The organism is Massilia pinisoli, assembly GCF_024753285.1.
In the GTDB taxonomy this organism is placed as follows: Bacteria; Pseudomonadota; Gammaproteobacteria; order Burkholderiales; family Burkholderiaceae_D; genus Telluria; species Telluria pinisoli.
This window is the reverse complement of sequence record NZ_JANUGW010000030.1, coordinates 1-56981: the sequence shown is the minus strand read 5'-3', so window position 1 is coordinate 56981 and position 56981 is coordinate 1. Positions and strand designations below refer to the sequence as shown.

Annotated in this window: 54 protein-coding genes, 2 tRNA genes and 5 pseudogenes (1 of these 61 running past the window's edge); 49 read left to right on the top strand and 12 right to left on the bottom strand. The window is 63.5% G+C overall.

Features of this window, described 5'->3' with window-relative positions; all coding sequences use genetic code 11:
* From mlaD to NX784_RS26825, 26 genes are all read left to right on the top strand, one after another.
* Positions 1-451, top strand: partial view of an outer membrane lipid asymmetry maintenance protein MlaD gene (gene mlaD / locus NX784_RS26950; RefSeq protein WP_258819753.1) — the 3' portion only. It extends 23 nt beyond the left edge of the window; 451 of the gene's 474 nt are visible here — the last part of the coding sequence; its start codon lies off the left edge, out of view; its stop codon occupies positions 449-451.
* Complete coding sequence (locus NX784_RS26945; protein ID WP_258819752.1) at positions 448-1353, top strand: MlaA family lipoprotein; 906 nt, start codon at positions 448-450, stop codon at positions 1351-1353. Before mlaD ends, NX784_RS26945 begins: the two co-directional genes overlap by 4 nt.
* Positions 1354-1428: 75 nt before the next feature.
* Entirely contained in the window at positions 1429-2082 is a 654-nt protein-coding gene (locus NX784_RS26940; RefSeq protein ID WP_258819751.1) for an MlaC/ttg2D family ABC transporter substrate-binding protein, read from the top strand.
* Positions 2083-2084: 2 nt separating this feature from the next.
* Entirely contained in the window at positions 2085-2360 is a 276-nt protein-coding gene (locus tag NX784_RS26935) for an STAS domain-containing protein (protein WP_258819750.1), read from the top strand.
* Positions 2361-2471: 111 nt separating this feature from the next.
* Entirely contained in the window at positions 2472-3404 is a 933-nt protein-coding gene (locus tag NX784_RS26930) for an ABC transporter ATP-binding protein (protein WP_258819749.1), read from the top strand.
* Positions 3401-4168 (top strand): ABC transporter permease, encoded by a 768-nt coding sequence (locus NX784_RS26925; RefSeq protein WP_258819748.1) that lies wholly within the window; start codon positions 3401-3403, stop codon positions 4166-4168. Before NX784_RS26930 ends, NX784_RS26925 begins: the two co-directional genes overlap by 4 nt.
* A gap of 6 nt (positions 4169-4174) precedes the next feature.
* Positions 4175-4411: a BolA family protein gene (locus NX784_RS26920; RefSeq protein WP_258819747.1), complete on the top strand. Its 237-nt coding sequence runs from the start codon at positions 4175-4177 to the stop codon at positions 4409-4411.
* Positions 4412-4417: 6 nt separating this feature from the next.
* Positions 4418-5668 (top strand): UDP-N-acetylglucosamine 1-carboxyvinyltransferase, encoded by a 1251-nt coding sequence (gene murA / locus NX784_RS26915; RefSeq protein ID WP_258819746.1) that lies wholly within the window; start codon positions 4418-4420, stop codon positions 5666-5668.
* A gap of 53 nt (positions 5669-5721) precedes the next feature.
* Positions 5722-6396: an ATP phosphoribosyltransferase gene (hisG, locus tag NX784_RS26910; protein ID WP_258819745.1), complete on the top strand. Its 675-nt coding sequence runs from the start codon at positions 5722-5724 to the stop codon at positions 6394-6396.
* A 5-nt stretch (positions 6397-6401) separates the two neighbouring features.
* Positions 6402-7727: a histidinol dehydrogenase gene (gene hisD, locus NX784_RS26905; protein WP_258819772.1), complete on the top strand. Its 1326-nt coding sequence runs from the start codon at positions 6402-6404 to the stop codon at positions 7725-7727.
* Complete coding sequence (locus NX784_RS26900; protein WP_258819744.1) at positions 7724-8548, top strand: DNA-methyltransferase; 825 nt, start codon at positions 7724-7726, stop codon at positions 8546-8548. The genes hisD and NX784_RS26900 overlap by 4 nt, the downstream gene beginning before the upstream one ends.
* Positions 8545-9645 (top strand): histidinol-phosphate transaminase, encoded by a 1101-nt coding sequence (gene hisC / locus NX784_RS26895; RefSeq protein ID WP_258819743.1) that lies wholly within the window; start codon positions 8545-8547, stop codon positions 9643-9645. The genes NX784_RS26900 and hisC overlap by 4 nt, the downstream gene beginning before the upstream one ends.
* 19 nt (positions 9646-9664) lie before the next feature.
* Positions 9665-10255, top strand: a complete 591-nt coding sequence (hisB, locus tag NX784_RS26890; protein ID WP_258819742.1) for an imidazoleglycerol-phosphate dehydratase HisB — start codon at positions 9665-9667, stop codon at positions 10253-10255.
* Positions 10256-10271: 16 nt separating this feature from the next.
* On the top strand, positions 10272-10910 hold the full coding sequence (gene hisH / locus NX784_RS26885; RefSeq protein WP_258819741.1) for an imidazole glycerol phosphate synthase subunit HisH: 639 nt from the start codon (positions 10272-10274) through the stop codon (positions 10908-10910).
* 42 nt (positions 10911-10952) lie between these two features.
* Positions 10953-11729, top strand: a complete 777-nt coding sequence (gene hisA, locus NX784_RS26880; protein WP_166861944.1) for a 1-(5-phosphoribosyl)-5-[(5-phosphoribosylamino)methylideneamino]imidazole-4-carboxamide isomerase — start codon at positions 10953-10955, stop codon at positions 11727-11729.
* A 70-nt stretch (positions 11730-11799) separates the two neighbouring features.
* On the top strand, positions 11800-12561 hold the full coding sequence (hisF, locus tag NX784_RS26875; protein WP_258819740.1) for an imidazole glycerol phosphate synthase subunit HisF: 762 nt from the start codon (positions 11800-11802) through the stop codon (positions 12559-12561).
* A gap of 42 nt (positions 12562-12603) precedes the next feature.
* Positions 12604-13011, top strand: a complete 408-nt coding sequence (hisI, locus tag NX784_RS26870; protein ID WP_166862018.1) for a phosphoribosyl-AMP cyclohydrolase — start codon at positions 12604-12606, stop codon at positions 13009-13011.
* A complete protein-coding gene (locus NX784_RS26865) occupies positions 13011-13352 on the top strand; it encodes a phosphoribosyl-ATP diphosphatase (protein ID WP_091664832.1) in 342 nt (113 codons plus the stop codon). The genes hisI and NX784_RS26865 overlap by 1 nt, the downstream gene beginning before the upstream one ends.
* 16 nt (positions 13353-13368) lie before the next feature.
* Complete coding sequence (locus NX784_RS26860) at positions 13369-13743, top strand: histidine triad nucleotide-binding protein (RefSeq protein ID WP_258819739.1); 375 nt, start codon at positions 13369-13371, stop codon at positions 13741-13743.
* A 218-nt stretch (positions 13744-13961) separates the two neighbouring features.
* Positions 13962-14201, top strand: coding sequence for a Sec-independent protein translocase subunit TatA (gene tatA, locus NX784_RS26855; protein WP_258819738.1), 240 nt, complete (start codon positions 13962-13964; stop codon positions 14199-14201).
* 19 nt (positions 14202-14220) lie between these two features.
* Positions 14221-14727, top strand: coding sequence for a Sec-independent protein translocase protein TatB (tatB, locus tag NX784_RS26850; RefSeq protein ID WP_258819737.1), 507 nt, complete (start codon positions 14221-14223; stop codon positions 14725-14727).
* Positions 14728-14763: 36 nt separating this feature from the next.
* The gene (gene tatC, locus NX784_RS26845; RefSeq protein ID WP_258819736.1) at positions 14764-15519 is read left to right on the top strand and encodes a twin-arginine translocase subunit TatC; all 756 of its coding nucleotides are present in this window, start codon (positions 14764-14766) and stop codon (positions 15517-15519) included.
* Positions 15520-15695: 176 nt separating this feature from the next.
* Entirely contained in the window at positions 15696-16040 is a 345-nt protein-coding gene (locus NX784_RS26840; protein WP_258819735.1) for an ArsR/SmtB family transcription factor, read from the top strand.
* Complete coding sequence (locus tag NX784_RS26835) at positions 16030-16533, top strand: SRPBCC family protein (RefSeq protein ID WP_258819734.1); 504 nt, start codon at positions 16030-16032, stop codon at positions 16531-16533. Before NX784_RS26840 ends, NX784_RS26835 begins: the two co-directional genes overlap by 11 nt.
* Positions 16534-16755: 222 nt before the next feature.
* Complete coding sequence (locus NX784_RS26830) at positions 16756-17328, top strand: PEP-CTERM sorting domain-containing protein (protein ID WP_258819733.1); 573 nt, start codon at positions 16756-16758, stop codon at positions 17326-17328.
* Positions 17329-17490: 162 nt separating this feature from the next.
* Positions 17491-17757, top strand: coding sequence for a hypothetical protein (locus NX784_RS26825; protein WP_258819732.1), 267 nt, complete (start codon positions 17491-17493; stop codon positions 17755-17757).
* 65 nt (positions 17758-17822) lie between these two features.
* Here the strand turns inward: NX784_RS26825 and NX784_RS26820 are convergent, their stop codons facing one another.
* The 4 genes from NX784_RS26820 to NX784_RS26805 all read right to left on the bottom strand — a co-directional run bounded on the left by NX784_RS26820 (position 17823) and on the right by NX784_RS26805 (position 28058).
* Positions 17823-19910 (bottom strand): gluconolaconase, encoded by a 2088-nt coding sequence (locus NX784_RS26820; RefSeq protein WP_258819731.1) that lies wholly within the window; start codon positions 19908-19910, stop codon positions 17823-17825.
* Positions 19911-19913: 3 nt separating this feature from the next.
* A complete protein-coding gene (locus tag NX784_RS26815; protein WP_258819730.1) occupies positions 19914-21800 on the bottom strand; it encodes a DUF885 domain-containing protein in 1887 nt (628 codons plus the stop codon).
* Between the two features lie 145 nt (positions 21801-21945).
* Positions 21946-26118: a DEAD/DEAH box helicase gene (locus NX784_RS26810; RefSeq protein WP_258819729.1), complete on the bottom strand. Its 4173-nt coding sequence runs from the start codon at positions 26116-26118 to the stop codon at positions 21946-21948.
* Entirely contained in the window at positions 26115-28058 is a 1944-nt protein-coding gene (locus NX784_RS26805; RefSeq protein WP_258819728.1) for a dipeptidyl-peptidase 5, read from the bottom strand. Before NX784_RS26805 ends, NX784_RS26810 begins: the two co-directional genes overlap by 4 nt.
* 148 nt (positions 28059-28206) lie before the next feature.
* Here NX784_RS26805 and hemE point away from each other — a divergent pair, with 148 nt between their 5' ends.
* From hemE to NX784_RS26790, 3 genes are all read left to right on the top strand, one after another.
* The gene (gene hemE / locus NX784_RS26800) at positions 28207-29289 is read left to right on the top strand and encodes a uroporphyrinogen decarboxylase (RefSeq protein WP_258819727.1); all 1083 of its coding nucleotides are present in this window, start codon (positions 28207-28209) and stop codon (positions 29287-29289) included.
* 558 nt (positions 29290-29847) lie between these two features.
* Entirely contained in the window at positions 29848-31854 is a 2007-nt protein-coding gene (locus tag NX784_RS26795; protein WP_258819726.1) for a primosomal protein N', read from the top strand.
* Positions 31855-32046: 192 nt separating this feature from the next.
* The gene (locus NX784_RS26790) at positions 32047-33483 is read left to right on the top strand and encodes a dihydrolipoyl dehydrogenase (protein WP_258819725.1); all 1437 of its coding nucleotides are present in this window, start codon (positions 32047-32049) and stop codon (positions 33481-33483) included.
* Positions 33484-33486: 3 nt separating this feature from the next.
* On the opposite strand, the gene NX784_RS26785 is transcribed toward NX784_RS26790, so the two are convergent.
* Complete coding sequence (locus NX784_RS26785) at positions 33487-33972, bottom strand: SRPBCC family protein (protein WP_258819724.1); 486 nt, start codon at positions 33970-33972, stop codon at positions 33487-33489.
* A gap of 168 nt (positions 33973-34140) precedes the next feature.
* Here NX784_RS26785 and NX784_RS26780 point away from each other — a divergent pair, with 168 nt between their 5' ends.
* The 4 genes from NX784_RS26780 (at position 34141) to NX784_RS26765 (ending at position 38826) form a co-directional block, all read left to right on the top strand.
* Positions 34141-36201 (top strand): UvrD-helicase domain-containing protein, encoded by a 2061-nt coding sequence (locus NX784_RS26780; protein WP_258819723.1) that lies wholly within the window; start codon positions 34141-34143, stop codon positions 36199-36201.
* A gap of 28 nt (positions 36202-36229) precedes the next feature.
* On the top strand, positions 36230-36433 hold the full coding sequence (locus tag NX784_RS26775; protein WP_258819722.1) for a SlyX family protein: 204 nt from the start codon (positions 36230-36232) through the stop codon (positions 36431-36433).
* Positions 36434-37019: 586 nt separating this feature from the next.
* A complete protein-coding gene (locus tag NX784_RS26770; protein ID WP_258819721.1) occupies positions 37020-38171 on the top strand; it encodes a GNAT family N-acetyltransferase in 1152 nt (383 codons plus the stop codon).
* Between the two features lie 121 nt (positions 38172-38292).
* On the top strand, positions 38293-38826 hold the full coding sequence (locus NX784_RS26765) for a demethoxyubiquinone hydroxylase family protein (RefSeq protein WP_258819720.1): 534 nt from the start codon (positions 38293-38295) through the stop codon (positions 38824-38826).
* A gap of 48 nt (positions 38827-38874) precedes the next feature.
* On the opposite strand, the gene NX784_RS26760 is transcribed toward NX784_RS26765, so the two are convergent.
* A complete protein-coding gene (locus NX784_RS26760; protein WP_258819719.1) occupies positions 38875-39063 on the bottom strand; it encodes a hypothetical protein in 189 nt (62 codons plus the stop codon).
* 434 nt (positions 39064-39497) lie between these two features.
* Here NX784_RS26760 and NX784_RS26755 point away from each other — a divergent pair.
* The 14 genes and pseudogenes from NX784_RS26755 to NX784_RS26690 form a co-directional block, all read left to right on the top strand.
* Positions 39498-39656, top strand: a pseudogene (locus NX784_RS26755) (TMEM175 family protein); the annotation flags it as partial.
* A 215-nt stretch (positions 39657-39871) separates the two neighbouring features.
* Positions 39872-40378 (top strand): hypothetical protein, encoded by a 507-nt coding sequence (locus NX784_RS26750; RefSeq protein WP_258819718.1) that lies wholly within the window; start codon positions 39872-39874, stop codon positions 40376-40378.
* Positions 40379-40436: 58 nt separating this feature from the next.
* Positions 40437-40610 (top strand): annotated as a pseudogene (locus NX784_RS26745) (TMEM175 family protein); the annotation flags it as partial.
* An 81-nt stretch (positions 40611-40691) separates the two neighbouring features.
* Positions 40692-41045, top strand: a complete 354-nt coding sequence (locus NX784_RS26740) for a hypothetical protein (protein WP_258819717.1) — start codon at positions 40692-40694, stop codon at positions 41043-41045.
* Positions 41046-41090: 45 nt separating this feature from the next.
* Positions 41091-41264 (top strand): annotated as a pseudogene (locus NX784_RS26735) (TMEM175 family protein); the annotation flags it as partial.
* A 109-nt stretch (positions 41265-41373) separates the two neighbouring features.
* On the top strand, positions 41374-42258 hold the full coding sequence (locus NX784_RS26730) for a toll/interleukin-1 receptor domain-containing protein (protein WP_258819716.1): 885 nt from the start codon (positions 41374-41376) through the stop codon (positions 42256-42258).
* Positions 42259-42295: 37 nt separating this feature from the next.
* Positions 42296-42457: pseudogene (locus NX784_RS26725) on the top strand (TMEM175 family protein); the annotation flags it as partial.
* A 74-nt stretch (positions 42458-42531) separates the two neighbouring features.
* Positions 42532-42882, top strand: coding sequence for a hypothetical protein (locus NX784_RS26720; protein WP_258819715.1), 351 nt, complete (start codon positions 42532-42534; stop codon positions 42880-42882).
* Positions 42875-43034 (top strand): annotated as a pseudogene (locus NX784_RS26715) (TMEM175 family protein); the annotation flags it as partial. The gene NX784_RS26720 and the pseudogene NX784_RS26715, both read left to right, overlap by 8 nt.
* A 65-nt stretch (positions 43035-43099) precedes the next feature.
* Positions 43100-43531 (top strand): hypothetical protein, encoded by a 432-nt coding sequence (locus NX784_RS26710; protein WP_258819714.1) that lies wholly within the window; start codon positions 43100-43102, stop codon positions 43529-43531.
* A gap of 85 nt (positions 43532-43616) precedes the next feature.
* Positions 43617-44219, top strand: a complete 603-nt coding sequence (locus NX784_RS26705) for a TMEM175 family protein (RefSeq protein WP_258819713.1) — start codon at positions 43617-43619, stop codon at positions 44217-44219.
* A 232-nt stretch (positions 44220-44451) separates the two neighbouring features.
* Positions 44452-46578 carry a M3 family metallopeptidase gene (locus tag NX784_RS26700; RefSeq protein ID WP_258819712.1) on the top strand — a complete coding sequence of 709 codons (2127 nt, stop codon included), beginning with the start codon at positions 44452-44454 and terminating at the stop codon, positions 46576-46578.
* Positions 46579-46680: 102 nt separating this feature from the next.
* Positions 46681-46962: a DUF4404 family protein gene (locus NX784_RS26695; protein WP_258819711.1), complete on the top strand. Its 282-nt coding sequence runs from the start codon at positions 46681-46683 to the stop codon at positions 46960-46962.
* A gap of 78 nt (positions 46963-47040) precedes the next feature.
* A complete protein-coding gene (locus NX784_RS26690) occupies positions 47041-49317 on the top strand; it encodes a YgiQ family radical SAM protein (RefSeq protein WP_258819710.1) in 2277 nt (758 codons plus the stop codon).
* A 43-nt stretch (positions 49318-49360) separates the two neighbouring features.
* Here the strand turns inward: NX784_RS26690 and NX784_RS26685 are convergent, their stop codons facing one another.
* Positions 49361-50497 (bottom strand): AI-2E family transporter, encoded by a 1137-nt coding sequence (locus NX784_RS26685; RefSeq protein ID WP_258819709.1) that lies wholly within the window; start codon positions 50495-50497, stop codon positions 49361-49363.
* The gene (locus NX784_RS26680; RefSeq protein WP_258819708.1) at positions 50494-50976 is read right to left on the bottom strand and encodes a cyclic nucleotide-binding domain-containing protein; all 483 of its coding nucleotides are present in this window, start codon (positions 50974-50976) and stop codon (positions 50494-50496) included. Before NX784_RS26680 ends, NX784_RS26685 begins: the two co-directional genes overlap by 4 nt.
* A 245-nt stretch (positions 50977-51221) precedes the next feature.
* Between NX784_RS26680 and NX784_RS26675 the strand changes: the two genes are divergently transcribed.
* Positions 51222-52376 (top strand): GGDEF domain-containing protein, encoded by a 1155-nt coding sequence (locus tag NX784_RS26675; RefSeq protein WP_258819707.1) that lies wholly within the window; start codon positions 51222-51224, stop codon positions 52374-52376.
* 5 nt (positions 52377-52381) lie between these two features.
* Here the strand turns inward: NX784_RS26675 and NX784_RS26670 are convergent, their stop codons facing one another.
* The 4 genes from NX784_RS26670 to NX784_RS26655 form a co-directional block, all read right to left on the bottom strand.
* Complete coding sequence (locus tag NX784_RS26670; RefSeq protein WP_258819706.1) at positions 52382-53020, bottom strand: ABC transporter ATP-binding protein; 639 nt, start codon at positions 53018-53020, stop codon at positions 52382-52384.
* On the bottom strand, positions 53011-54084 hold the full coding sequence (locus NX784_RS26665) for a hypothetical protein (protein WP_258819705.1): 1074 nt from the start codon (positions 54082-54084) through the stop codon (positions 53011-53013). Before NX784_RS26665 ends, NX784_RS26670 begins: the two co-directional genes overlap by 10 nt.
* A gap of 66 nt (positions 54085-54150) precedes the next feature.
* A tRNA-Asp gene (locus NX784_RS26660) sits at positions 54151-54227 on the bottom strand.
* Between the two features lie 41 nt (positions 54228-54268).
* Positions 54269-54344 (bottom strand) — tRNA-Val (locus NX784_RS26655).
* Between the two features lie 355 nt (positions 54345-54699).
* Here NX784_RS26655 and NX784_RS26650 point away from each other — a divergent pair.
* Positions 54700-56922: a TonB-dependent receptor gene (locus NX784_RS26650; RefSeq protein ID WP_258819704.1), complete on the top strand. Its 2223-nt coding sequence runs from the start codon at positions 54700-54702 to the stop codon at positions 56920-56922.
* The last annotated feature ends 59 nt before the right edge of the window (positions 56923-56981 follow it).

Below are 56981 nucleotides of genomic sequence, written 5' to 3'. Positions count from 1 at the left end.
CTGGGTCGGCCTTTTTGTCTTGTTGGGTGCGTTATCGCTCCTTTTCCTGGCGCTCAAAGCCGGTAACATGAGCTCGATCTCGTTCAGCAAGACGTATTCGATCACGGGTCGTTTCGACAACATCGGCGGCCTGAAGCCCCAGTCCCCCGTCAAGAGCGCGGGCGTGGTCGTGGGCCGCGTGGGCGAGATCTCGTTCGACGACAAGACCTTCCAGGCGCTCGTCCGTCTCGATCTGAATCCTGCTTACAAGTTCCCGAAGGACAGCTCCTTGAAGATCCTGACCTCGGGCCTGCTGGGCGAGCAATACATCGGCCTCGAAGCCGGTGGCGATACGAACAACCTCGTCGAAGGCGACCGCATCACGCGGACGCAATCGGCAGCAGTGCTCGAAGACTTGATCAATCAATTTATTTACAGCAAAGCAGCCGACGGAAAGGACAGTAGCAAATGACGAACCGCAATGACACCGCCTCGCCGCGCACCCGCACTGGCCTGGCGCTGGCACTCGGTGCAGCCGTATTGCTGAGCGGCTGCGCGACGACCGCCAATCCGAAGGACCCGTTCGAGAAGTTCAACCGTGCCATGTTCAGCTTTAACGACACGGTCGACCGCGTCGCGCTGAAGCCGGCCGCCACCGCCTACAAGAACGTCACGCCCGGCTTCGTGCAAACCGGTGTGAACAATTTCTTCGGTAACTTGACGGACCTGTGGAGCTCGCTGAACAATTTCGCCCAGCTGAAGGCGGAAGACGGCTTCAACGATTTCATGCGTTTTGCCGTGAACTCGACGCTGGGCATCGTCGGCGTGCTGGACATCGCCACCCCGGCCGGCCTGCGCAAGCATAACGAAGACCTCGGCCAGACCCTCGGTTATTGGGGCGTGCCGAGCGGTCCGTACTTGATGTTGCCGCTGCTGGGCCCATCTACGGTGCGCGACACCATGGCCTTGCCCGGTGACTGGTGGGGCGATTCGTGGACCCACGTGAACGACATTCCGTGGCGCAATGGTGGCGTCGCCCTGCGCGCGGTCGACCAGCGCGCCAGCGTGCTGGATGCATCGAATCTGCTCGAAGACGCCGCCCTCGACCGTTACGAATTCATCCGTGACGGCTATATGCAGCGCCGCAGCAGCAAGGTGCTCGATACCGACAAGGCACAGGAACGTGCCGACAAAGTCCATGAAAAGCTGGAGAAGGTCCAGGAGAAAGTCGAAGCCAAGCTGGGCGTGAAGCTGGGACCGAAGGAAGTTCCGGAAGACAACGGCGACACGGCCGCACCGGCACCCGCCGAAGGTTCGGCACCGAATAATCCGCCGACGCCGGCACCCGTGTCATCCGAACCGGCCCGGAAATAGTTAACACCGGTACAGCCAGGCTGTCCGCGCACCCCGCGGGACCGCTTGGTCAGCCCAATCAGATAAAGGAAGCGTATGAAGCCCATCGCACAATTGATCGTGACCGCCGCCGCCGTGGCCTTTTCCACGAGCGTGATCGCTGCCCCGGCCGCAGCAACCAATGAAGCACCGGACGTCCTCGTCAAGCGCGTCAGCACCGACGTCATCGACAGCGTCAAGGCCGACAAGGACATCCAGGCCGGCAATACCAAAAAGATCATGGATCTGGTCAACACCAAGATCCTGCCGTACGTCGATTCGGAAAAGATGACGGCCCAGGCCGCCGGCCGCTTCTGGCGCCAGGCGACGCCGGACCAGCAGAAGCAGCTGGCGGAAGAATTCCGCACGCTGCTCGTGTATACGTACGCCGGTGCGCTGTCGCAGATCAAGAACGAAACGGTCGAGTTCAAGCCGTTCCGCGGCCAGCCGGGCGATTCGGAAGTGGAAGTGAAATCGCAGGTCAACCTGACCCGCGGCGAGCCGATCACTCTGAACTACCGCCTGTCCAAGGGCGCGCAGGGCTGGAAGATCTTCGACCTGAACGTCATGGGCGCCTGGCTGGTCGAAACCTACAAGAGCACTTTTGCCTCGGAAATCGGCAAGGGCGGCATCGACGGCCTGATCAAGAAGCTGCACGACCGCAACGAGCAGCTGGCCAACAAGCCGCTCAACAAGGCCCCGCAGAAGTAAGCATGGCGGAAGCGAACCCCATGCTCTCGCTCGAAGCCCTGACGTTCGACAACGCGCAAGCGGCGTTGGCGCAGGGCTGCGCGGCCGTGACGGCCGGCGAAACCGTGTTCGACCTCGGCGGCGTCAAGGCCGCCGATTCCTCGGCCCTGGCTCTGATGCTGGCCTGGCAGCGCCGCGCGCAGGGGCAGGGGCGCAGCGTCAAGTTCATCAATGTGCCGGCCAACGTCGATGCGCTGGCGAAGCTGTACGGCGTCGACGGTCTCCTCGGCCGCGCGTAACGACCCGCGCGACCCAATCCTTGAAAACGCCACGGCCCGGAACGCCGTGGCGTTTTCTTCTATAATGGTCCGTTTCCCCCGCATGGTCCCGGCCCGCCGGCTCCCCAACGCATGACAGCAGCCATCCAGATCGACAGCGTCGAGAAAAGCTATAAGGGTTTCAAAGCCCTGAAGGGCGTTTCACTGAATATCGAGCAAGGCGAATTCTTTGGCCTGCTCGGCCCGAACGGCGCCGGCAAGACCACCCTGATTTCGACGATCGCCGGCCTCATTCGCCCGGACGTCGGCAGCGTGCGCATCCACGGCCACGACGTCGTCAAGGATTTCCGCGACGCCCGGATGAAGCTGGGCGTCGTGCCGCAGGAACTCGTGTTCGACCCGTTCTTCACCGTGCGCGAAACCTTGCGCCTGCAATCGGGCTACTTCGGCCTGAAGAACAACGACAAGTGGATCGACGAGGTCATGGAAAACCTCGACCTCACCCCGAAGGCCGACGTCAACATGCGTGCGCTGTCCGGCGGGATGAAGCGCCGCGTGCTCGTCGCACAGGCCCTCGTGCACAAGCCGCCCGTGATCGTGCTGGACGAACCGACGGCCGGCGTCGACGTCGAACTGCGCCAGACGTTATGGAAATTCATTTCGCGCCTGAACCGCGAAGGCCACACGGTCGTCCTGACGACGCACTACCTCGAAGAAGCGCAGGCCATGTGCCAGCGCGTCGCCATGCTCAAGACGGGCAACGTCGTCGCGCTGGACACCATGTCGCAGCTGCTGCGCCGCGTGTCCGGGTCGTCGCTCGTCGTGCACCTGAAGCATGGCGGCTTGCCGGAAGGCCTGCGTCACCTCGTCGCACACGATGAGCACAACGACGGCAACAAATACACGTTGCGCGTGAACGAATACAGCGAAGTGGAAGGCATCCTCGCGCGCCTGCGCGAATCGGGCGCGGAGATCGACGAGATGCAGCTGCAGCAGGCCGACCTGGAAGACATTTTTATCCAGATCATGGAAGGCGCATCTCAAGCTGGAGTATCGATCCGATGAACACGTTTTCCGTAGGCTTCCGCACGCTGTTCTTCAAAGAGATCCTGCGCTTCTGGAAGGTCGCCACGCAAACCATCGCGGCGCCCGTCGTCAGCGCGATGCTGTACCTGCTGATTTTCGGCCACGTGCTCGATGGCCGCGTCGAGATGCTGGATGGCGTCAGCTACACGTCGTTCCTCGTCCCCGGCCTCGTGATGATGAGCGTGCTGCAGAACGCGTTCGCCAACTCGTCGTCGTCACTGATCCAGTCCAAGATCACGGGCAACCTCGTGTTCATCCTGCTGCCGCCGCTGTCGCACGTGGAGATTTTGTCCGCGTACGTGGTGGCGTCCGTCGTGCGCGGCCTCGCGGTCGGCTTCGGCGTGTTCGTCATCACGGCGTGGTTCGCGCACCTGTCGTTCGTGGCGCCGCTGTGGATTATCGTGTTCGCGCTGCTGGGCGCCGGCATCCTGGGCACGCTGGGCGTCATCGCCGGCATCTGGGCGGAAAAGTTCGACCAGCTCGCGGCGTTCCAGAACTTTTTGATCACGCCAGCAACATTTTTGGCCGGTGTGTTCTATTCCATTAAGAAACTTCCGCCATTCTGGTTGGCAGTCTCGCATTTCAACCCGTTCTTTTATATGATTGACGGGTTCCGCTATGGTTTCTTTGGCCAGTCCGACGTGTCGCCCTGGACCAGCCTGGGCATCGTCGCCGTCTTCTTCGTGGCCTTGGCCGCTATCGCAATCAATCTGCTTCGCCGCGGCTACAAGCTGCGTCACTGACAAAACATGGTTACTACACCCGAACTGATCCACGGCTACATCCAGAAAGGCCTGGCGTGCACCCACCTCGAAGTGGAGGGCGACGGCCAGCATTTCAGCGCCGTCATCGTCTCGCCCGCGTTTGCCGGCAAGAGCCGCATCCAGCGCCACCAGATCGTCTATGCCGCCCTGGGCGACCGCATGCGCGAGGAAATCCACGCGCTGTCGATGAAGACGCTGACCCCGGACGAGTACCAAGGATAACAACGCATGGACAAGCTCCAGATCGTCGGCGGCAATCGCCTGAACGGTGACATCCCCATCTCGGGCGCGAAGAACGCGGCCCTCCCGATCCTGTGCGCGGGCCTGCTGACGGGCGGCGACCTCGCCCTGTCGAACGTGCCGCGCCTGCACGACGTGCGCACGATGCTGCGCCTGCTCGAGCAGACCGGTCTGAAAGTCACGCAGGACGACGAGAACGTCGTGCTGAACGGCTCCGCCATCAACACCCTCGTCGCACCTTATGAACTGGTGAAGACGATGCGCGCGTCGATCCTCGTGCTGGGCCCGATGCTGGCGCGCTTCGGCGAAGCCAAGGTGTCGCTGCCGGGCGGCTGCGCGATCGGTTCGCGTCCCGTCGACCAGCACATCAAGGGCCTGCGCCAGATGGGCGCCGACATCACGATCGAAGGCGGCTACATCCACGCGAAGGCATCCCGCCTGAAGGGCGCCCGCATCCACACGGACATGATCACCGTGACCGGCACCGAGAACCTCTTGATGGCCGCCACCCTGGCCGACGGTGAGACCGTGCTGGAAAACGCCGCGCGCGAGCCGGAAGTGACGGACCTCGCGAACATGCTCGTCGCGATGGGCGCAAAGATCGACGGCATCGGCACCGACCGCCTCGTCGTGCAGGGCGTCGACAGCCTGCACGGCACCGAGCACTCGGTGATCTCCGATCGCATCGAAGCGGCCACGTTCCTGTGCGCCGTCGCGGCGACGGGCGGCGACATCCGCATCACGCGCACCCGCACCGACATCTTCGACGTCGCCATCGACAAGCTGCGCGAGATGGGCGTCCAGCTGACCGTGGAAGGCGACAGCATCCGCGCGCGCATGGACGGCCGCCCGCAGCCCGTGTCGTTCCGCACGACGGAATACCCCGGCTTCCCGACCGACATGCAAGCCCAGTTCATGGCCGTGAACACGATCGCGAACGGGTCGAGCATGGTCACCGAAACGATCTTCGAGAACCGCTTCATGCACGTGCAGGAAATGAACCGCCTGGGCGCGCAGATCTCCACCGAGGGCAACACCGCATTCATCAAGGGCGTCGACCGCCTCGTCGGCGCGCCCGTGATGGCGACCGACCTGCGCGCATCCGCCTCGCTCGTGATCGCCGGCCTGGCCGCCGAGGGCACGACCCTCGTCGACCGCATCTATCACCTCGATCGCGGCTACGACCGGATGGAGGCGAAGTTGTCGGCGGTGGGCGCGGACATCGTACGCATCAAATAAAAGCAGGCGGGCCGGCCCTCGAACAGGGCACGGCCTGCCGGAACGACATTCTCATGAACGACACTACTCGGGACAGCTCGCAGCTGATCCTCGCCCTCTCGAAGGGCCGCATCTTCGAAGACACGCTGCCGCTGCTGGCTGCGGCCGGCATCGAGGTCCTGGAAAATCCGGAAACCTCGCGCAAGCTGATCCTCGCCACCAACGATCCCGGCATCCGCGTGCTGATCGTGCGTGCCACCGACGTGCCGACGTACGTCCAGCATGGCGCCGCCGACTTCGGCGTCGCCGGCAAGGACGTGCTGCTGGAGCACGGCGGCGAAGGCCTGTACCAGCCGATCGATTTGCAGATCGCCTGCTGCCGCATGTCCGTGGCCGTCAACGCCGGCTTCGACTACGACAACGCCGTGCGCCAGGGCGCGCGCCTGCGCGTCGCGACGAAGTTCGTGCACACGGCACGCGAGCACTTCGCGAAGAAGGGCGTGCACGTCGACCTGATCAAGCTGTATGGCTCGATGGAGCTGGCGCCGCTGGTCGGCCTGTCGGATGCCATCGTCGACGTCGTGTCGACGGGCGGTACCCTACGGGCCAACAACCTGGTCGAAGTGGAAAAGATCATGGAGATTTCGTCGCGCCTCGTCGTCAACCAGGCCGCCTTGAAACTCAAGCGCGCGCGCCTGCAACCGATCCTCGACGCGTTCGAACGCGCGTCCAAGCAGCAGCAATGCTAACGACCATGTCCATCACGATCCGCAAACTCGATTCCACCGCTGCCGACTTCCAGCAGACGCTGTCCACGCTGCTCGCGTTCGAAGCCGAGACCGACGACGCCATCGAATCGGCCGTCGCGAAGATCCTCGCCGACGTGAAGGCCCGCGGCGACGCTGCCGTGCTGGAATACACGAACAAGTTCGATCGCCTGCCGAACGGCGGCGCCACGAGCATGGCCGCCCTCGACGTCGGCCAGGAAGAATTGCAGACGGCCCTGGATTCGCTGCCGGAAGCGCAACGCGCTGCGTTAAAAACGGCCGCAGAACGCATCAGCGTCTTCCACGAACGCCAGAAGCAGGAACTGAACGGCTTCACGTATACGGAGCCGGACGGCACCGTGCTGGGCCAGCGCGTGACGCCGCTGGACCGCGTCGGCATCTACGTCCCGGGCGGCAAGGCCGCGTATCCGTCGTCCGTGCTGATGAACGCGATCCCCGCGCAAGTGGCCGGTGTGAAGGAAATCGTGATGGTCGTGCCGACGCCGGATGGCGTCAAGAACCGCATGGTGCTGGCGGCCGCCGCGATCGCGGGCGTCACGCGCGTGATCACGATCGGCGGCGCGCAAGCCGTCGGCGCGCTCGCCTACGGCACGGCGACGATTCCTCCGGTGGATAAAATCGTCGGCCCGGGCAATGCGTACGTCGCCGCCGCCAAGCGCCGCGTGTTCGGCGTCGTCGGCATCGACATGATCGCGGGCCCGTCGGAAATCCTCGTGCTGTGCGACGGCACGACGGACCCGGACTGGGTCGCGATGGACCTGTTCTCGCAGGCCGAGCACGACGAACTGGCGCAGGCGATCCTGCTGTGCCCCGATGCGGACTACATCGCGCAAGTCGAGGCGAGCATCCACAAGCTGCTGCCGACGATGCCGCGAAAGGACACGATCGCCACGTCGATGACGGACCGCGGCGCCCTCATTAAAGTGCGCGACATGGATGAAGCGTGCGCCATCGCGAATGCCATCGCGGCGGAACACCTGGAAATCTCGGCCGAAGAGCCGCTCAAGTGGGCGGACAAGATCCGTCACGCGGGCGCGATGTTCCTGGGCCGCTTCTCGTCCGAATCGCTGGGCGACTACTGCTGCGGCCCGAACCACGTGCTGCCGACGTCGCGCACGGCGCGCTTCTCGTCGCCGCTGGGCGTGTACGATTTCCAGAAGCGTTCGTCGATCCTGTTCGTCTCGCAGGCCGGCGCGCAAACGCTCGGCAAGGTCGCGGCCGAACTCGCGTACGGCGAAGGCCTGCAGGCCCACGCGCGCAGCGCAGAACTCAGGATCGAATCGGGATCATGACGGCCTGGCTCGATCAGGTCTTCTGCGAAGATGCGCTGGCCGGCATGGCACGCATCCCCGACGGCAGTATCGACCTGATCCTGACGGACCCGCCGTATAATCTCGGCAAGGATTACGGCAACGGCTCGGACCAGCAGAGCAGCGAGGATTACCTCGCGTGGACCGAGCGCTGGATCGATGTCGCGCTGCCGAAGCTGAAAGACAACGGCAGCCTGTACATCTTTCTCACCTGGCGCTTCGCGCCGGAGATCTTCGTCATGCTCAAGCGGCGCATGACGATGATGAACGAGATCATCTGGGACCGCCGCGTCCCCTCGATGGGGGGCAGCACTCGAAGCTTTACCTCGGTGCACGACACCATCGGCTTCTTCGTGAAGCGCAAGGATTATTATTTCGACTTGGACTCCGTGCGTATCCCGTACGACGCCGAGACGAAGAAGGCGCGATCCCGCTCGATCTTCGTTGGCGCCAAGTGGCTGGAAGTGGGTTACAACCCGAAGGACCTGTGGAGCGTGTCGCGGCTGCATCGCGAACATGCGGAACGGGTCGACCATCCGACCCAGAAGCCGCTCGAGATCATCGAGCGCATGGTCAAGGCGTCATGCCCGCCGGGCGGCGTCGTGCTCGACCCGTTCATGGGCAGCGGCACGACGGCACTGGCCGCGCAACGCCTCGGCCGGCGTTTCACCGGCTTCGAACTGAACCCCGCCTACTGCGCGATCATCGCGGAACGCTTGTCCGCCCCCGCGCAGCCGGCCACCAAGAAACAACGCAAGAGCGTCCGCATCGACGCCGCCACCGAAGGAGTGAATCAGGAATGAGCAGGACCAACATCGACAATCTCATCGCCAACACGATCCGCGAAGACGTCCGGTCCGGCCATGGCTACACCGTCCCCGATTCGAGCGGCTACATCAAGCTGGACGCGATGGAAAATCCGTACCAGCTGCCCGAGCCGCTGCGCGTGGAACTGGCCCAGCGCCTGGCGGACGCCGTCCTGAACCGCTATCCGCTCGCGTCGTATGCCACGCTGAAGGAAAAGATCCGCACCAAGCTCGGCGTGCCGGCCGGCTACGACGTCATCCTCGGCAACGGCTCCGACGAGATCATCTCGATTTTGTGCATGGCTTGCTCGCGGCAAGACAAGCGTGCGGTCGTGATGGCGCCCACGCCCGCGTTCGTGATGTTCCAGCGTTCCGCCCAGTTCGCCGGCATGGATTACGTCGGGGTGCCGCTGAAGAGCGACTTCTCGCTCGACCTGCCCGCCATGCTGGCCGCGATCGAGAAGCACAAGCCGTCGCTCGTGTTCCTCGCGTACCCGAACAACCCGACGGGCAACCTGTACGCCGAAGCCGACATGGTCGCCATCATCGAGGCGCTGGGCGAGGACGGCATCGTCGTCTCGGACGAGGCCTACCAGCCGTTCGCCCGCACGACTTTCATGGACAAGCTGCCGCGGTACCCGAACCTCGTCGTGATGCGCACGCTGTCGAAGCTGGGCCTGGCCGGCATCCGCCTGGGCTACCTGGCCGCGGCGCCCGCCCTGCTGGACCAGTTCGACAAGGTGCGCCCGCCGTACAACGTCAACGTGCTGACCCAGGTGGCGGCGGAATTCGCGCTCGACCACGTGGACGTTCTGGATGAGCAGGCCGCGCGCCTGAACGAAGCCCGTACCGAGCTGTCCGCCGCGCTGGCCGCGCTGCCGGGCGTGACGGTGTTTCCGTCCAGCGCCAATTTCATCACGTTGCGCGTGCCGGATGCCGACAAGTCGTGCGCTAAACTGTTCGCAGAACGGGTACTGATTAAAAATTTGAGTAGAATGCATGAATTGCTGGCCAATTGCATCCGTGTGACGGTCAGCACCCCGGAAGAAAACTCCGTATTCCTGAATGCCCTGAAGGCTTCCCTGCAAGCCTGATACCGCCGAGCACCTAGCAATGACCCGCACCGCAGAAATCACGCGCAACACGAGCGAGACGCAGATTCGCGTCGCGATCAACCTGGACGGCACCGGCCGCCAGAAACTCAATACCGGGGTGCCGTTCCTCGACCACATGCTGGACCAGATCGCCCGCCACGGCCTGATCGACCTGGAAGTCGAGGCCGTCGGTGACCTGCACATCGACGACCACCACACCGTCGAGGACACCGGCATCACGCTGGGCATGGCGGTGGCCAAGGCCATCGGCGACAAGAAGGGCATCCGCCGCTACGGCCATGCCTACGTCCCGCTGGACGAGGCGCTGTCGCGCGTCGTCATCGATTTTTCCGGCCGTCCTGGCCTGGAATGGCATGTGCCGTTCACGCGCGCGACGATCGGCCGCTTCGACGTCGACCTGACCATCGAGTTCTTCCGCGGCTTCGTCAACCACGCCGGCGTGACGCTGCACGTGGATAACCTGCGCGGTGTGAACGCCCACCACCAGTGCGAGACCGTGTTCAAGGCATTCGGCCGCGCGCTGCGCATGGCGTCCGAGCTGGATGCGCGCGCCGCGGGTACGATCCCGTCGACCAAGGGCAGCCTGTAACGCGACGGAAGAAAGAATGACGAACAAGATTGTTGTGATCGATGGCGTGGGCAACCTGCGCTCGGTGGCGCAGGCACTGCGCGCCGTGGCGCCGGAGGCCGACGTGCGAATTTCGAACGACCCGGCCGTGATCGACGCGGCCCACCGCGTCGTGCTGCCGGGCCAGGGCGCGATGCGCGACTGCATGCAGAGCCTGCGCGAGTCCGGCGCCGAGGAAGCGCTGCTGCGCGCGACCAGGACGCGTCCCGTGATGGGCGTGTGCGTGGGCGAGCAGATGCTGTTCGAGATGAGCGAAGAGGGCAATGCGCCTGGCCTGGGCCTGTTGCCCGGCAAGGTGGTGCGCTTCCAGCTCGACGGCAAGCTGCAGGCCGACGGCTCGCGCTTCAAGGTGCCGCAGATGGGCTGGAACCGCGTGCGCCAGTCGCGCGCGCACCCGCTGTGGAACGGCGTGGCCGACAACAGCTATTTCTATTTCGTGCACAGCTATTTCGCGGTGCCCGAGAATGCCGAGCACACGATCGGGGAAACCGACTACGGCGCGCCGTACTGCTGTGCCGTCGCGAAGGACAACATCGTCGCGACCCAGTTCCACCCCGAGAAGAGCGCGACCGCTGGCTTGCAACTGTACAAGAACTTCGTTCACTGGAACCCGTAATTTCCGCCGTCAATCCGGCCATTAACCTAATCGATACCGACCATGCTGCTGATCCCCGCCATCGACCTGAAAGACGGTCACTGCGTTCGCCTGAAACAAGGCGATATGGACCTCGCCACCGTGTTTTCCGAAGATCCCGCCGAGATGGCGCTGCACTGGCTGAAGAAGGGTGCGCGTCGCCTGCACCTGGTCGATCTGAACGGCGCGTTCGCGGGCAAACCGAAGAACGAAGAGGCGATTAAGTCGATCCTGCGCGTCGTGCAGGACTACGCCACCGAGAATGAGCTGGACGAGATCCCCGTCCAGCTGGGCGGTGGCATCCGCGACCTCGACACCATCGAGCGCTACCTGGACGACGGCATCACCTACATCATCGTCGGCACCGCGGCCGTGAAGAACCCTGGGTTCCTGCACGACGCCTGCGGCGCCTTCCCGGGTTCAATCATCGTCGGCCTGGACGCCAAGGACGGCAAGGTCGCGACGGACGGCTGGAGCAAGATGTCCGGCCACGAAGTCATCGACCTCGCGCAGAAATTCGAAGGCTACGGCGTCGAATCGATCGTCTACACCGACATCGGCCGCGACGGCATGATGGGCGGCGTGAACATCGAAGCGACCGTGCGCCTCGCGCAGGCCGTGCGCATCCCGATCATCGCCTCCGGCGGCCTGCACAACCTGGCCGACGTGGAAGCGCTGTGCGCCGTGCAGGACGAGGGCATCGAAGGCGTGATCTGCGGCCGCTCGATCTACGAAGGCACGCTCGACCTGGCCAGCGCGCAGGAACGCGCGGACGAACTGACCGAGGGCGCGCAGGCCTAATCCTTCGCCCGCGCCCACGCCGCCGTCACCGCTCGCGCCGTGGCGGCGGCCGAATATCGCAAAGACTCATATGCTCACAAAACGCATCATCCCCTGCCTGGACGTCACCGGCGGCCGCGTCGTCAAGGGCGTCAACTTCACCGAGCTGCGCGACGCCGGCGACCCGGTCGAGATCGCACGCCGCTACAACGAGCAGGGTGCCGACGAAATCACCTTCCTCGACATCACCGCGTCTTCCGACGGGCGCGACCTGATCCTGCCGATCATCGAAGCGGTGGCATCGACCGTGTTCATCCCGCTGACCGTGGGTGGCGGCGTGCGCAAGGTCGAGGACGTGCGCCGTCTGCTGAACGCCGGCGCCGACAAGGTGTCGATGAACACGTCGGCCGTGACCAACCCGCAGCTCGTGTACGACGCCTCGCAGAAGCACGGCTCGCAATGCATCGTCGTCGCCATCGACGCGAAGCAGGTCGCACCCGGCAAATGGGAAGTCTTCACCCACGGCGGCCGCAACGCGACGGGCATCGATGCCGTCGAATGGGCGCGCAAGATGGAAAGCCTGGGCGCCGGCGAACTGCTCTTGACCAGCATGGACCGCGACGGCACCAAGTCCGGCTTCGACCTGGGCCTCACGCGTGCCGTGTCGGACGCCGTCGGCATCTCCGTGATCGCCTCCGGCGGCGTGGGCGGCCTGCAGGACCTGGCCGACGGCGTGCTGGAAGGCCATGCCGACGCCGTGCTGGCCGCGAGCATCTTCCACTACGGGCAGCACACGGTCGGCGAGGCGAAGCGCTTCATGGCCGAACGCGGCATCCCGATGCGCCTCGACTGATTGATGGAACCGACGACCATGGTGACCCCGACCACCCCTCCGATGATCCCTGCCCAGCCCTGGCTCAAGAAAATCCAGTGGGACGAGCACGGCCTCGTGCCGGTGATCGCCCAGGAAGCCGGTTCCGGCGACATCCTGATGTTCGCGTGGATGAACCGCGAAGCCCTGGCGAAAACCGTGGAACTGGGCGAGGCCGTGTACTGGAGCCGCTCGCGCAAGAAGCTGTGGCACAAGGGCGAAGAGTCCGGCCACGTGCAGAAAGTGCTGGAAATCCGCCTCGACTGCGATGAAGACGTCGTTCTGCTGAAGGTCGAGCAGGCCGGCGGCATCGCCTGTCACACGGGCCGCCATTCCTGCTTCTTCCAGAAGTTCGGCGACGGCGACTGGCACAGCGTCGAACCCGTCCTGCAGGACCCGGACACGATTTATACCAACCCGAAGAAGAAATAATGAGCACGCAACTGGAACGCCTCGCGGCGGTGATCGAATCGCGCAAGCCGGCCAACGGTGGCGACCCCGCCGCGTCGTACGTGGCCAAGCTGTTCGCCAAGGGCGACGACGCCATCCTGAAAAAGATCGGCGAGGAAGCCGTCGAGACGGTGATGGCCGCCAAGGACGTGCGCGCCGGCGCGGATGCCTCGAAGCTGCTGTACGAAACGGCCGACCTGTGGTTCCATTCGATCGTCCTGCTGGCGCAGTTCGGCCTCACGCCGCAGCAGGTGCTGGACGAACTGGCACGGCGCGAAGGCATTTCCGGCATCGAAGAAAAAGCGTCGCGCCCCAAAGACTGAGACCTGGAGAGTCGACATGGATAACTGCATCTTCTGCAAGATCGCCGCCAAGCAGATCCCGGCCAGCGTGGTCTACGAGGACGACGAGCTGCTCGCGTTCAAGGACATCAACCCGGCCGCGCCCGTCCACCTGCTCGTGATTCCGAAGCAGCACGTGGACACGCTGTCCGATTGCACGGACGACCACGCGGATATCCTCGGCAAGATGCTGGCGCTTGCGCCGAAGCTGGCGGCCGAACACGGCATCGCCGTGAAGACCGGCCCGGACGGCAAGCGCAGCGGCGGTTACAAGACGCTGTTCAATGTCGGGCCGGACGGCGGGCAGGAGGTGTATCACCTGCACCTGCACGTGTATGGCGGGCCGCGTCCGTGGCGTGGTCTAGGCACGTAACCCTGCAGGGTGGACGGCTCTGCCGTCCACGCGTTCAACTAGAGCTTGCGTTGCTACGGCCGGGTGATTTGAACGCGTGGACGGGGAACCCGTCCACCCTACCGCAGAATAGACAGGCTTTTTGCCCAAAGGAAAAAGGGCGTTCTCGTCCTGCATGGCTTATACTGGCGTAGCTTTAGCTTACGCTGATCGGGTTAGCGCCCGGCAAGGAGAATACAATGGGTTCGATGAGTATCTGGCACTGGCTGATCGTGCTGGTCGTGGTGGTGGTCGTGTTCGGTACGGGCAAGCTGCGCAATGCCGGCTCGGACCTGGGCAAGGCCGTCAAGGGTTTCAAGGATGGCATGAAGGGCGAGGAAGACAAGGTCCCGGGCAGCCAGTCCACCGTGCAGCCGCCGCAGCAGGTGGCCGACAAGTCGACCATCGACGTCGACGCGCGCGAAAAGACCCGTCACTAAGCCCCGCCGCTGACCCCGCATGATCGACCTCGGTCTTACCAAACTCGCCATCATCGGCGCGGTGGCGCTGGTCGTGATTGGCCCCGAGAAATTGCCTAAGGTGGCGCGCATGGCCGGTACGCTATACGGCCGCGCCCAGCGCTACCTGCACGAGGTGAAATCCGAGGTCTCGCGCGAGATCGAGATGGAAGAATTGCGCAATCTGCACAAGGACATCCAGGACAGCGCGCAAAGCTTCAAGTCGGAAGTCGAGACGTTCAAGTCCGAGGTCGAGAACACGGTGTCGGCGCACATGAACGAGGTCGAGTCCGCATGGCGCGGCGACACGGCCGTGATGCCCTCGACGGCCTCCACGGACGACATCGAGCGCAAGGCGCGCGACTTCCGCCGCAAGAAACTGGCGAAGACGTCGAGCATGCCGGCGTGGTACAAGAACCGCCAGGGCACGCGCCAGCACGTACTGTCCGGCGCCGCGCGCGTGCGCAAGTTCCGTCCCGGCGCCACTTCCAACACCAAATTTTTCTGATGATGGTCGCCCCCGGGCGCCACACCCTTGCGCCACATGACTGAAGAAACCGCGGGCGAAGAAACCTTCATCTCCCACCTGGTCGAGCTGCGCGACCGCCTGATCAAGGCGACGTACGGCATCGCCCTCGCGTGCATCGTGCTGCTTCTGTGGCCGGGCCCGGCGCGCATCTACGATTTCCTCGCCGCCCCGATGCTGGCCGCGCTGCCGGCCGGCTCCAAGATGATCGCCACGGGCGTCGTCTCGCCTTTCCTCGTGCCGATGAAGATCACCCTGCTGATCGCCTTCATCGTCGCGCTGCCGTGGGTGTTCTACCAGGTCTGGGCGTTCGTCGCGCCCGGGCTGTACGCGCACGAAAAACGGCTCGTGCTGCCGCTCGTGATCTCGTCGTCGGTCCTGTTCATCGCGGGTGTGGCGTTCTGCTATTTCTTCGTGTTCGGCCGCGTGTTCCACTTCATCGGCAACTTCTCGCCGAACTCCATCGCCGTGATGCCGGACATCGAGAACTACCTCGATTTCGTGATGTCGATGTGTCTCGCATTCGGCGCCACGTTCGAGGTGCCGGTGGTCGTCGTGATCCTCGTGCGGATGGGCATCGTCAGCGTCGAGAAGCTGCGCTCGATCCGCCCGTACGCCATCGTCGGCGCGTTCGTGATCGCCGCCGTCGTCACGCCGCCGGACGCCGTCAGCCAGCTGGCGCTGGCCATTCCGATGTGCCTGCTGTTCGAGCTGGGCCTCATCATGGCGCCGATCTTCGTGCGCGTGTCGCAGGCGCCGGAAGAGCACGCTTGATTTGTGCGGCGGTCCGGCTGGGCTGCCTGTTCCCGATACGGCCTGCCGGCTTTTCGCCGCGCTGCCGTTTTTCAGTAAGACATTCATAGCTTCCGGACCGGAGTGCAACCGGCAGGGCTGATTTCTTTTGTCGAAAATTGTTGCGTTTCATTGTTTTCGCGACTATAGTTAGCCACATGGATAACTATCGAGTTGCGCTGGACGCGATCTTCCACGCTTTGTCGGACCCGACGCGCAGGGCTGTCGTGCGTCGGCTTGGCGCCGGCCCGGCGACCGTCAGTGATTTGTCTGCACCTTTCGACATGGCACTGCCGTCGTTCATGAAGCACCTGCGGGTCCTGGAAGAGACCGGCCTGGTCACCAGCAGCAAGAGCGGTCGGGTGCGGACTTGCACGCTCGAGCGCGACAAGCTCGCGGCGGCCGAGCGCTGGTTCGAGGAGCAGCGCGCGCTCTGGAGCAGCCGATACGAAAACCTGGACAAACTTTTGGATCAACTGCAAGGAGATGAGAATGGCAGCTAAGCTTCAGTTCGATTTTGTGGCCGACAAGGAAAACAGTACGCTCACGGTCAAGCGGGAATTTGCTGGACCGCGCCAGCTGGTATGGGATTGCCATACGCAAAGCGCTTTGCTCGACCGCTGGTTCGCCCCCAAACCGCTGACCACCAAGACCAAGCATATGGAATTCAAGGAAGGCGGCTACTGGCACTACGCCATGGTCACGCCCGATGGCCAGGCCTACTGGAGCCGCGTCGATTACCAGGCCATCCATCCGATCGATGGTTATGTGACGCTGGATGGTTTCACCGATGAAACCGGCGTCGTCAATCCCGACATGCCGCGTTCACGCTGGGACGTGACCTTTACAGACCTGAATGATCACACACTGGTCACCACAGTCGTGCACTACAACTCGCCGGAAGACGTGCAAAAGGTCATCGACATGGGCATGAAAGAGGGCATGGCCTCCACCCTCGAGCGCCTGGATGAGTTGTTGTTGAAGTTGAGCATGTAAAACAGACGGGCCGACGGGCGGGCCTGAGCAACTCGCATGTACTGCAAGTTACCTTGCGCGCTTATCGCTCGGCCACCAGAAGGTGCGAAACGCTGTCGGAAAACTTTACAGGCAACAGGATGCTCGCCAGCGCATCGTCTCTAACTTGTTGATCGGAAGCAGAAGTTGTTTCTAGGCATGAAACATGCTTATAGGAAATAACAATTTCCTAAAAGGGCTATCATGTCGAAACTGAACAAAGTTATCTGCGCGTTTGCAATCTTCGCCGGCCTGAGTGGCACCGCCATGGCAGCGGTGATCACCCAGTCCGCTGGCCCGGTCAATTACGATTCGTGGAGCGGTTGGCACAACGATAAACTCATGGGTCTGTTGCTCACGCCGAATACCACCCACATCGATTCCCTGTCCGGTTCGTCGACGACCTATGATCAAGGCTGGGGCGGTAACGATTTCTACGGCAATCGCCTGTACGTCACACTCATGGATAACGGTCAGAGCCTGTGGAGCGACTTCTTCGCCGGCGGCGCCCGCGGTGCAACGTTCCAGAATTATTCGGTCTCGAACGTCAAGCTCGCTTCCCTGAATGATGTGTTGGCGAGTATCAACTGGTCGTCGGCCCCGGCCGTGGAAATGGAAGTGCGCTCGTCCACGATCGGCTATCCGGGCTGGGCACTGCACTCGCGAGGCGCAACGTTGAAGATGACGTCGGAAGTGCCGGAGCCGGCATCGCTTGCGATCATCGGCATGGGCCTCCTGGGCCTGACGGCAGCGCGCCGTAAGACGGCGACGAAGTAACGCGGCTGCCGTCGTCAAAAGGCCGCGGATTCGCGGCCTTTTAACAGCGGGGCGCCCGGGATTCAGTGCGCGTGTCCGAACACGTCGCCGAAATGCGCACCCTCGGTCAGTCTGGTCATAGTATTCGAGTCCATGCACGACAATCGGACTCGAGCGGGAAAAATGCTGCTCGATGACGCCGTTTTCATGCAGTGTCCGAGCGATCCGAATACATGCGTCGACAAAGTAAGCGGCAATGTCGCTTCCAACGCGCATGCACCGATCGAAGTCGGCGTCCTCATCTTCATCCGAGTACCAAAGCCCTCGTGCCTTCAAAAGCTCTTCCAGCATTTCACAGCACCCCGTCTCGGCCGCTGCTTTCAGCATAGCACCGCGCTCGGCTGGAAAAGTCATGCATTGTCACAACCTGCAGGACGCGGACGGATTTGAGGCGGTAACGGGGCGCCACGCGCCACATCCGCCATCGACAGGCATCCTCGTGGTTGAGCCAGGTCTTAGTCGACCGTAATGGCCAGGTCCCGGCCCTCGAGCGCCACCTGCCCCGCAAAGTCGGCGGCGTAGATACGCAGCAGATAATCTCCAGGCGCCAGCCCATCCACGCGCCACGTCCCCGGCAGCGCCACGCCATCCTTCAGCGTGTTGTTGACGGCATAGGCAAACACCGTGGACTTGCTGCCGTAGACCGTGATGCCGCTGCGCTCCGCGTACAGCAGCTTCGCCGCCTCGCGCTCGCGCGGCAGGCGGTCGTAGACCTGCGTGACGCGCGGCGCCTCGAATCCCGCGACCGGGCTGCCGTCCGCATGCAGCAGCTGGTAGCCCACCTTGTACAGGCCGAGGCGCCGCCGCGCCAGGTTGCCGTCGATCTGGTCGTAGCCGGCGGCGACGATGGTGACGCCGCCCAGCGTGCGCGCCACGTGCACGCGCCGGCCCTTCTTGCCCGGCAGGCGATTGCCGTCCGCGTCGTACAGGGCGATGCTCTCGATACGTGGCGGCACCGTGTCGCGCAGTCCGACGAGCGGCAGCGTCAACGGATTGACGGCCGCGCCGCCGGGGTAGTACTCCATGTGCACGTGCGCCATCGGATTGATCGTGCCCAGCGCGTCGCCGACGTCGAAACGGGTGCCGCGCCGCACGCGCACGCGTTCCGGCTTGCCGTTCGCGCCGCGCAGCAGCTGGAAGCGCGGGTCGAGTGCCTTGCCGGCTGCGTCGCGGCCCACGCGCACGTGGATGTACGCGAGCGGGCCGATGCTCATGCCTTCGCCCAACTCGCCGAACGCCCAGTTCGGATACGGGTCGCTGACGGTCGCGGGCAGGATCGCGAGCACGCGCGCGCCCACGTCGGCGCGGATGTCCAGGCCCGCGTGGAAGTGGTCGCGGTTCTCGCCGTCGTAGCTGCCGCGCACCTCGCCCATCACGCCGACCACTTCGTGCGGCTCCTGCTGCGGGGCCACGGGCCACGGCAGGGATGTCATCGTCGGCAACGCCGGTGGCATGTCGGGCAGGGCCGGCGTACCGGGGCGGGACGGCGCCAGTGCGAACAGCCGCAGCGCGCGGCCATCCGTCGCCACGAGCGTGCCGTCGCGCCGCACCGCGATGCCGCGCGGCGCGTACAGTTGCACGCTGCCGTCGCTCGCAAAGCTCGCGCCCGCGGGACGGTCGGCGTCCGGCAGCGCGTGATACTGCCCGCCTGGGTCGAACTGGAGGATGCGTCCACCCGCGCCGCTCGCATACACATAGCCGTCGTGCGTCAGCGCCAGCGCGACGGGGCGGTGCAGCAGCGGACGCCGTTCGTACTCGGGCGGGCGCGCGAACGTCGTCACGGCACCGGTCTTGTCGATGCGCCGGATCGCGTCGTTGCCGGTGTCGGCGACGAACAGCACGCCGTGCTTGTCGACGGCGATGCCGCTCGGCGTGTCGAATGCGGCCGCGCTGCCCGTGCCGTCGATGAGCTGAAGCGTGCCGCTGCCGGCCACCGTCGTCACTGCACCGTCCTTGCCGATGCGGCGGATGCGGTCGTTGTACGTGTCGGCGACGTAGACGATGCCCGCATGGTCGACGGCCACGCCGACCGGCCCGTCGAAGCGCGCAGTGCGGCCGATGGCATCGACGTAGCCGGCATCGCCGCCGCCCGCCAGCGTGGACACGGCGCCGTCAGGGGCCACTTTGCGGATCGCGTTGTTGCGGGTGTCGGCGACGTAGAGATTGCCGAGGCGGTCGATGGCCAGCGCCGATGGTGTGTCGAATGCCGCCGTGGCACCGAGGCCGTCCGCGAATCCCGCATGGCCGCCGGCGAAGGTCGTCATGCCGCCGTCAAGCCCGATGCGGCGAATGCAGCTGCAATCGCCGCCGTCCGCCACGAACACGTTGCCGTGCGCATCGACGACGGTCCCGAACGGATCGCCGAAGCGGCCCGCGAGCGGCGTTACGCGCGCGCGCCACGCGGCCTGCGTCGGCGCCTCGGCTGGCAGCCAGAAGGCGCGGCCCGGCGTCGCGTTCTGGCGCGCGTTGAAGACATACAGCGCGGCGCCGCCGGCCAATACGGCGATGCCCGCGAACGCCGCGACGATCGTCGTGCGTTTCACGTGTTACTGCATCAGCTGGCCGATGATCTTCACCGGCGCGTTCCCGTAGCTCAGGAACTGGTCGTGGAACTGCTTCAGGTCGAAGCGGTCGCCCAGCTGCTGCTTGCGGCGTTCGCGCAATTCCATGATGTCGCTGTAGCCGCTGAAATAGCTGGAGAGCTGCACGGACGACAGCTGCGCGCGCCGCCACTTGTCGGCCGCTTCCTGCGGGGTCTGGAACGCCTGGCGCACGAGGAGGTCCAGCGCCTGCTCGCGCGTCATGCCCAGCACGTGCACGCTGTAGTCGAGGATCGTGTTGGAGACGCTGCGCAGGTTCCACTTGCACCACATGAGCCACAGCTCCGGCGCGTTGTCGCCGTAGCCCGAGTCCAGCATCATGCGCTCGCCGTACACGGCCCAACCCTCGACCATCGCGCCGTTGCCGAACAACGCTTTCACCAGCGACGGCGAGCGGTTCGCGTTCATCAGCTGCGTGTAGTGGCCGGGGATCGCCTCGTGGATGTTCAGGATTTGCAGCATCCAGTTGTTGTACTCGCGCAGGCTGCTTTCGGCCTGTTCGGGCGTGAGGCCGTCCAGCGGCGTCACGTTGTAATAGGTTTTATCCTTCGGCCGGTACGGCCCCGGCGCGTCGATGCTGGCACCCGCCACGCCGCGCTGGTACAACGGCGTCTCGCGCACGACGAGCGGCTTGCTCGGGTCGATCGTCACGAGGTTGTGCGACACGACCCAGTCCTGCAGTTGCGGAATCTGGCGGCGGATCTCGGGCAGGAAGTTCGCGGGCGTCGTGTGCTGCAGCGAGAGCTTGTCGATCACCATGCCGATCTTTTTATACCGGTCGGCCGGCTTCGCGGTGCCGGCGCCCATCGTCTTGTCCCACAGCTGGTCGGCGAGGCCGTCCATGCGGGTCAAGAGTTCGTCGCGCGCGGCCAGGGCCTTCCGGTACGTTTGCTCGCCCGTGCTGGACGACTGGATATCGAAGCCGAATTTTTGTTCGTACAAGTCCTTCCCGATGCGGAACGAGCGGGCGCGCTGCATCTGCGTTTGCGACTTGTCGAGGTCCGTCAGGAAGTCGACCCAGCCCAGCACCGCGGTGCCGGCGTTCGCGATGCGCACCGCGAAGATCGCCTTTTCCTGCGTCGACAGGATCGATTCCTGCGCTGCCTTGCCGAGGTCCGCCAGCACGACGAGCGTACCCGGTGCCTGCTGGATCGCGAGCTGCGTGTGTTCGTGCGTCGGGTTGACGAGGGACGCTTGCGCGGCCTGGTAGTAGGCCGGCACGTCGGCCAGGCGCTTCAGGATCGTGCGCAGGCGCTGCGCCTTCGCGGCGTATTCCGTATTCAGGATCAGGTCGAGCGGCTGCGCCACGTTGTACTCGGCGGGGTTCCACTCGAACTCGCGGAACGTCGTCAACTGCCACCGTTCGTATTTCAGCTTGTTCAGCAGGACGGCGAGGTCGGTGCGCTGGTTCGGCGACAGCTTGTCGGCGTTCAGCTTGCCGAATTTGTCGAGCCATTCGTCGATGAAGGCGAGCTTCTTCGCGCGCGAGGCGGCGTCGGGGATCGTCAGCTTGGCGGCCGCGTCGAACTTGCCGACGCTGATGCCGTCTTCCGGATCGATGCGCCACAGCGCGGTGAGGAATTGCATGGACAGCGAGTCCATGAAGCGGTCGTTGCGGTTCTGCGGCGTGCTCGAGGCGACGGGCGCGGCGGCTTTTTGCACCGGCTTCTCGGTGGCCTTGTCCGCGGTCTTGGTCTTGCCTTTGCTTTTCGACGCAGACGTGTGTGCCTTGGTGCTGGCGGCGGCCTTGTGGTGCGGCCTGGGTCGCGCACTCGCCGGCGCCAGCGCGACGCTGGTCAGCAGGACGGCCAGCGCGATTTTCGATTTCATCATGTTCTATCTGCCTGGGTGAATGAAGGGCCAGATGGGGGGCGCCAGATTAGCATCATTCGGGCTGCTTGCGGGCTTTTGAAACAATACGTCACGAACGTTCCGGCGACGCGAACCGCCGTCAACGTACCCGCAACGGCGGTCATCGTCAGTCGGATCGCCACTCGGCGACCGACGGCGTGCGCGGTTCCGCGCCGCCGGACAGGCCGGCCTGCAGCATGGCCAGCATGTCCGCCGGCGACAGGCGCGCGGCGACGTCCGTCCCTTCCAGCAGGCTGTCCGCCAGGTCGCGCTTGTGGCGGTGCAGGTCGACGATGCCTTCCTCGATCGTGTGGCGCGCGACTAACCGGTAGATCGTGACGGGCCGCTGCTGCCCCATGCGGTGCGCGCGGTCGCTGGCCTGGTCTTCCACCGCGGGGTTCCACCACGGGTCCATGTGGATCACGTAGTCGGCCGCCGTCAGGTTGATGCCGACGCCGCCCGCCTTCAGCGAAATGAGGAACAGGTCGCCGTCGCCGGCCTGGAACGCGTCCACGCGGCGCTTCCGTTCCTGCATCGGAGTGCTCCCGTCGAGGTATTGGTAGCGGATGCCGCGTTCATCGAGATGCTTGCGGATCAGGGTGAGGTGGTCGACGAACTGGCTGAACACGAGCGCCTTGTGGCGGTTCTCCAGCAGCTCGTCGGCGAGGCGCGCGAACGTCTCCAGCTTGCTGCTGCGGATGCCGCTGTCGGGCGCCACGAGCACCGGATTGCAGCACGCGCGGCGCAGCTTCATCATCTCCGCGAGGATCTGGATCTGCTTCTGCGATTGCGGTGCCTCGAGGGACGCGATGCGTTCCAGGGCTTCTCTCCGCAGCGATTCGTACAGCGCCGTCTCTTCTTCCGACAACTGCACGGGCAGCACGATCTCCGTGCGCGGCGGCAGCTCGGACAGCACTTGCGCCTTCGTCCTGCGCAGGATGAACGGCTGCGTGAGCCGGCGCAGCCGCGCGCGTGCCGCCAGCTCCGCGCGCTTGTCGGACGCTTTTTCGATCGGGCCGGCGAAGCGCAATTGAAACTGGTCGCTCGTACCGAGCAGGCCCGGATTGATGAAGCGGAACAGGTTCCACAACTCGCCCAGGTGGTTCTCCAGCGGCGTGCCCGTGGCGACCATCTTGAAGTCGCCCTGCAGCGCCATCACGGCCGCCGAGCGGCGCGTGTACGCATTCTTGATGGCCTGCGCTTCATCGAGCACGATCGTGTGCCAGCGGATGCCCTCGAACAGCGCGGATTCCAGCTGCAGCAGGCCGTAGCTCGCGACGATCACGTCGAACGGCCCCGCTTCCTTCAGCATCGCGGCGCGGTCGCCGGGGCCGAACAATCGCACGTTCAAGGTCGGTGCGAAGCGCTCCGCTTCCGCCAGCCAGTTCGTCGCGACGGACGTCGGCGCGACAACCAGCGTGGGCCCGCCGGGCGCGCGCGACAGGATCAGCGCGAGCGCCTGCAAGGTCTTGCCGAGCCCCATATCGTCGGCGAGACAGGCGCCGACGCCCCAGTGCGCAAGGCGGGACAGCCATTCGAAGCCTTCGACCTGGTAGTCGCGCAGCTCTGCCTGCAAGGTGCCCGGCAGTTGCGGCCGGAATTCCGCGTTCTCCTGCATGTGTTTCAAATGCGCGCGCCACGCTTTATCGGCATCGACGCCGCCCGCTTCCAGCGCCATCTCTTCCAGCGCGAAGCTGGCGAGCGGGTGGAAGCGCAGCGCCTCCTTGTCGGCGTCGCTGTACGCGGACAAATCCGTCAGGCGCCGATGCAGCTCGTGCGTGAGCGCGAGGAACTGGTTGTCGCCGAGCGCGATGAAACGGTCCTCGCGCACGCGCGCGAGCAGCTCGCGCAAGTCCATCACCTTGTTCTCGTCGACCTGGACTTCACCGTTCGCGGCGAACCAGTCCTTGTCGCGCCGGATCTGCAGGCGCACGGATTTCGACGTGATCTTCTTCGTCACGCGGAACGATTCGCCCTCGGGCCACGCGACGACAACCTTGGCTGCATCCAGGTCCTGCAGCTGGACGACGAGCTCCAGGCAGTGGATAGGCGCCGCCAGCAGCCACTCGCCATGTTCGTCTTCCGCATGCTCCAGCGCGGGCAGGTCGGCCAGCAACTGGCGCTCGGCTTCGCGTTCGCCGTTCAGGCTGCGGCGCGCTTCCGTGCGCACGCCGGCCACGTCGGCGATGACGCTTTCCGCGCCGTCGCCCGGGCGGAAGTACGGGCCCGTATCCGGCAGCGGCCGCACCATCACCTGGATGCGCAAGCCCTGCTGGTACGGCAGCAGGTTGACGTGCAGGCGCATGTCGGCCGTCACCTGTTCGATGTCGGCCGCGCTGCCGCCGATGTCGGACTGCACGGTGACGATCGACGAGATGGCGCTGATCGCCTGCAACACGCGCTTCTCCGCTTCGAGCGGCACCTCGAGCCCATCGCCGACGATGGCGCCGATGCGCCGATGCTCGTCTTTTACGCGCACGATGCGCAATCGCGTCGGCGTTTCCTTCGTGACGACGACGTCGCCCTGCGGCTCCGCTAGCTTCGGCACGAGCGTGATCATGACCTTGCCGCCGCCCGCGCGCACGACGAGCTGCGGCTCGCCCGGCAGCAGTTCGATGCGCGTGCCGGGCGAATCCATCCAGAACAGCAGCGGATGGCCGGCCAGCGCGGCCACGGCCTTGTCCAGGTCGAATTCGTAGCGCGTCCCCGTGCCGCTGTAGTAGCGGAAGGCGCCGATGCTGCCGGCGACCTGCACGTCCTGCGCGGTGAGGAAGTCCAGCTCCGTTGCCTCTTCCGCGAGCCGCTTCAGGCCGAGGGGCCGGCCGCGCGTCCAGCCGCCCTGCACGTCGCGCTTCTGCTCGCGCGGTTCGAGCGCGCGGATGCCCAGGTGCGCGTCCCACGCGACGAGCCACGCGAGACGCGATTCCTTCACGACTTCCACGTTGACGGCCGGCTGCAGGTTGATGAGGGCGTTCAGCTGGCGCTCCCACGGCTGCTCGCGTTCGAACCACAGCGCGAGGTCGACGAAGCGGTGCTGCTGGCGCAGCGCGATCGCCTGCTTGTCGAGGCCCACCATCCCCAGCTGGCCCAGCACGGACGCGATCTGGGCCGCGACGAAGTCGAAGCCGGCACTCCTCGCCACGTCGAACTGCTGCTCCAGCATGGTGGTCTTGTCCATCAACTGCGGCATGCCGAGCCACCAGTGCAGCAGCGCGCGGAACATCACGGGCTGCAGCGACGTCTCCCAGTTGCGCGACGGGAGCACCTCGGCGTCGACGGTGCCGCCGCGGATCTGGCGCAGCATCGACAACTGCTGGTACACGGCCGTGTCGTGGCTTTGCACGGCGCGCGTGGCGCTGTCCAGGTAGGCCTCCGCCGCTTTCGCGTGCTTGGCATCGTCGCTCCTGAGCAGCGCCGTCACGTACAGATGGCCGCCGATGCCTTCGAAGACGGCCTTGCGCTTGCCCGTCTCGCGCCGCAGCGTTTTCAAGGCCTTGTCGAAGCCTGCAAGCGCGGGCGCCGTGTCGCCGCGCAGCAGTTGCAGCACGCTGCGGTAATACAGCGTCGCCGATTCGTCGAGGTCCACGAGCAGGTCGGCCGCCGCGTCGAGTCGCCCGCACAGGATCATATGTTCGGCCAGTGCCGTGCGCAGCGCCATCGATGCGCCGCCCTGTGCGGCATGTTCCTCGGCATAGGCGCGGATCGCCGGCGCGCTGGCCGGTTCGCGCTGCACGTGGTTGACGAGCACCGCGAGCACGTCGTCGCGTACGAGGCCGTTGATGCGTTCCATCAGGTCCGGCTCGAACGGCCGCGCGCAGATGTCGACGAGCGGATGCAGGTACGCGGCTTCGTGGCAGCGCAGGCAGGCGGCGAGCAGCGGGGCGATCGTCTTCGGGCCCTCGCCGGCCAGCAGAGCGAAGCGCAGCAGCGCGACGCCCTGGCGGTAGCTGCGCAGCATGGGCGTGCCCTGCCAGTCGACGCGCAGCGGCGTCACTTGCTGATACACGTCGCGCAATTCGTTGAATCGGCGCGCGCGCAGCGCCCACTGGATCGCCGGCCAGGTCACGTCCGCCGCGATCGTGTAGCCGCGCGACGGCAGTTCGCCGATCAGGCCGTCGGCATGCAGGCCCGCCAGCGGCTCGGCCAGGTCTTCCTCCTTGCTGCTTGCTTCCAGCGGCGCCAGGTGGTCGTGGATGCGGCGCCGGCCCATCGGCTCGCCGGCGAGTGCCAGAAGCGCGAGGATCAGCTTGCGGCGCTCGTCGCATGCATCGACGAGGGCGTGCAACACCTCATCGCTCATGCCGGGAGGTTCTCGATCTCGATGGCCGGCAGGCTGGTCGGAACGGGAATGCCGAACACGCGCAGGTAGAAGTACAGCTCCGCTTCCAAGGTGCGCACGATGCTGTCGGCCTTGCGGAAGCCGTGGCCTTCGCCGTCCAGCGTGACGTAGGCGACGGGCACGCCGCGCGCGCGCAGGGCGCACACCATCACTTCCGATTGCGGCGGCGGCACGACCTTGTCGTCCAGGCCCTGGAAGAAGATCATCGGCCGGTGCAGCTTATCCGTGTGGTTGATGGGCGAGCGCTCGGCGTAGACGCGGTCGGCGCTGGCCTTCGGCGCGATCAGGTATTCGTTGTAGTGCGATTCGAACTTGTGCGAGTCCGCGTCCAGGCCCTTCAGGTCGGACACGCCGTAATAGCTGGCGCCGGCCTTGAACACGTCGTGGAAGGCGAGGGCGCACAACGTCGTCAGGCCGCCCGCGCTGCCGCCGCGGATCACGAGGCGCTCGCGGTCGACGAGATCCCGGTCGACGAGGTGCTGCGCGCCGGCGACGCAATCCTCGACGTCGATCACGCCCCATTGTCCCTTCAGCAGGTCGCGGTAGGCGCGGCCGAAGCCCGTGCTGCCGCCGTAGTTCACGTCCAGCACGGCGATGCCGCGGCTCGTCCAGAACTGCGTCGCCAGTTTCAAGGTGCTGGCCGCCATGCCGGTCGGGCCGCCGTGGCCGATCACCATCAGCGGCGGCAGCTCGCCCGGCTGCGGCGCGTGGTCCTTGTTCGTGGGCGGGTAGTAGAACGCGTACGACGTCCGTCCGTTCTCGCTCGGATAGTGGATGCTCTCCGGGACGGACAGGTAGCCTACGTCCGGCAACTGCTCGATCGAGCGCGCCAGCACGTCGCGCCGGCCCGTGTTCAGGTCGAATTGCGCGACTTCGGCCGCCAGCGTGGGCGCGCCGCCCAGCAGTGCGACGGTGTCGCCGGCCACGCGCAGCTCGCGGATTTCCTGGTACGGCGTCTCGATCTCGGCCAGCTTGCCGCAGCCCGTGTCGATGCGCGCGAGGCGGCTGACGCCATCCTCGATATACGCGCAGACGATTTCCGTGGCCGAGCGGAAGCCGTACATGCTGTTCCCGAACGTCCAGTGCGGGCCGCCGAATTCGGCCGCGCGCGGGCACACGGGGTGCACGACGCCATGCTCGTAGCGGTACAGGTTCCACCAGCCGCTGCGGTCGGAGACGAAGTACAAGGTGCCGTCCGGCGACCATTCCGGCTGGACGATGGCTTCTTCTTCGCCGCCCGCGACGAGGCGCCCGTCAAGCAGTGTGCCGTCCCCGCCGATTTCGGCCAGCCACAACTCGGTGCCCTGCCACGGCATGCGCGGGTTGTCCCAGCAGAGCCAGGCGACGTGCCTGCCGTCCGGCGAGATGCGCGGCGACGAATAGAAGTCGTTGCCGTCGACGAGTACCGTTTCCGTGCCGTCGGCGCCCAGCGCGCACAGCGTGTTGACGGGGTACGTGCCGCCCGCCGAATGGTCTTCGCGGACGCCGACGAGGCGACGATGCGTGCGGTCCAGCACGAAGTCGGCCCAGCGCTTGGCGCCGCCGGCGCTGACGGGGACCGGCACGCTGTCGCCGTGGCGGTCGATGCGGTACACCGTGTTGTCGGAGAAGTTCGAGAACCAGATGTGGCTGTCCGCGACGAGGGTGGCGCCGCCGCCATACTCGTGCACGCGGGTGCGCACGTTGAACGGCGCCGGCGTCAACTCCTCGGCCCGGCCGTCGCGCAGGCGCATCAGCGTGTTGCGGCCGCCCTCGCTGGCGCGGCCCGCCAGCCAGTAGACTTCGCCGCCATCCGAGAGCACTTGCGACAGCGGCGTGGCGCCGGCCGCGACGATGGCGGCGGTGATCGGGGAAGTCCAGGCGCCGCAGGGCGCGGCCTGTTTGCGGATGGTGTCGGTCATGGTCGGTCCTGAAGATGGCGTACGGCTGGGAGAAGACAAGCATTATAAGTGGCTGCCGCCGGGTCGTATGTCCGCGTCGATGGGTGTGCGGGTGCCGGGAATGCGATAATAGAAGTTTGCCCTCCAATTCTCGAACGGATTGTCAGCCATGCCACAATTTGCCCCGCTGCAGAACGATACCTTCTTGCGTGCGCTGCTGCGCCAGCCGACGGACTACACGCCGGTGTGGCTGATGCGCCAGGCGGGCCGCTACCTGCCGGAGTACCGCGCCACGCGCGCGAAGGCCGGTTCGTTCATGGGGCTGGCCAAGAATCCGGACTTCGCCACCGAAGTCACCTTGCAGCCGATCGACCGCTACCCGCTGGATGCATCGATCCTGTTCTCGGACATCCTGACCGTGCCGGACGCGATGGGCCTCGGCCTGTACTTCGAGGATGGCGAGGGCCCGAAATTCGAACGTACCGTGCGCACGGAGGCCGAGGTGGCCGCGCTGCGCGTGCCCGACATGGCGTCGTTGCAGTACGTGTTCGATGCCGTGACGTCGATCCGCACGGCGCTGAACGGCCGCGTGCCGCTGATCGGCTTTTCCGGCAGCCCCTGGACCCTGGCCTGCTATATGGTCGAAGGCGGCGGCTCGCGCGAATTCCACACGATCAAGAAGATGCTGTATTCGCGCCCGGACCTGATGCACCGGATCCTGGACGTCAACGCGGAAGCCGTCGCGCAATACCTGAACGCCCAGATCGACGCGGGCGCCCAGGCCGTCATGATCTTCGACTCCTGGGGCGGCGCGCTGGCGGACGGCGCCTACCAGTCGTTCTCGCTGGACTATATGCGCAAGGTCGTGGCGAAGCTGCAGCGCGAAAAGGACGGCGTGCGCATCCCGTCCATCATGTTCACGAAGGGCGGCGGGCTGTGGCTGGACGAGATGGCGGACGGGGGCGCCGACGCGCTGGGCCTCGACTGGACCGTCAACCTGGGCCGCGCGCGCGCACAGGTGGGCGACCGCGTCGCCCTGCAGGGCAACCTCGACCCCGCGATCCTGTTCGCCGGCCCGGACCAGATCCGCGCCGAGGTGGAAAAGGCGCTCGCCAGCTACGGCACCCCGTCGGCCGGCCATGGCCACGTGTTCAACCTGGGGCACGGCATCTCGCAATTCACGCCGCCGGAGTCGGTGACGGCGATGGTCGAGGCGGTGCACGACTTCAGCCGTCGCCAGCGCGGCGCCTGACGCATTCCCGAGCGGTGCCTTTTTTGCAGCGCATCGCGCGGGCAATCACACTTATTCACAAAAAATCGCGCGCGGGCTGCGTGGACTGTAGAAATGTACAGTATCTGCCCGCATATGCTAAGTGGTTGATTTGATGAGGTTTATTGTCGGGTTCGCTGGGGGGCGCAGAGGGGCGTCGAGGGGAGTGACCACTTATCCACCGAGGCTTTCAGCCCATTGTTCACAAAGTTATGCACAGATTCTGTGAATAATCCGGAAAAGTGCTTGGTTTACCGGGGTTTACGTATTTTCTTCAAGTGTTGTATCAAGATTATGCTGCACTGCGCACAAGTTTTGCACTGGAACGGCGCAGTTATGCACAGAAGTGAGCGAGCGATGGGATATTTCGTGGCTTTAAGGCTGAAAATCGTAAGTCATTGAATTCATAAGGTTATTTTCTTGATGAGCATAGAGAATTCCCGAGCGTTTTGATCTAGCGTAAACCTTCTTCACGGTCAACTTTTCCATTTTCCACAAAGTTTTCCACAGTTCCCCACAGTTTCTCGACAAGGTCACCGATTGTCCCACTGCATCCTGCAAATCGCGCTCGACACGCCACTCGACAGCCTGTTCGATTACCGCTGGGTATGCGAGCCCGGCAGTGAGCCGCAGGTCGGGCAGTTGGCGCTCGTCAACTTCGGGCGGCGCGAGGCGGTCGGGCTGATCGTCGCCGTCAAACACGAGACGGATGTCCCGGCCGACAAGCTGAAGGATGCGCTCGCCGTGCGCACGCAGCTGACGCCGCTGCCGGAGCGCTGGATCGCGCTGGCGCGCTTCGCCGGCGCCTACTATCACCGCCCGCTGGGCGAGGTGGCGCTGCCGGGCCTGCCGAAAAACCTGCGGCTGTCGACGACCGTCGCGCTGGACCGCGCGCTGAAGAAACTGGGCAAGCTGGACGACGTGCACGACGCGACCCCGGCCGACATGCCCGTACTGAACGCAGCCCAGCAGCAGGCCGCGGACGCCATCGGCGGCGCGACGGGGTTCACCCCGCTGCTGCTGTACGGCGTGACGGGCAGCGGCAAGACCGAGGTGTATCTGCAAGCCTGCGCCCAGGTCTTGCAACGCGACGCCGATGCCCAGATCCTGATCCTCGTCCCGGAGATCAACCTGACGCCGCAGCTGGAGGCGAACATCCGCGCGCGCTTCCCCGGCGTCATGTTGGCCACTTTGCACAGCAGCCTGTCGGAAGGCGAGCGCATGCTGCACTGGCTGGCCGCGCACACGGGCCGCGCGCGCATCGTGTTGGGCACGCGGCTGGCGATCCTGTCGTCGCTGCCGAACTTGAAAATGATCGTCATCGACGAGGAACACGACCCGTCGTACAAGCAGCAGGAAGGCCTGCGCTATTCGGCGCGCGACCTCGCGGTGTGGCGCGCGCGCCAGCTCGGCATTCCCATCGTGCTCGGCTCCGCGACGCCATCGCTGGAAAGCTGGCACCACGCGCAGACGGGCCGCTACCGCAGGCTGGAACTGCGCGAGCGTGCCGTGCGCGACGCCGTGCTGCCGCGCGTAAAACTCATCGACATGGAGCGCGACAAGCCGAAGGAAGGCCTCACGTCCACGTTGATGCAGGCGCTGCGGCAGCGCATGGAGCGGGGCGAGCAATCGTTGCTGTTCCTGAACCGGCGCGGCTATGCGCCGGTGCTGTGCTGCGAGGCGTGCGGCTGGATCAGCAACTGCACGCGCTGCACGGCGTTCATGGTGCTGCACCGGCCGGAGCGCCGGCTGCGCTGCCATCACTGCTCGCTCGAGCTGCGCATACCGCACGCGTGCCCGACCTGCGGCAACATCGATTTGCAGCCGCTGGGCCGCGGCACGCAGCGCGTCGAGGAAGGCCTGCAGGTGCTGTTCCCGGACGCGCGCATCCTGCGCATCGACGCCGATTCCACGCGCAGGAAGGGCAGCGCGCAGGAAGCGTTCGATACCGTTCATCGGGGCGACGTCGACATCCTGATCGGCACGCAGATGGTCGCGAAGGGCCACGACTTCAAAAAGCTGACGCTCGTCGGCGTGCTGAATCCGGACACGGCACTGTTCTCGCAAGACTACCGCGCCAGCGAGCGCCTGTTCGCGCAGCTGATGCAGGTGGCGGGGCGTGCCGGCCGCGCGGGCCTGGAATCGGAGGTGCTGATCCAGTCGCGCTATTGCCAGCATCCGCTGTACGGCGCCGTGATGCGGCACGACTATGACCGCTTCGCGGGTAGCCTGCTGGAAGAGCGCCACCAGGCCGCGCTGCCCCCGTACATGTACCAGGCGCTGCTGCGCGCCGAGGCGCCCGAGCTGGCGACGGCGATCGAATTCCTCGAGGCCGCGCGCGATGCGGTGCCGTCGGACACGGTCGTCATCAACGACCCGATCCCGATGACGATGACCCGCGTGCACAACGTCGACCGCGCGCAGCTGCTCGTCGAATCGAATTCGCGGCCGGCGCTGCAGGCGTTCCTCAACGAGTGGGTGGATGCGCTGCGTGCCATGAAGTCGCGGGTGCGGTGGTCGCTCGAGGTGGATCCGCTCGACATCTGATCGGGGACGCACGGTCGCGTCGTAGGGTGGACGGGTTTCCCGTCCACGCGTTCAAGCATCGTCGAACGGCCGCGCCAATGCTGGTTGAACGCGTGGACGGCCGAGCCGTCCACCCTACCGGAAATCGTCCCTTCCATGCCGAGTTCTTGAAAAAAGCGTATCGTCACGCTCGTGAACATCGCGGAGGTGAGGATGAAGAAACTGAAGGTCGATGTCGCCGTGATCGGCGCCGGTACGGCCGGGCTGGTCGCCTACCGCGCGGCCAGGGCGCAGGGTGCGCGTACGGTGCTGATCGAGAGTGGCGTCTACGGCACCACGTGCGCGCGCGTGGGCTGCATGCCCAGCAAGCTCCTGATCGCCGCCGCCGAGGCCGCCCACATGATGCACGTCGCGCCCGAATTCGGCGTCCATCCGGGCACCGTCCGCATCGACGGCGCGGCCGTCATGGAGCGCGTGCGGCGCGAGCGCGACCGCTTCGTCGGCTTCGTCGTCGACGGCGTCGATGCGATGCCGGCCGACGACAAGGTGCGCGGCCACGCCCGCTTCCTCGATCCGCACACGCTGCTGGTGGACGACCACACGGAAATCGATGCGCGTCGCATCGTCATCGCGACGGGCTCCAGCCCGACCTTGCTGCCCACCTTGGCGAACGTCGGCCCCGGCGTGATCACGAGCGACGACGTGTTTTACTGGGACGACCTGCCGCGGTCCGTGGCCGTGATCGGCACGGGCGTCATCGGCCTGGAGATCGGCCAGGCGCTCGCCCGCCTAGGGGTGCGCACGCGCCTGTACGCGCGCGGGGGCAGCGTGGCCCAGCTGACGGACCCCGTCGTGCTGAAGACGGCGTCGCGCGTGCTGTGCGAGGAACTCGACATCCACTTCCAGTCGCGCATCCTGCGCGCCGAGCAGGACGGTGACGACGTCGTGCTGACGACGGGCCGCCACGACGAAGCGATCACGGAACGTTTTCAATACGTGCTGCAGGCCGCCGGCCGCACGCCGAACGTGCACGATCTCGGCCTCGAGAACGCGGGCATCGCGCTGGACGGCAACGGCGTCCCGCTGTTCGATCCGCGCACCATGCAGTGCGGGAACAGCCACATCTTCATTGCCGGCGACGCCAACCACGAGCGCCCCGTGCTGCCGGAAGCGGCCGACCACGGCAAGATCGCGGGCGACAACGCCGGCCGCTTTCCCGACGTCCGCCCCGGCCTGCGCCGCGCGCCGCTGACGGCCGCGTTCACGGAGCCGAACGTCGTCACGCTGGGCGCCAGCTACAAGGCGCTGTGCGCGCCGGGCAAGTCGAAGTTCGCGGTGGGGCAGGTGTCGTTCGAGAACCAGGGCCGCAGCCGCGTGATGTTGCAGAACAAGGGCCTGCTGCGCGTCTACGGCGAATACCGCACGGGACGCTTCCTGGGCGCCGAGATGATCGCCCCGCGCGGCGAGCACATCGGTCATCTGCTGAGCTGGGCCGTGCAGTCGCGGCTGACGGTCGACCAGATGCTGGAGATGCCGTTCTATCACCCCGTGGTCGAGGAGGGCGTGCGGACCGCGTTGCGCGACCTGGCGGCCAATCTCGCGAAGGGCGAAAGCGATATCGATCCGGATGAGGTGGAGCCGGGGACGTGACCCTCAATTCAGCCGCGACGCGTCCAGCTTCCCTTCCGCCGCCAGCTGCCGCACGACCTTGACCGTGTCGATGTCGGACTCCTGGTACGCAGACTTCTTGAAATCCTCGTACATCTTGCCGATGTCGTCGGAGGCCGACGCATTGCCGTCGTCGTAGCAGAAACGGACGACGAGCGCGTTTTCCGTCGGCGTCTCGATGGTCATGGTCAGCAGCGACTGGGCGATGTCGCCCTGGGCCGGCACTTCGAAGCGCACTTCGTGCAGCGGGCGCAGGAAGACCTTGTCGTCGATGACGAGATCGCCATAACGCAGGCGGCGCGAGAAGCTGCCGCTCTCGCGCTCGCTGATCGTGCATTCGTCCAGGTGCGGCACGAACAGCTTCGGATCCTCGGCGCGCAGTACGAGCCCGCGCCACAACTGGTCGCGGGTGATGGTGTCCATCAGCGGGTTCAGCGGATCGTTAATCTCAATCAGGTGTTCAAATTTCATGTGGTATCCCTCGTTGGCGTCGTCGCCGTGCCGACCATGTTAGCGCATGCGGACGGGGACTGATGTAAAAGCCACATGTGGTGACGATATGCGTCTTACGCAAGCGCGCCGGTACGCATGCGCTGCCAGCTTCGTTACAATGCTGGGCTGTCCTCTCCAATATTTCCCATGTCCAACGCCCCGAACTTCGGCCTGAACGGTCCGCAAAGCGAAGCCGTGCTCTATCTCGACGGTCCCTGCCTGGTACTGGCCGGCGCCGGCTCGGGCAAGACGCGCGTCATCACGCAGAAGATCGCCTACATGATCGAGCACCGCGGCTACGATCCGCGCACGATCGCCGCGCTCACGTTCACGAACAAGGCCGCGCTCGAGATGCAGGAACGCATCGGCAAGCTGCTGAAACAGCCCAAGCAGGCCAAGCAGCTGACCGTGTCGACGTTCCACTCGCTGGGCGTCAAGATCCTGCGCCAGGAAGCGGCCGGTGTCGGCCTGAAGGACCGCTTTTCCATCATGGACAGCGACGATTGCTACACGGTCGTCTCCGACCTGGCCGTGACCACGGACAAGCAGGAAATCCGCCGCATCCAGAACGCGATCTCGCTGTGGAAGAACGGCCTCGTCGACCCCGAAGATGCCATCCGCGACGCGCGCGACGAGGACGAGGCCCAGGCCGGCCGCATCTACCGCAGCTATGTCGCCACGTTGCAGGCCTACCAGGCCGTCGACTTCGACGACTTGATCCGCCTGCCAGTGGAACTGTTCCGCAACAACGAGCCGATCCGCGACCGCTGGCAGCGCCGCCTGCGCTACCTGTTGATGGACGAGTACCAGGACACGAACACGTGCCAGTACGAACTCGTGAAACTGCTGGTGACGGGCCTCGGGAAGAAGCCGATGTTCACGGCCGTGGGCGACGACGACCAGGCGATCTACGCGTGGCGCGGTGCGTCGGTGGAAAACCTGCGCACCCTGCAGACGGATTTCCCGGACCTGAAAGTGATCAAGCTGGAGCAGAACTACCGCTCCACGACGCGCATCCTGCAGGCGGCCAACGCCGTCATCGGCAACAACCCGAAATTGTTCGAGAAATCGCTGTGGTCCGAGCACGGCCTGGGCGAGCCCATCAAGGTGCTGGGCATGCCGAACGACGAGACGGAGGCCGACCAGATCGCGATCATGATTTCGGCCGACCATTTCCAGCGCAAGAATAAATGGTCGGACTTCGCGATCCTGTACCGCGGCAACCACCAGGCCCGCGTGATCGAGCAGGCGCTGCGCAAGGAGCGCATCCCGTACACGATCTCGGGCGGCCAGAGCTTTTTCGACAAGGCCGAGATCAAGGACGTCATCGCCTACCTGCGCCTGATCGCGAACGAGGGCGACGACCCCGCGTTCATCCGCGCGATCACGACACCCAAGCGCGGCGTCGGCATGGCGACGCTCGAGGTGCTGGGCGAATTCTCGAAGCAGTGGAACTGTTCGCTGTTCGAGGCGGCGCTGAAGGGCGGCATCGAGGCCAAGCTGCAGGACCGCCAACTGATTCCGCTGCGCGAATTCTGCCATTTCATCAACGCCATGGAAGCGCGCGCCACGCGTCCGGGGCCGTCCGGCAGCGGCGACAATGCCGCCGAGCTGCTCGACGACATGATGAAAGAGATTAATTACGAGCACTACCTGTACGAAAACTTCGACGACAGGGCCGCGCAAGGCAAGTGGCAGAACGTGCTCGAGTTCACCAACTGGCTGAAGGAGCGGGGCCGCGGCGGACGCGACCGCGACGGCGAGGAAAAGAACCTGCTCGAACTGACGCAAATGGTGGCGCTGATGTCCATGCTCGAAGGGCAGGACGAGGAGCCGGACGCCGTGCGCATGTCGACCTTGCACGCGTCGAAGGGCCTGGAATATCCGCACGTGTACCTCGTCGGCTGCGAGGAAGGCATTCTGCCGCACAAGGGCGACCCTGACGACCCCGTGGAAAAGATCGCCGCCCGCATCCAGGAAGAGCGCCGCCTCATGTATGTAGGCATCACGCGCGCCCAGCGCAGCCTGCACGTCACGTGGTGCAAGAAGCGCAAGCGGGCGGGGGAGCTCGTCCATTGCGACCCGTCGCGCTTCATCAAGGAAATGGCACTCGACGTCGGCGATGCGCCGCCGAAAGAAAACGAAGTGCTCACGCCCAAGGAGCGCCTCGCCAGCCTGAAAGCGTTGCTTGCGACGCCGAAGGCCTGACGTCATCTTTACTTTAACGAAAGCCCCTATGAGCGACGACAAGCGTCTTATCGACATCGAAATCAAGCTGGCCGACCAGGAAAACATCGTCGACGGCCTCAACCGCACGATCTACGAGCAGGGCCGCCGCATCGACCATCTCGAAGCCATGGTGGCCAAACTGGCCGAACACATACGCACCTTGCGTGATGCCGGACAAGGTCCGATCAACGAGCGGCCGCCCCATTATTGATCCTGACTTTATGCGCCGTCGATTTCACAATTTAAGAAACATTTGGTTTCTCTGAGAAATTTTTTGGCGCCAATAACCACCTTGGTTATGCCGGGCGCAAGAAACAATATTGCACAAATACATTTGTTGTTTGATTTGTGCAACGTATACATTTGAGTAAATTGATTATTTGAACGGCTTCCAAGGGCGCTTGTCGAGGGACTTTGTGCGCCCGGATTTGTTTGTTCATTCTGCGTTTCAATTGATTTAAGGAAAAAATTCACTGTTTTTGATGAAGCGCAGAACAATTGGCCTGCCCACGCTCCCCACCTCGATTTTCACAAAAAGTCACGTCCTTTTTCCCTATCTAATCTGTAATCAAATTTAACTGTACGTTACGGCTGAGCTTTAGTTAGTATCGCGTAAATACATGCTGCTCAGCAGTGTGTCTTTGGCCCGCGTAACGTTTTGTCGCGGGCATTTCCTTCTCCACCCGAGGGCCGACACAATGTTCACGCGTAATCTTGAGATCAGCGAATTCGCACCGTCGGCCCCGGCGTCCCCGGTGGCGCGCGCACGGACGAGGCGTTACCCGGACAGATTCGAAATGAACGTGGCGACGGCCTATCACGACCGTCCGGACATCCTCGATGCGTGGAACCGCATGCTGGCCACGGCGACGGGACCGGAGACGCTGTACCAATCCCCGCAATTTTTTAATTACCTGACCGGCATGGATCAGGAACAAAACGCGGCTCACGAACTCTTCATTGTGCGTCGCCGCGTCGATTACGAGATCGTCGGATTTGTCCCGGTTCGCACCATCACATGCGATCTCGACTTCCGCGTGGGGCCGGTGTCCCTGTTCAAGCGAAAAGTCCGCGCCTGCCAGATCCTCGGCAGCGTGCCGCTGCTGGACGAGACGCAAGACGGCCTCGCCGATTTCGTCATCCAGCAGTTGCTGGAACGTTATGCGGAGTGCCAGGTGCTGTACATGCAGGCGTATCCCGAAGACGCGGGCGCCAAGCTGCAGGATATCGCGGGTGTATCGGCCTATGTGCGGTATGGCTGGCGTCCGTGCCACACGCAGCCGCTGCCGAAGGGCGTCGACGCCTATCTGCAAAAATTCAGTTCCAAGAAGCGCTACAACCTGTCGCGCCAGGTCCGCCTGCTGACGGAAGCCGCCGGTGCGTTGCAGGTGCTGCGCATCGAACAGCCGGAACAGGTCGCGGCGATGCTCGACGCAACGGTCGCCATTGACCCGTCCGAGCTCGCGGACCGCCACACCGAGCAGCGCCGCCTGGAGGGTTTGGCGCGCAACGGCCTGCTGCTGTCGTACGTGATCCGCTGCGGCGAGGAGGACGTCGCCGTCGTGTTCGGCTCGCGTTCGGCATCCGTCTGGCACGTGCACAGAATCTCATGCCAGCAGAAATATCTAAACCTGTCGGTCGGCACCAGCGCGATTCACTTGGCCGTCCAGGACGTGCTGGCCAATTTCGCGTTCAACGACATCGACTACGGCTACGGCACGCCGAACGCGGAATTCCGTTCGACCCATGTACTGAAGGCGCGCGGCCACGTCCTGCTGCACCGTGCGCACAGCCTGACGGCCCTGCTGCTGAAGATCCACGGCACGTACGACCGCCTGAACGATGGCATGATCCGCCAGGTCAAACGGCTGCAGAAATGGCAGGCGCAGCGCAAGCAGGCTGCCAGGAAGGCGCAGCCCAAGGCCGACCAGGCGCCGGCTGCGTCCTGAGCGCGTTCGTTGGGCATATTGTCGTGGCCGCCGCGTGCGGCCATTTTTTTGGGCGCAGGCAGAAGCCCGTTGTTATTGTGAGTCTGTTATGGGACTATTTTCCGTCGTATTGGAGAATCCCATGAGCGGCGTACCGAGTTCAGTCGTCGAGGCAGGACGCATCATCAAGGTCAATCACGCGGGCGAGCACGGCGCAGTGAAGATCTACGCCGGGCAGATCGCGACCGCACGATTGCGCGCGCGTGGATTGCTGCCCCAATTGGCAGAATTCAAAGCCCATGAAGAACGTCACAGATCCATCTTTGACAAAGAATTGACGCGACGCGGACTGCCGCGCTGCCGCAGTTACTGGCTGTGCGGTGCCGGAGGTTATGTGCTGGGGTTCGTCACCGGTTTGATGGGTGCTCGATCCATCGCGGCTGCAACCGTGGCCGTGGAGCGAGTGGTGCTTCGGCATTTGCGCCAGCAGCTTCTGCAGATCGGTTTTGCCGATCCCGAGGCCACTGCCGCCATTTCGTCGATTGTCGGCGAAGAGCAGCTGCATCACGATCAGTCAGCGAACGATCTCCGTCATGCCGGCATGATCGACCGCGTGATCGGCTCGGTGATCTCTGCCGCGACGGAAAGCGTGATCTGGATCGGCACGCGCGCGTAACGACGTTTTGACGGCGTCACGTTCGACGTTCCGCCGCCGCCATCGCTTTCAGATCGTTGGCACGTGCAGCCGGTTGTCATCTTCCAGGACGAGGCCCTGCCACGTTGCAGGCTTGCCCGTCATTTCCCATGCCAGGATTTGCTGGGGCGTACGTCCCATGCCGCCCACACATTCGGCCATCTTGGTTTTATCGAGTTCCTTGGCGAGTGCCAGATCCTTGATCATCAGCTTGTTCATGTCAATCTCCTCAATCGTTATCGAGCCGAGCGGGTGCCGGCCACGATACGAAGCGATTGCATGAAGCGTGCCAAACGAGGGAAGCGCGTGTGCCGGCGAAATCACGTACCGGGCGACGCCATTTGTTGGTTTATTCGCCGCACATGCATTCAGTGTGTTGGGTGCAGTCCAACATACTGACCGACGGAATACTTATGCTAGAGTGACATCTTGCCATTGAGCACTTCGCGTCTATGTGGCCTGGCCGCAAGCTCAAGCATGCCGCCAGCCTATCCTCATTCAGCGTAAGCCAACTACCATATCAATCATCGTTACTGCCGAGAACGGCTATTTTGAAGCCAACAGATATAAAGTTGCTATTGTCGTGGATGCAGCAGGAAGAGTATCAGTACGCGCTGAGCTGGCAAACTACTAGAACGGTGTGAAGAGTAGATGGGAAAAAACGGCTAGAGGCCTTCGGCGACGGCGTCATCACCATCATGGTGCTGGAACTCAAAGTCCCGCACGACCCTGATTTCCGCGTGCTGATCCCGCTGTGGCCCGTGTTCATGAGCTACGTGCTCGGTTTCATTTATGTAGGCATCTACTGGAACAAGCTCCAGTACGGAAGTTACCGACCAAGAGCTTGATCGGCAGTTGTCACTTGCTGAACGAATCACGTCGGATGCGCAAGTAACGATCGAACTGATTTCCGCACGTGCAAACCAATATGAAATGTCGCTCAACGGAGAATGATGTGAAAAGGCTCTCGTATCTGTTTGTTGCCGTAATGCTGTTCGGTTGTGCGGGGGGATGGTATGAAAGATGGATGGCAGTGCCATCGGCAATGCCCAACGCATCGTTCGCTGTCGATGGATTGCCAGAGTATGGCCAACTCTCTTTCGAGAATAAACTCGTCCACTTATTCTTTACTCAGTGCCATTTGACTAAGGACGGCTCAGTTCCCGGCCAACTGTGTGGCACCCTGATTTTGACTCCGGGAGCAACGGTGGAGTTCGTGAGTGACGAGTTCACGATAACTGATCTCAAACAGCATACCGTGCGTACCATGAAAATCCAGGACCGCAACTTCGAAATTGGCGTGCCATACGTCGGGCCGGATGTGTCGGGAGCACCCAGCCGATGGCCGTTCAAGGTTCAAAAATTCTACTCCCTCCCCGGCAAGCGGTTTACATTTACGATCCTTCCAGAACCAATGCAAGGAGACTTCGAGATACGCTTCGCCAGTATCAAGGTGAACGGAGACGCTCTTCAATTTCCAGCCCTGCATGTTATCGATGGTCCTGGTCGTGTCTGGATGCATTACCCTGTGTGACACGAGCGGTCATGTAACGATTAAGAAGGGCGAGCGTCAATGAAAATACGGAAAACCAATGGGTAAGAATCGATTAGAAGCCTTCAGCGACGGCGTCATCGCCATCATCATCACCATCATGGTGCTGGAGCTCAAAGTCCCGCATAGCCCGGATTTCCAGGCATTGCTGCCGCTCTGGCCCGTGTTCATGAGCTACGTGCTCAGTTTCATTTATGTAGGCATCTACTGGAACAAGCTCCAGTATGGGAGTTACCCCACCAGCACGACGTTGGCTTACCTGTGCTATGCCTAAGTTGAAAACAGTCAAATTTCTATGATGAATAACGAGAAAATCACAGAAAGCGAGAAGCCGATCTCGCCAACAGCTATTTTGATAGCGGTGAATTTTTTTGCCGTTGTACTCTATTTGGCCGCTGCATCATCCGGTTGGGTCGAACCCGAACTCGAAAGTATCCCCGGCGCATCAGGTGGGGGTGCTATGGTGTGGTTTTTATTAGCGGTGCCAATCTTTTTATTATCATTTCTTGGCAACGTCGTTTCCCTTGTTTTCGCAGTCATCCGGCGGTTTCGAACAGGTTGTTGGAACATCGCATGGTGGGCTTGGCCCGCTGTCCTTGGTCTCTGGGTGCTGGCTGTCGCGTTTGATTTTTCGCGGCATGGCACATAACCGAAGTAACAGCGAGCACCATATCAAAGTAGCTACGGAGAAACGATGGGCAAAAACCGGCTAGAAGCTTTCAGCGATGGCGTCATCGCCATCATCATCACCATCATGGTGCTGGAACTCAAAGCCCCGCACGGCTCCACGTTCGACGTACTGCTGCCGTTATGGCCCGTCTTCATGAGCTACGTGCTCAGTTTCATCTACGTAGGAATCTACTGGAACAAGCTCCAGTAAACGAATAACCCATACAGATGCTTGAATGAGTTGCGCAGTATGCAATTTTTCGTTAAATTCTTGCTTTTACGCAATATCATCTTTTGAAGAGAGAATAATGGCAATATGGCAATATGACTTTTTGGTGGCGCCACGTGATGACATTGCTGCGATCGGAATGGCAACTCCTAGCGTTTTCACGTCTGATCAGTTGAATATTATTAAGTGTTGGAAAACTAGCCAACCTCATCCTGACTTTGACGTAGAATTTGGTAAATGGCGTCCAGAATTAGAACCGTGGTCGCCTGACTTTCGTAGTTGGGGCGAAGAAGAATCAAACCGAATTGATGTTACTGTCAAAAATGGTCAGGTTAGCTACATTGTGTTTAGAGTAGAGCTACGCTCACTCAACGCTCGTTTCATCGAATTGCTCGCTAGCTTCGCCCGAAAAAATAACTGCCTGCTTATTTCTTTGCACTCTTTGGTTGCTGTTGAGCCATTTCGGCAGAGCATCATTACGTACCTTTGCCGATCGCCTGGAGCTAATAAAGTGCTCGATTGGCTTCTTAATCCGACTTTAGGAATAAATATGCCTAGTTATCCACAAGTCTTCCTTAGTCACTCTTCGGCTGACAAGCCTTTTGTCAGTAAGTTGGCTATAGATTTAAAAAGTCGGGGAATTCCAGTATGGTTTGATCAGTGGGAGCTTAAGGTCGGCGACTCGCTTACACAAAAAATTGAAGACGGTATAGATAAAAGCGGATGGCTTATCGTCGTATTGTCAGAAAATTCAATTGCTTCTAACTGGGTGCAAAAGGAATTGAGAGCTGCACAAGCGCGTGAATTGCAAGATAAGCATGTTTTTGTATTGCCTGTCGTAATCGATAAGTGCAGAATTCCGACCTTTTTGCTAGATAAGCTCTACGCGGACTTTACATTGTCTTACGAAAGAGGGCTTAATCATCTATTGGGACGATTAATGGACGGTGAGTACATCCGTTGATGGTACTGATGACTAATCAAAAGTAGCCAATTTAACCGTGGGTAAAACGAGATTAGAAGCCTTCAGCGACGGCGTCATCGCTATCATGGTGCTGGAACTCAAAGTCCCGCACAGCCCGGATTTCCAAGCATTGCTGCCGTTGTGGCCGGTGCTCATGAGCTACGTACTGAGCTTCATCTACGTGGGAATTTATTGGAACAAGCTTCAATATGGAAGTTACCCACACTTTAGGGCAAGCTTATGAAGAGATGGTTGCACATCGTATGGATTTTCTTGGCATTTTCCAGCGTCGTTCGAGCGAGTGGCGCTGCCGAGAACTGTTTGATAGAAGGCAAGAATGCTGACGGAAAACCTTACTATGTCGCTCTATCTCCAGGGTGGACAGACGAAGCCATTCTCAATGCGCTTGGGCTGGACATTCGTAAGTCAAAAATGAGTAGATCGTTAGGTCCGGATGGCGAATCGCGCACTTATTTATTGGGAAGGAAGGAAATACATATTACGAGATCTGCCTCGACAGGCATTTATGTCATGCTGTACGTAAAAGATGATGGCACGTATGCCGAATGGTACTTGCAGTCCTGCCAACATAACAATTCTGCACACAAGAGCGCCCATGGGTAAGAACCGACTAGAAGCCTTCAGCGACGGCGTCATCGCCATCATTTCACCATCATGGTGCTGGAACTCAAAGTCCCGCACGACCCCGATTTCCGCGCGCTGATACCGCTGTGGCCGGTGTTCATGAGCTACGTGCCAGTTTCATCTACATGGGCGGCTAATGAGCAAGCTCCAGTATTGCGATTTACCCATTCACATTTTCGATTAAAAGGATCAACGCGTGAAAAAGCTGATTTTTTTTCTGCTGGCGATGGCATCGGCTCAGGTTCCTGCTTGTAGCAGACTTGGGAAGGAGCCCTCTCTCGCTGAAAAATTTGTCGAGGCCGATAGTGTTGCGCTCGTCAAAATTATATCGACACGACTGGTTGTGGATGACACCAAGAAAGAAGTGTGGGACCGTGAGACGGTGGAGGCGACATACGATGTTCTGGAGACCTTCAAAGGCGACCACAGCCGTCCCGTTGTAAGGGAAATGGTGTTCGGTCCTGGTAACTGCACACTACCTCTTCTCACGGGAAATATTTATGTCCTGTTTATTGAGAACGGTACCCGATCGATATCGTCGATGAACGGTACCGAAATGCTGTTGAATGTTGACGGAACTGAGGTAAAGCCGATGCTCGCCCAACTAAGGGCGCTTAAAGGCCATTGATGACTTGAAGCGATGTACGCGTACCCTGCCGAAAGCGGTTGTAAATCTGGTTATGCGTTTATCTGGCAATGATTGAGCAGGAAACATGGGAAAAAATCGCCTAGAAGCCTTCAGCGACGGCGTCATCGCCATCATCATCACCATCATGGTGCTGGAACTCAAAGTCCCGCACGGCGCCGATTTCCGCGTGCTGCTGCCGCTATGGCCCGTCTTCATGAGCTACGTGCTCAGTTTCATCTACGTAGGAATTTATTGGAACAACCACCACCACATGCTGCACGCCGTGAAGGAAGTCAGCGGCGGCGTGTTGTGGGCGAACCTGCACCTGCTGTTCTGGCTGTCGCTGATCCCGTTCGTGACCGCGTGGATGGGCGAGAACCATTTCGAGACGGGGCCGACCGCGGCATATGGCTTCGTCCTGTTCATGTGCTCGATCGCCTACCTGCTGCTGGCGCGGGCGCTGGTCGCGAAGCATCCGAAGAACGCCACCTTGGCCGAAGCGCTCGGTGACGATCGCAAGGGCAAATTGTCGTGCGTGCTATACCTCGTCGGCGTCGCGCTGTCGTGGTTTGCCGCATGGCTCGGGTTCATCGTCTACGCGGCCGTGGCCGTCGTGTGGCTGATCCCGGATAGGCGCATCGAGGACAAGGTCGCCGAGGAAACGGCACAGCAATCCGAACAGGGCTGAGCATCCCCGAAGCCCTTTTTTCGGCCGTAAATATGTAACATGCGGCAATATCCCTGCTATTCTTCATGGGCACTCGCCGCCGGGTACGTCCCGGCGGTTTCCATTCCGGTGTCCGGATGCGATCGGTGAGCAGTCCAGCGGCATCCCAGGGCGGGGATGGGTGGTGCGTACCAAAAAAGATCCCTCGTGGCACAAGCATGGGCGGATCGATAACCCTCGGAGAGCTCAAAGAATGAACCGTTCGCACTTCCTGGCCGTCGCTGTTACCGCAGCCGTCGCCAACCTGGCCCATGCCGCCCCCGCGTCGCTGCTGTCGGCGTCCAACCCGTTCGCCAAGCCGAGCACCCTGCCGTTCCAGTACCCCGCCTTCGACAAGATCAAGAACGACGACTTCGCGCCGGCGTTCGAGGAAGGCATGCGTCTGCAGTCGTTGGAAATCGATGCGATTGCCAATAACAAGGCGGCGCCCACCTTCGACAACACGATCGTCGCGATGGAGCGCTCGGGGCAGCTGCTGAACCGCGTCTCGACCGCGTTCTTCAACCTCGTCGGCTGCAATACCAATCCGACGCTCGACGCGCTCGACAAGGACCTCGCGCCGAAGCTCGCCGCCCACAGCGACAAGATCCGCCTGAACGACAAGCTCTACAAGCGCATCCAGACGCTGTACGACAAGCGCGCCAAGCTGCACCTCGATGCGGAATCGGCTTATCTGCTCGAGCGTTATCACAAGGACTTCGTGCGCGCCGGCGCGCAATTGTCCGCCGCCGACAAGGAGACGCTGAAGGCGTATAACGGCAAGATCGCCGCGCTGCAGACGGAGTTCAGCCAGAACGTGCTGAAGGAAGCGAACGCGTCGGCGCTCGTCGTCGATACCCGCGCGGAACTGGCCGGCATGTCGGACAAGGCGATCGACGCCGCCGCCGCGCTGGCAAAGAAAGACGGCCTCGACGGCAAGTTCAAGGTGCCGGTCGTGAACACGACGCAGCAGGCGCCGCTGTCCGAGCTGACCAACCGCGCCACGCGCCAGAAGCTCCTCGATCTGTCGCTCGCGCGCGGCAGCCACGGCGGCGACTACGACAATCGCCAGGTCGTGCTGGACCTCGTCAAGGCCAGGGCCGAGCGCGCGAAGCTGCTGGGCTATCCGAGCCACGCCGCCTACATGCTGGAAGACCAGACGGCGAAGACGACGGATGCCGTCAACAATCTTCTTTCCGAGTTCGCCAGGCCGGCCGTGCGCAACGCGCACAAGGAGGCGGCCGAGATCCAGAAGGTCATCGATGCCGACGGCGGCAAGTTCCAGGCGACGGCGTATGACTGGAACTATTACACCGACAAGGTGCGCCAGGCCCGTTACGCGTTCGACGAAAACCAGTTGCGTCCGTACTTCGAATACAACAACGTGCTGCTGAACGGCGTGTTTTTCGCCGCGAACAAGGAATACGGCATCACGTTCAAGGAGCGCCACGACCTGCCCGTGTACAACCCGGACGTGCGCGTGTTCGACGTGTTCGACGCCGACGGCAAGCAGCTCGCGATCTTCCTGCACGATCCGTACGCGCGCTCGAACAAGCGGGGCGGCGCGTGGATGAATGCGTACGTCGCGCAGAACAAGCTGATGGGCACGCATCCCGTCATCGCGAACCACCTGAATATCCCGAAGCCGGCCGCGGGCGAGCCAACCTTGCTCACGTACGACGAAGTGCGCACGATGTTCCACGAGTTCGGCCATGCGCTGCACGGCATGTTCTCGAACGTGAAGTACCCGCGCTTCTCGGGCACGCGCGTGCCGCGCGACTACGTCGAGTTCCCGTCGCAGGTCAACGAGATGTGGGTGGCTTGGCCGGAGGTGCTGTCGAATTACGCCAAGCACTACCAGACGGGCGCGCCGATGCCGAAGGAATTGCTGGACAAGGTGCAGGCATCGTCCAAGTTCAACGAGGGCTATCGCACGACCGAGTACCTGGCCGCGGCTATCCTCGACCAGAAATGGCACCAGCTGGGCACGGACCAGATCCCGACCGACGTGCCGGGCTTCGAGGCGACGGCGCTGCACGATGCCGGCGTCGACTTCCCGCTCGTCCCGCCGCGCTACCGCACGACGTATTTCTCGCACGTGTTCTCGGGCGGCTATTCGGCCGGCTACTACGGCTATCTGTGGGCCGAGAAGCTGGATGCCGACACGGTCGAGTGGTTCAAGGAGAACGGCGGCCTGCTGCGCAAGAACGGCGACCGCTTCCGCCAGATGCTGTTGTCGCGCGGCGGCACGATGGATGCGATGGACATGTACCGCAACTTCCGCGGCCGCGACGCGAAGATCGAGCCGCTGCTCGAGCGCCGCGGGCTGACGGGCGAGTAATCCGAACGCGCGCCACCCCGCCGCGGCGGGCGTGGCGCGCCGATGCGCCCCATCGCGCCCATCGGGTGTAGACTTCTCACAACATCATGACGTGAGAAAGCCATGCTGCCCGAAAACGAAAATACCCTGAAAGCGCACCTCAAGACGCTGCACCGCAGCCTCGAAGACGCCGGCGAAGTCGACGACGAACTGGAAATGCTGCTGCGCCAACTCGACGGCGACATCAAGCACGTACTCAACAAGCGCGCCCAGGATCCCGACGCGAACACGTACGGCCTCGCATCGCGCGCGCAGGAGCTGACGGCCCGCTTCGCACTGCGTCATCCGACCCTGGAACCGGCATTGCGCGAGCTCGGCAACATCCTCGCGAGCATGGGGATTTAACGACAAGCCATTGAAAATTAAGCCATTTTTGGAGGCGGCAGCAGCTTAAAAAGGCGTTTTCCGGTAAAATGCCGGCCAATGAACTCCCCTGCCAATCTTTTCGCGAACGTCGCCAAGCGTTCCAGCCGCGCCCCGGCCGCCCCGTTCCTGCCCATGTCCCGCGCGGAGATGGACAAGCTCGGGTGGGACTCGTGCGACATCATCCTGATCACGGGCGACGCCTACATCGACCATCCGAGTTTCGGCATGGCCCTCGTCGGCCGCCTGTTGGAGGCGCAGGGGTATCGCGTCGGCATCATCAGCCAGCCGGACTGGACCTCCGTCGAACCGTTCCGCGCGCTGGGCAAGCCGAATCTGTACTGGGGCATCACGGCCGGCAATATGGATTCGATGGTCAACCGCTACACGGCCGACCGCAAGATCCGCTCCGACGACGCCTACACGCCGAACGCCGAGCCGAACAAACGGCCGGACCGCGCCGTGACCGTGTACTGCCAGCGCGCGCGCGAAGCGTTCCCGGGCGTGCCCGTCATCGCCGGGTCGATCGAGGCGTCGCTGCGCCGCATCGCGCACTACGATTACTGGTCGGACAAGGTGCGCCGCTCCGTGCTGTTCGAATCGAAGGCCGACCTCGTCATCTTCGGCAACGCCGAGCGCGCACTCGTCGACGTCACGCGGCGCATCGCGGCGGGCGAGAACATCAAGTCGATCCGCGACCTGCGCGGCACCGCATTCCTCGTGCCGCACGGCTGGCTGCCGGATGAAGAGTGGACCGTGCACAATTCCACGCGCGTCGACGTGCCGGGCCGCATCGACCAGCAGCCGAATCCGTACGCGATGGCGCTGGAAGACCCGAAGCAGTGCGCGCTCGACAACGCGGCGCCGGAGCCGGAAGTCAAACCCATCGTCATCATGACGCGCGAGCAGCGCCAAGCCGCGGCGCGCGAGAAGGCGCAGAAGACCGTCGTGCGGCTGCCGTCGTTCGAGACGGTGAGCGAAGACCCGGTGATGTATGCGCACGCGTCGCGCGTGTTCCACCTGGAGTCGAATCCGGGCAATGCGCGCGCGCTCGTGCAGCAGCACGGCGACCGCGACGTCTGGCTGAATCCGCCGCCGCTGCCGCTCGCGATGGACGAGATGGACGGCGTCTACGACCTCTCGTACGCGCGCGCGCCGCACCCGAGCTACGGCAAGGCGCACATCCCCGCCTGGGAAATGATCCGCTACTCCGTGAACATCATGCGTGGCTGCTTCGGCGGCTGCACCTTCTGCTCGATCACGGAGCACGAGGGCCGCATCATCCAGAGCCGGTCGGAGCCGTCGATCCTGCGCGAGATCGAGCTGATCCGCGACACGACGAAGAATTTCGCGGGCACCATCACGGACCTGGGCGGCCCGACCGCGAACATGTACCGCCTCGCGTGCAAGGACAAGAAGATCGAGGAGACGTGCCGCCGCTTGTCGTGCGTGTATCCGACCATCTGCAGCAACCTGGGCACGGACCACAGCAAGCTGATCTCGCTGTACCGCAAGGCGCGCGCGATCCCCGGCATCAAGAAGATCCTGATCGGCTCGGGCCTGCGCTACGACCTCGCCGTGCGTTCGCCGGAATACGTGAAGGAACTCGTCACGCACCACGTGGGCGGCCTGCTGAAGATTGCACCGGAGCACACGGAAGAGGGCACGCTCTCCAAGATGATGAAGCCGGGTATCGGCGCCTATGACGAGTTCAAGGCGTTGTTCGACAAGTACTCGAAGGAAGCGGGCAAGAAGCAATACCTGATCCCGTACTTCATCGCGGCACACCCGGGCTCGACGGACGAGGACATGCTGAACCTCGCGCTCTGGCTGAAGAAAAACAATTTCCACCTCGACCAGGTGCAGACGTTCACGCCAACGCCGATGGCGATGGCGACGACGATGTACCACTCGGGCAAGAATCCGCTGCACAAGGTCACGGAGGATTCGGAAGAAGTTCTCACCGCGAAGAGCGGCAAGACGCGCAAGTTCCACAAGGCCCTGCTGCGCTACTACGATCCGGAAAATTGGCCGACCCTGCGCGAAGGTTTGAAGCGCATGGGCCGCGGCGACTTGATCGGCAATGGCGAGCGCCACCTGGTGCCGCCGGCCGGCGCCGAGCAGGAAGTCGCACCGCAGCGCGGCGGCGAGCGCCGTCCGCCCGTCGCACCGCGCGGCGACGCGCCGAAGGGCCGCGTGATCGAGGTGGCGCCGCGGCGCAATGGCCGCGGTGGCGAACGCCGGGGCGAGCCGGCACCGTTCACCGCACCGCCGACCAAGGCGAAGGCGGGCATCCTGTCGACCATCAAGGCCAAGCCCAGGGCGGGGCGCAAGTAACGACAACCGGGGCATGCCCCGGTTTTTTATTGCCGCTAAATTTTCAGACGCTCAGGTCGGCACTCGCCTGCTTCTCCCGCAAACGGCGTGCATAGCGGTGTCTCGCGCGCAGGCGCGGATGGGTCATCAGCCGTCCCATCGTCTCGCCGATCACCATCACGACGCCCAGCAGCGGCAGCACGAGCATCAGCCCCGCCACGCCGGACAGGGCGCCGCCGATGAAGATCATCAGCACCGTCACCAGCGGATGGATGTGCAGGCTGCGGCCCAGCGTCAGCGGCATGAAGACGAAGTCGTCCAGCAGGCGCGCAAGGATGAAGACGACGATGGCGCCGTACGCGATCAGCGGATTGGCCGGCGCATCCGTGGCCGCGACGACCACCACCATCATGCAACCCACGACGGAGCCGACGAACGGCACCCACGCGAGCAGAGCGGAAATAAAACCGAGCAGCAGCGGCGACGAGACGCCGATCACCCACAGGCCGAAGCCGAGGACGATGGTGTCCAGCACGGTCAGTTTCAGCAAGCCCTCGAAGTAGCGGCGTGCCGTCTGGTCGACCTGGTGCAGCAGGAACAAGGTGCGTTCGAAATAGGCGTTGGGCACGGCGCGCGCGAGGAATTTCTTGAAGCGCAGGCCGTCGCGCAGGAAGAAGAACGCGAGGAACGGCGCCAGCAGCAGCGACGGCAGCCAGCCGGCCGCGCCCAGCAGGATGCCGGTCAGGTGGCGCTGGGCGAAGTTGTCCGTGTAGGCCTTGAAGCGCTTGTTGACGACCGAGGTCAGGTGCATCTCGGCCAGGATCGGGAATTTCGCTTCCAGCAAGGTCATCGTGTTGCGCACGAAGGCGACGCCGCCGTCCAGGTACAGCGCGCCCGTCTTGTGCCAGCTGTCGGCGTCGCCGGGGACCGCCGTCCACGTCATCGCGGCCATCAGCAGCAGGACGCTGGCGCCGAAGAACACGATGCACACGAGCGTGGCCGAGACGTTGCGCGTGAAGCCGGCGCGCAGCAGGCGCTGCATCGGCCCCAGCAGGATGTAGTACATGACGGTGCCGACGATGAACGGCAGCACGAGCCACAGCATGTGCTCGAGCAGCACCAGCAGCAGGCACGTGACGCCGATGATGCCGGTCCAGACGAACGGGCCGCTGCGCTCGTCGCGGAAGGCGTTATGGATCACAAGGCCTCCACCTGCGCGTGGCCGTCGAGCCAGCCGCGCAGGCGCTGGCCGATGTGCCGCGCCAGTGCGAGCGAGATCTTGTAGCCGATCACGGCATCCGTCTCCATCAGCGCGAGGAAGTCGTCGCGGAAGAACACGGCCAGTTCGCAGGCGTCCATCGCGCGGACCTGGGCGCTGCGCGGTGAATTGTCCAGAAGCGCCAGGTCGCCGAAGAAACTGCCCGGGCCCAGCTCGCCCACGATCTGGCGCCCCCGGCTATGGGAACGGCTGATCTGCACGCGGCCGCTCATCACGAGGTACAGCGCCTGGCCTTCCTCGCCCTCGTCGAACACGATTTCGTCCGGCAGGTAGCGCCGTTCGTGCATGAGGCCGTCGACGAACTTGATTTCCAAGGGCTTGAGGGAACGGAACAACGGCGTGTTCTGCAGCCGGAGCTGGCGGGGCGACAACGTGGGCGATTTCAGGAAACCAAAGATCACGACAGCTCCAGGACGATGCAGCCGGCGGCCGCATGGTCATTATGAACGATTCAATTGTGTTTGCGCAGCAACGATCCGTGAAGACTTTGCATGGCAAACAACGGCCGTCAGCCAACGTGCATAGCCGGTGAGAAGCCGCACAAATGGTACGTGCATCGCCTTGAAAAACGTGTAATATAGTTCCTTTGAGAAATATTAGTTACCTACATGGCATCATTTCACCACTTCCGATCGGGAGGATACGTGTGATCGATCTGCAGACCTTCATGCTGGCGCTCGGTGTCGGCAACACGGCGTTTGCCTTGCTGATGGCGGGTTATATGCGGGGCGCGGCTGGGAATCCGGCCCTGCGCACGTGGATGTGGGCGCGGCTGTCGTCGGGCCTGGCGCAGATCTGCTGCTGGGCGGCGCCGCACCTTGGCCTGCCCCTCGCGGAAGAGTTCGCGGCGTTCGGCTGGGTGGGCGGCGTCGCGCTGGAGCTGGCGTCGTACTGCGTCTTCTTCGGATTCGGCAACTGGCGCCGCATCCTCGCGCCGGCGACGGTCGCCGCGCTGCTCATCGTCGCGGCGGCCATCGTGGCGCGGGCGTCGCGCGCGCAGATGACGCAGGTGGTGGCCGTGATCGTCGCCCTGTTCGCGACCGGCGCCGCCACCATCCTGCTGCGGCCCCAGCCCGGCGCACCGCTGCTGCAGCGTATCATCGGCGTCAACGACGCCCTGTTCGCCATCGCGATCTGGACCTGGATGGGCGTCGCCAACGGCGGACTCGGCACGTTCGATGCGAACCCCGTGTACGGCTTCGCCTACCTGGCCAGCTATCTGCTCATGATCGTCAACGGCTTCGGCTTCCTGTTGCTGTGCAAGCTGAAGGACGACCAGCGCATGCAGCGCCTCGCCACGATCGACGGCCTGACGGACATGCTGAACCGACGCGCCTTCTTCGAACGGGCCGAGCGCGCGCGCCAGGCCGCGCTGCGCATGCGCAAGCCGATCGCGTTGATGATGCTCGACCTCGACCACTTCAAGCAGCTCAACGACAGCTTCGGCCATGCCTGCGGCGACGACGCGCTGCGCCTGTTCGCAGACACCGCGCGCGCCACCCTGCGCGGGAACGACGTGATGGGCCGGCTCGGCGGCGAGGAATTCGCGCTGGCGATGCCGGGCACGTCGCTGGCGGGCGCGCAGTTCGCGGCCGAACGCCTGCGCAACGCCGTCGCCGAGGCACCGCCACCGGCCTGCGCCGCGACTTGCCGCATGACGGTCAGCATCGGCCTCGTCATGATCGATCCGCACGAAGAATTGACGGCCGCCCTCGCGCGTGCCGACCACGCCCTGTACGCGGCCAAGACGGGTGGCCGCAACCGCGTCGAGATCGGCGCGCCACTGCTGCGGCGGGCCTGACACCGTCATAGAACGCCCGGCTGCGCGTCCAGGTCGAGGATGGTGGTCGGGGCGAGCTGCAGGTCCAGGTGGCTCGTCAGCACGATGCAGCTCGTGCCCGCGTGCGTGCGGCGCGCGAGTTCGTCTTCCAGCACGCCGACCGCCTGCGTGTCGAGGCCGTTGAACGGTTCGTCGACGAGCAGCAGGCGCGTCGGCAGCGCGAGCGCGAGCGCCAGTTGCAGCTTCTTGTACTGGCCCAGCGACAGGCCCGTGACGGGCTGGCCGCCGACGTCCGCGATGCGGAATGCGTCCAGGTGCCGGCCCAGCGCGTCGCGGTCGGCGTCGGGGTAAAGCGCGAGGTGCAGTTCGAGCCATTCGCGCGCCGTCAGCCAATCCAGGGCCGGCGCTTCGCCGCCACAATAAAAGCTCAGGCGCCGGTAGGCGAGGGCGTCCTTATCGCTGTCGAGGCCGTCCAGGCGGATGTGGCCGCGGCTCGGCGCCAGTGCGCCGCCCAGCAGCTTCAGCAACGTCGTCTTGCCGCGCCCGTTGCGGCCGCGCAGCCACGTGAGGCCGGGGCCGATCCGCAGGTTCAGGCCGAGGAAGACGCTGCGCGTCGCGAAGTGAAAGCCGACGTTGTCGACGTCGACGGATGGAGTCAATCCCATAGTTTGCTTCCGAAGGCGCACAGCAGCACGATGGCGAACGCGACGAGCGCCATGCGGCCGCGTGCCGTGAAAGGTGGCGTCAGCGTCAGCACGGGCGGCACGCCCCATGCCAGCGCGAGATACAGGTGGCCCGCCGTGCCATGCCAGGCGCCGGCCGCAGCGCCGATGGCCGTGAGCGCTGCAGGCGCAGGCGCCATGGTCAGCAACGTCATGGCGCGGGCACGCCGGGCCAGCGCGGCGTCGTCGATGGGCCAGGCCGCCGCCGGCAAGCGCACGCGCGCGAGCTGGGTGCGCAATGCCTGGTCCGCCTCATACGCGAGCACTACCAGCACGATGCTCGTGACGATGGCGCCGGCCACGCGCGGCAGCGATTGCGGGCCCATCATCCACAGCGCGGCGGCGCCGACGGTTGCGGCCAGCAGCGCACACTGGCGCAGGCCGGCGGACGAGCTGCGCCACAGCGGCAGCCAGAACAGCCGATGCCAGAAATAGAACCCGCCAGCGCGGGGCGTGGCTGGATGCGTGTCGGCGGCGGCTTCCTGCGGCGTCGAGCGCGCCCGTGCGGGCAGGCCGGCGCCCTGCACGAGCAGCGCGGTGGCGCAGGCCCAGGTCAGCAGGAACGACAGCACGGTCCCGGCGGCGGCGCGCGCGGGCAGCAGCCAGTCGGGACGTTGATACAGCCAGATGGCCAGCGACGCCGCATACGCCAAGGCCAGCGGGGCGGCCAGCAACGCGGCCACGGCGGACGATGCGCGCACCAGCAGCCCTTGCGGCACGGGCAGCGGATGCAGCCACGCGCGCACGTGCGCGGGCACGACGCGGGACCGCAGCAGCACGACGGGCAGGCTCATCGCGACGCCGTGCAGGCACAGCAGGGGCAGGGCGAGCGGCAACGGTTCGGCGGCCGCGAGCATCGCGGGCAGGGCGGCGAAAGAGATCAGGCCGACGATGAGCGGGCCCAGCACGAACATGGCGATCTCGGCGGTGCCACGCAGGCGCGCGGCGAGTTCGGCCACGGCGTGGCGGGCGAGGAGGAGACGGAACCTGACGTACGGATGAACCAAGATCGTCGATCGAGTTTAAGTAGAAACGAAAAAGGGTCCGACGAATCGGACCCTTCTTCTTGATACTGGCGGAGCGGACGGGGCTCGAACCCGCGACCCCCGGCGTGACAGGCCGGTATTCTAACCAACTGAACTACCGCTCCGTTTACTCTGATCGGTGCTTCACCTGCAAGAACCTGGAACTTGGTGGGCGCTGAGAGGCTCGAACTCCCGACCTAATCCTTGTAAGGGATCCGCTCTACCAACTGAGCTAAGCGCCCGTCACTCTGTTTCAGAGGTTTCTTGCCTGACGTTTGTCATCACGTCCGAAGAGGCCCGAATCATAGCGTATCCCTTCAAACGCGCGCAAGGGTTTTTCAAAAAAAGTGAACAGCGAATGCAAAGTCCCACTTTCTCATATACAACAAACTGTTGTAAGGATGTGTAGGCCGGAGCGTATTCCTTGCATAAGGATATACACATAATCGACAATTGCCGTTTTACAAGCCGGCAAGATTCAGACATCCACAATCAGATGCGACTTGCCGAGGCCGACAGCCTGCCTCGCACGAGGTGCCTCGGGAGAGACGGCGGAGACAACGCGGCAGTTTTTTTACTCTTCTCTAGGAAAACTCAATGATCAAGATGTCCAAGATGCACAAGCGCGTCATCGCCGCGCATGGCGCAGTGCTGGCGCTCGCAGCCGTACCCGGCGGCGTGGCCCTGGCCCAGACTGCGCAGGCGACCGAACTGCAGACGGTGACCGTGACGGCACAGCGCCGTACCGAGAACATCAAGGAAGTGCCGGTGTCCGTCACCGCCATCAAGGGCGAAAAGCTGGACGTGCTCGTGTCCGGCGGCCAGGACATCCGCGTGCTGGCCGGCAAGACCCCCAGCCTGAACGTTGAGTCCTCGAACGGCCGCACGTTCCCCCGTTTCTACATCCGTGGCTATGGCAACACGGACTTTTCCGAGTTCGCATCGCAACCCGTGTCGCTGATCTATGACGACATCGTCCAGGAAAACCCGATCCTGAAGGGCTTCCCGATGTTTGACCTGGCCGGCGTGGAAGTGCTGCGCGGCCCGCAGGGCACGCTGTTCGGCCGCAACACGCCGGCCGGTGTCGTGAAGTTCGAATCCGAAAAGCCGAACTTCAAGAAAGTCGAGGGTTACTACAACCTGTCGTACGGCACCCATGCCACCGCCAACGTCGAAGCCGCGGCCAACGTGCCGCTGTCGGACAAGTGGGCGATGCGCGTGTCGACGCTGCGCCAGCACCGCGACAACTACATCGACAATTACTCCGACGTCGCCAGGACGAACAAGACCGCCGAACTGGACGGCTACAACGAACACGCCGAGCGCGTGCAATTCCTGTACAAGCCGGACACCACGTTCAGCGCGCTGTTCAACGTGCACCAGCGCATGACGACCGGCAGCGCCCGCCTGTTCCGCGCCAACCTGATCAAGAAGGGCACGAACGACTTCGCCGACGGTACCGACCTCGACAGCATCGTCACCAACGCGCAGAACTACCAGCACCTGAAGACCAACGGCGCCAACGCCCGCGTGACGTGGGATCTGGGTCCCGTCATCTTCCACTCGATCACCGGCTACGAGTCGGTCGGCAATTACTACAGCCGCGGCGACATCGACGGCGGCACGCCGCAAGGTCCGGGCTTCATCCCGTTCCAGTCGGAGACGGGCGGCTTCATCGACAAGCTGAAGCAGTACTCGCAGGAATTCCGCGTCGAGTCGAAGGATGCCGGCCCGCTGCACTGGCAGGCCGGCGTGTACTACTTCAAGGAAGACGTGGCCGGCGGCAGCGACGGCTACAACAGCGCCACCGGTGCCCAGACGTCGCGCCAGTCCAGCGAGCAGAACAACAAGGCGTGGGCCGCGTTCGGTTCCGTGGCTTACAACATCAACGACGCCCTGTCGGTGCGCGGCGGTATCCGCTACACGGACGACAAGAAGGACTTCGCCACCGTCACCGCGATCGGCTTCACCCCGGTGGGCCCGAACAGCGTCAGCGAAAGCAAGGACAAGGTCAACTGGGATCTGTCGACCACGTACAAGCTGAATCGTGACGTGAACCTGTACGCGCGCATCGCGACCGGCTTCCGCGCCCCGAGCATCGCGCCGGCCTCGACGTTCGCACCGGTGGGCATCACCGTCGCCGACGCCGAGACGATCACGTCGTACGAAGGCGGCATCAAGGCCGACCTGTTCGAGCGCCGCGCCCGCGCCGCGTTCTCGGTGTACGACTACACGGTCAAGAACCAGCAGCTGACCGTCGTCGGCGGCAACACGAACGTCACCAAGCTGATCAACGCGAACAAGACCGACGGCCGCGGCGCCGAGTTCGACTTCGAAGGCCTCGTGACGCCGGACCTGCGCGTCGGCGCCAGCGCGTCGTACAACTTCACGGAAATCCGCGACCCGAGCCTGTCGCTGGCGAAGTGCGCCGCCTGCACGGTCACCGACCCGCTGAACGGCGCGGGCCGCGTCGTCATCGATGGCAACCCGCTGCCGCAGGCACCGAAGTGGATCGTCAACCTGAACGCCCGCTACAGCATGCCGGTCGCCGATGGCGAGATGTATGTGTACACGGACTGGTCGTACCGCTCGCAGATCAACTTCTTCCTGTACGAAGCGACCGAGTTCACCGGCAAGGCGCTGACGGAAGGCGGCCTGCGCGTGGGTTACATCTGGGGCGATGGCAAGTATGAAGTGGCTGCCTTCGGCCGCAACATCCTCGACCAGCGCCGCATCACGGGCGCGATCGACTTCAACAACCTGACGGGCTTTACCAACGAACCGCGCACTTACGGCGTTCAGTTCAAGGGCAATTTCTAAGTTTTAGGTAAGTCTCCAGACGAAAAGCCGCGAGCGATCGCGGCTTTTTTTTCGCCAAA

Bases quoted from the DNA above. Each gene is read 5' to 3' on its own strand.
- NX784_RS26945 (WP_258819752.1), top strand. From the start codon at position 448: ATGACGAACCGCAATGACACCGCCTCGCCGCGCACCCGCACTGGCCTG.
- NX784_RS26940 (WP_258819751.1), top strand. From the start codon at position 1,429: ATGAAGCCCATCGCACAATTGATCGTGACCGCCGCCGCCGTGGCCTTT.
- NX784_RS26935 (WP_258819750.1), top strand. From the start codon at position 2,085: ATGGCGGAAGCGAACCCCATGCTCTCGCTCGAAGCCCTGACGTTCGAC.
- NX784_RS26930 (WP_258819749.1), top strand. From the start codon at position 2,472: ATGACAGCAGCCATCCAGATCGACAGCGTCGAGAAAAGCTATAAGGGT.
- NX784_RS26925 (WP_258819748.1), top strand. From the start codon at position 3,401: ATGAACACGTTTTCCGTAGGCTTCCGCACGCTGTTCTTCAAAGAGATC.
- NX784_RS26920 (WP_258819747.1), top strand. From the start codon at position 4,175: ATGGTTACTACACCCGAACTGATCCACGGCTACATCCAGAAAGGCCTG.
- murA (WP_258819746.1), top strand. From the start codon at position 4,418: ATGGACAAGCTCCAGATCGTCGGCGGCAATCGCCTGAACGGTGACATC.
- hisG (WP_258819745.1), top strand. From the start codon at position 5,722: ATGAACGACACTACTCGGGACAGCTCGCAGCTGATCCTCGCCCTCTCG.
- hisD (WP_258819772.1), top strand. From the start codon at position 6,402: ATGTCCATCACGATCCGCAAACTCGATTCCACCGCTGCCGACTTCCAG.
- NX784_RS26900 (WP_258819744.1), top strand. From the start codon at position 7,724: ATGACGGCCTGGCTCGATCAGGTCTTCTGCGAAGATGCGCTGGCCGGC.
- hisC (WP_258819743.1), top strand. From the start codon at position 8,545: ATGAGCAGGACCAACATCGACAATCTCATCGCCAACACGATCCGCGAA.
- hisB (WP_258819742.1), top strand. From the start codon at position 9,665: ATGACCCGCACCGCAGAAATCACGCGCAACACGAGCGAGACGCAGATT.
- hisH (WP_258819741.1), top strand. From the start codon at position 10,272: ATGACGAACAAGATTGTTGTGATCGATGGCGTGGGCAACCTGCGCTCG.
- hisA (WP_166861944.1), top strand. From the start codon at position 10,953: ATGCTGCTGATCCCCGCCATCGACCTGAAAGACGGTCACTGCGTTCGC.
- hisF (WP_258819740.1), top strand. From the start codon at position 11,800: ATGCTCACAAAACGCATCATCCCCTGCCTGGACGTCACCGGCGGCCGC.
- hisI (WP_166862018.1), top strand. From the start codon at position 12,604: ATGATCCCTGCCCAGCCCTGGCTCAAGAAAATCCAGTGGGACGAGCAC.
- NX784_RS26865 (WP_091664832.1), top strand. From the start codon at position 13,011: ATGAGCACGCAACTGGAACGCCTCGCGGCGGTGATCGAATCGCGCAAG.
- NX784_RS26860 (WP_258819739.1), top strand. From the start codon at position 13,369: ATGGATAACTGCATCTTCTGCAAGATCGCCGCCAAGCAGATCCCGGCC.
- tatA (WP_258819738.1), top strand. From the start codon at position 13,962: ATGGGTTCGATGAGTATCTGGCACTGGCTGATCGTGCTGGTCGTGGTG.
- tatB (WP_258819737.1), top strand. From the start codon at position 14,221: ATGATCGACCTCGGTCTTACCAAACTCGCCATCATCGGCGCGGTGGCG.
- tatC (WP_258819736.1), top strand. From the start codon at position 14,764: ATGACTGAAGAAACCGCGGGCGAAGAAACCTTCATCTCCCACCTGGTC.
- NX784_RS26840 (WP_258819735.1), top strand. From the start codon at position 15,696: ATGGATAACTATCGAGTTGCGCTGGACGCGATCTTCCACGCTTTGTCG.
- NX784_RS26835 (WP_258819734.1), top strand. From the start codon at position 16,030: ATGGCAGCTAAGCTTCAGTTCGATTTTGTGGCCGACAAGGAAAACAGT.
- NX784_RS26830 (WP_258819733.1), top strand. From the start codon at position 16,756: ATGTCGAAACTGAACAAAGTTATCTGCGCGTTTGCAATCTTCGCCGGC.
- NX784_RS26825 (WP_258819732.1), top strand. From the start codon at position 17,491: ATGCTGCTCGATGACGCCGTTTTCATGCAGTGTCCGAGCGATCCGAAT.
- NX784_RS26815 (WP_258819730.1), bottom strand. From the start codon at position 21,800: ATGATGAAATCGAAAATCGCGCTGGCCGTCCTGCTGACCAGCGTCGCG.
- NX784_RS26810 (WP_258819729.1), bottom strand. From the start codon at position 26,118: ATGAGCGATGAGGTGTTGCACGCCCTCGTCGATGCATGCGACGAGCGC.
- NX784_RS26805 (WP_258819728.1), bottom strand. From the start codon at position 28,058: ATGACCGACACCATCCGCAAACAGGCCGCGCCCTGCGGCGCCTGGACT.
- hemE (WP_258819727.1), top strand. From the start codon at position 28,207: ATGCCACAATTTGCCCCGCTGCAGAACGATACCTTCTTGCGTGCGCTG.
- NX784_RS26790 (WP_258819725.1), top strand. From the start codon at position 32,047: ATGAAGAAACTGAAGGTCGATGTCGCCGTGATCGGCGCCGGTACGGCC.
- NX784_RS26785 (WP_258819724.1), bottom strand. From the start codon at position 33,972: ATGAAATTTGAACACCTGATTGAGATTAACGATCCGCTGAACCCGCTG.
- NX784_RS26780 (WP_258819723.1), top strand. From the start codon at position 34,141: ATGTCCAACGCCCCGAACTTCGGCCTGAACGGTCCGCAAAGCGAAGCC.
- NX784_RS26775 (WP_258819722.1), top strand. From the start codon at position 36,230: ATGAGCGACGACAAGCGTCTTATCGACATCGAAATCAAGCTGGCCGAC.
- NX784_RS26770 (WP_258819721.1), top strand. From the start codon at position 37,020: ATGAACGTGGCGACGGCCTATCACGACCGTCCGGACATCCTCGATGCG.
- NX784_RS26765 (WP_258819720.1), top strand. From the start codon at position 38,293: ATGAGCGGCGTACCGAGTTCAGTCGTCGAGGCAGGACGCATCATCAAG.
- NX784_RS26760 (WP_258819719.1), bottom strand. From the start codon at position 39,063: ATGAACAAGCTGATGATCAAGGATCTGGCACTCGCCAAGGAACTCGAT.
- NX784_RS26750 (WP_258819718.1), top strand. From the start codon at position 39,872: ATGGCAGTGCCATCGGCAATGCCCAACGCATCGTTCGCTGTCGATGGA.
- NX784_RS26740 (WP_258819717.1), top strand. From the start codon at position 40,692: ATGATGAATAACGAGAAAATCACAGAAAGCGAGAAGCCGATCTCGCCA.
- NX784_RS26730 (WP_258819716.1), top strand. From the start codon at position 41,374: ATGGCAATATGGCAATATGACTTTTTGGTGGCGCCACGTGATGACATT.
- NX784_RS26705 (WP_258819713.1), top strand. From the start codon at position 43,617: ATGGGAAAAAATCGCCTAGAAGCCTTCAGCGACGGCGTCATCGCCATC.
- NX784_RS26700 (WP_258819712.1), top strand. From the start codon at position 44,452: ATGAACCGTTCGCACTTCCTGGCCGTCGCTGTTACCGCAGCCGTCGCC.
- NX784_RS26695 (WP_258819711.1), top strand. From the start codon at position 46,681: ATGCTGCCCGAAAACGAAAATACCCTGAAAGCGCACCTCAAGACGCTG.
- NX784_RS26690 (WP_258819710.1), top strand. From the start codon at position 47,041: ATGAACTCCCCTGCCAATCTTTTCGCGAACGTCGCCAAGCGTTCCAGC.
- NX784_RS26670 (WP_258819706.1), bottom strand. From the start codon at position 53,020: ATGGGATTGACTCCATCCGTCGACGTCGACAACGTCGGCTTTCACTTC.
- NX784_RS26650 (WP_258819704.1), top strand. From the start codon at position 54,700: ATGATCAAGATGTCCAAGATGCACAAGCGCGTCATCGCCGCGCATGGC.